The organism is Gordonia alkanivorans NBRC 16433 (assembly GCF_000225505.1).
Classification (GTDB): Bacteria; Actinomycetota; Actinomycetes; order Mycobacteriales; family Mycobacteriaceae; genus Gordonia; species Gordonia alkanivorans.
The window spans coordinates 1-41592 of sequence record NZ_BACI01000021.1; the positions used below are offsets into that span (position 1 = coordinate 1).

A 41592-nucleotide genomic window follows, 5' to 3' on the forward strand; every position below is an offset into this window, starting at 1 on the left:
AGACCGGAAGCGTCAGCTGGCGTAGGCGCGCAGGCGCTCGGCACGATCGCCGGCGCGCAGCTTGCCCATGACCTCGCGCTCGATCTGACGCACGCGCTCGCGCGACAGTCCGAACATGCGGCCGATCTGATCGAGGGTGCGCGGCTGGCCGTCGTCGAGGCCGTAGCGCATCCGGATGACCTGCTGCTCACGCTCGTCGAGGGTTGCGAGGACCGCCCGGATGTCGGAGTGCAGGAGACCGGCGATGACGGCGTTCTCGGCGGAGGTGGCCTCGGCGTCCTCGATGAAGTCGCCCAGCGGCGCCTCCTCGTCGCTACCGACCGGCATGTCGAGGCTCACCGGGTCGCGGCTGTGGTCGAGGAGGTCGGCGATCTTCTCGGCCGGGATGCCCGACTCGTTGGCCAGTTCCTCGTCGGTGGCCTCGCGGCCGAGCTGCTGGTGGAGCTCACGCTTGATGCGGGCGAGCTTGTTCACCTGCTCGACGAGATGGACGGGGAGCCGGATCGTGCGGCTCTGGTCGGCCATGCCGCGGGTGATGGCCTGACGAATCCACCATGTGGCGTACGTCGAGAACTTGAAGCCCTTGGCGTAGTCGAACTTCTCCATGGCGCGGATCAGACCCAGGTTGCCCTCCTGGATGAGATCCAGGAGCGGCATGCCGCGACCGGTGTAACGCTTGGCCAGCGAGACGACGAGACGGAGATTCGCCTCGAGCAGGTGGGCGCGTGCCGCCTCACCCTCGCGGACGATGGTCGCCAGGTCACGCTTCTTGGTGGCCGAGAGGCGCTTCTTGGTTGCCAGGACGTGCTTGGCGTAGAGGCCGGCCTCGATCTGCTTGGCGAGTTCGACCTCCTGCTCTGCGTTGAGGAGAGCGGTGCGTCCGATCCCGTTGAGGTAGACGCGGACGAGGTCCGCGGCCGGCGACTGGGCGTCGAGATCCTGCTCCGTCATCGCCGGGCGGGTGCCCGGGGCGGCGGGATCGGCGAAACCTGTGGTCGGGGTCGAACGTGCAACTGTCGAGCGTGACATGCGGCCTCCTGACTTGAATGCGTTCACTGGGTCCAACGTCCATGTGATGGCGATAGTTCCCGAAAGTCATTCGGCGCAAACCCGAAGGAGGCTTGGTGACCTGCGAAGACTTTCGCCGATTCGCAGGAGCGGCTGAGAAGTTGCTGAGATGTCGAACGCGGGGGAACCGCGAGCGCGTCAGTCGTCGGGATCGACGACGTGCCCCTCGACGGTTCCCCGGTCGAGTTGCTGATCGGTGTGCGAGAGGGCGGGCGGGCCGACGACGTGATGGTCGGCGCCGTACTTATAGTGCGGTACCTCGCCGCGCTTGCGGGGCGGGCGGTCGTTGGCGATCAGCACGGCCATCCACGGCAGCGGGATGGAGATGGCGACGATGGCCAGGGCGAGGAGTCCGGAGCCGGTGATCGAGTAGGCGATGCCGGCGACTATCAGTGCGGGGACGCGGAACGCCATCATGATCAGGTACTTGCGCACCCGGGCCTTCTGCTGCGCTTCGAGCGAGTCCTGGGCGTCGGTGATCAGGAAGGTCTCGGCGGCCACGGCCGGGTGTTCCGACCTGCCGAATCGTCTCGAGTCCTCGTGGTGGTCGTGCGGCTGACGGCCGGTCGCGCCCATGGAATCCCTTTGTTCGAACACCCTCTCCACTGTCCCACTTTCGGTTGCTCATTGCACTGACGGATTCCGGGCACCTGACGGCTGCCGCGGAGCAGCCTGTGCTTCGGGTTCCCCGGTGACGCACAATAGAGCAATGGCAACTGAAACCATCGAACGCCCCGATCTCGACGAGTGGACCGACACCGAGACCGACGAGAGGTCCGACGCCGACGCCACCGACAGCAGTGACGACGACCGGCCCAAGTTCTTCCACTACGTCAAGAAGGACAAGATCGCGGAGAGCGCCGTGATGGGCAGCCATGTGGTCGCGCTCTGCGGCGAGACCTTCCCGGTGACCCGTGCGGCCAAGCCGGGTTCGCCGGTGTGCCCGAAGTGCAAGAAGATCTACGCCAAGCTGCGCAAGTAGCGAGGGGGTCGCCGGGACCGGTCAGTCGCTCTCGCGGTCGCGCGTGGGACGTCGGATCGGTCCCGACGACAACCGGTCGGGAATCGTCTTGAGCTGGCCGGTGAAGTCGGAGGTCTGCGAGTTGACCCAGTGCCGGACCTGGGTCGTCGTGGACGCCTTGGCCGGCCAGAACTGTTGCACCGCCGCGTTGAACTCGGCCCCGATGACGATGCCGAAGCCGAGCGAGAAGGTGAACAGCAGGAAGGCGATCGGTGTCGCCAGCGCCCCGTATGACACGCCCGCCTCGGTGATCTTCGTCAGGTAGATGCGCAGCACGTAGCTGGCGACCCAGAAGAACACGCCCGCGACGATCGCGCCGCCGATGAGCCGGTGCCACGGCAGCGGATTGGGCAGGGCCAGGTGGTAGAGCGTGGTGAGCACGAACAGCAGGAGCACCGCGACGAACGGGAAATAGCCGAAGTCGATGAGTGTGGTCACGAACGACCCCCAGACTCCGGGACGATCGCCCGCAGATAGTTCGGTCCGAGTGCGACCAGCGGCAGCAGGAACACCGCCACGAACAGGAAGCCGACGTAGAGGAACAGCGCGAAGAACCGCTGCCACACCGGATGCCGGACCTCGTGCTGATCGTGCGCCTTGGCGATGGAGGCGATGAAACACGACATCGCCGACGAGCCGGCCCACAGCGACAGGATGAAGCCGACCGACATGAGTCCGATGCGGCCCCGTCCCAGGACGCTGTCCACGGTCGGGGTGATCAGGTCGTCGACGACCGTCTCGGTGAAGGTGCGCTGCGCGAACTCGATGATGCGGTCGTAGACGATGTCGACGGTGCCGGGTCCGAACCAGCCCGCGACGTAACCGACCGAGCCGAGGAGCCCGAGCAGCAGCGGGGGCAGCGAAAGCGCCTGCCAGAACGCGGCCTGCGCCGCCCAGCCGATGATCCCGTCGTCCCAGGACTTCACGATCGTCCGCCACACCACCCGGTGCATGTTGGGTAGGACCGGGGGACCGGGTTCGTTCTCGGCGTCGTCCGAATCCGAAGCCGCCTTCGCGCCGTTCGCCGGGACGGGCTCGTCGACTCCCTCGGGCTTCTCCGGCCGGTCGTGCACGACCGCGACGTCACGGGAGGCGGGTGCGGTGACGCCGGGGATTTCGGTGTCGCCGGCGAGCGGGGCCGGCCGGCGCGGCGTCCGGATCGTCGTGTCGAGCGGAGCGGTCACCGCGCTCGACGGATTCGGGCGCACGGCAGCCACCGGCGACGTCGCGTCGTCGGTCAGTGGCACCGGATTCCTCTTTCGCGTTGTGATGAGTTCAATATCCCCGATCGAAGGCCGTAAAGGGTACCCGGGTCACCAGGCGCGTCGTTCGGAGCGACCACACGGTGATGTCCGCGTCGGTGTCGGCGAGCCGCGGCGAGGGGGTGTCGCGATGCGGGTGCGGGGGCGGCCCGGCGGTACGATTGCCGGGTCCCCTTCGGCGCGGGTCCTCCCAACGCGAGGGGTCATTTCATGCCCGGTAGGGAATCCGTACGCCGTCAGGAGCAACACACACGTGACGTCCGCCGAACCCTCCACCAGCAGTGCCGATGCGTCGGGAACCGCCGCTCCCAATCTCGGGTCGCTCCGTGCCTGGCAGCGCCGTGCGCTGACCAAGTACCTGACGCGCAGGCCGAAGGACTTCCTCGCGGTGGCGACGCCCGGCGCCGGCAAGACGACGTTCGGCCTGCGTGTCGCCCGCGAACTGCTCGACGATCGGACTGTCGAACAGATCACCGTCGTGGCGCCCACCGAGCACCTCAAGCACCAGTGGGCCGAGGCGGCCGCGCGCGTGGGTATCGCCCTGGACTCGCATTTCTCGAACTCGGCCGGACAGACCAGCTCCGACTACAACGGCGTCGTCCTCACCTACGCCCAGGTGGCCGCGCACCCGACCAAGCACCGGGTCCGCACCGAGAACCGCCGCACCCTGGTCATCCTCGACGAGATCCACCACGGCGGTGACGCCAAGTCGTGGGGTGATGCGATCCGCGAGGCCTTCGACGACGCGGAACGCCGCCTGCTGCTCACCGGTACGCCGTTCCGCTCCGACGACTCGCCGATCCCGTTCGTCGTCTACGAGGCCGAGGCCGGCGGACACCAGCGCTCCAAGGCCGACCACACCTACGGCTACGCCGACGCGCTGAAGGACGGCGTCGTCCGTCCGGTGGTGTTCCTGGCGTACTCCGGCGAGGCGAGCTGGCGGACCAGCGCGGGCGAGGAGTTCACCGCGCGTCTCGGTGAGCCGTTGTCGGCCGAGCACACCGCGCGCGCCTGGCGGACCGCCCTCGACCCGCACGGTGATTGGATTCCGGCGGTCCTCACCGCCGCGCACACCCGACTCGGCCAGCTGCGTGCCAGCGGGATGCCCGATGCCGGCGGCCTGGTCATCGCGACCGACCAGTCGACCGCCCGCGACTACGCCGAACTGCTCACCGCCATCACCGGCAAGCAACCGACTCTGGTCCTCTCCGACGACCCCAAGTCCTCCTCCCGGATCGCCGAGTTCTCCGCGTCGAAGGACGAGTGGATGATCGCGGTGCGCATGGTGTCCGAGGGCGTCGACGTGCCGCGGCTCGCGGTCGGCGTGTACGCCACCAGCTCGTCGACCCCGCTGTTCTTCGCGCAGGCGATCGGTCGCTTCGTGCGATCGCGGCGCCCCGGCGAGACCGCGAGCGTGTTCCTGCCGTCGGTCCCCGTGCTGCTCGACCTCGCCAGCCAGATGGAGGCCCAGCGCGACCACGTCCTCGGCAAGCCGCACCGCGAGAGCGACGGCCTCGACGACCAGCTGCTCATCGACGCGAACAAGCAGAAGGACGAACCGGGGGAGGACGAGCCGGCGTTCCAGTCGCTGCACGCCGACGCCGAACTCGACCAGGTGATCTTCGACGGAGCGTCGTTCGGCACCGCCACCTTCGCCGGCAGCGATGAGGAATCGGACTACCTCGGCCTGCCCGGACTCCTCGACGCCGATCAGGTGCGCGCTCTGCTGCAGAAGCGCCAGGCCGAACAGGTCGTCGCCCGGTCGACCCCGGCGGCCGAGCCCAAGTCGGAAACCCCTGATCCCGGTCGTGCGCCCGGTACCACCGGGGAGAACCTGCACGCGCTGCGCAAGGAACTCAACACCCTGGTCGCCATGCACCACCACCGCACCGGGAAGCCCCACGGCATGGTGCACAACGAGCTCCGAACCCGGCTGGGTGGTCCGCCGACCGCGATGGCCACCGCCGAGCAGCTCAAAGAACGTATCGCCGCGCTGCGGACGTGGCGCTGAGCGCCCTCGGGGACCCGAACATGAGAGAACCCGGCCGGATGTTCCGGCCGGGTTCTCTCATCGTCTGGGGCTCGCCCGTCAGGCCATGACGAGTGTCAGACCAGTTCGCCCTCGGCTTCGACCACGGTGGCGCTGAGCTCCACCAGTCGGGCTTCGTGCTCGTTGAAGTGATGACGGCAGAAGAGAAGCTCGCCGCCCTTGGGCAGGACGGCACGTACCTTGGCTGCGGCACCGCAGCGATCACAGCGATCGGCGGCGGTGAGCGGTAGGTAGATCGGGGCTGTGGTGGTGGCGATGTCAGTCATTGTTCCTCCGTCCCGGTCCGGCGCCGGTATCCGGACGCCTTCCCTTCGAGCCGACACATCCGGGCGATGCGTCAAACCTCACTCTGTCAGACGCTCGGCGGCTTCGTATTGTTCCGGCAGGTGCTATCGGTGTGTCGTCACTCACCGTTAACCCCAGGCAACAATCCGACAACGTCTCCCGGAATCAGCCGTCCGGGGTCGGCGACCGGTTTTCCGGAGTGCGGAACTAGTCCAGGTAATCCCGGAGAACCTGCGACCGCGACGGGTGGCGTAGCTTCGACATCGTCTTGGACTCGATCTGGCGGATGCGCTCACGCGTGACGCCGTAGACCTGACCGATCTCGTCGAGGGTGCGGGGCTGGCCGTCGGTGAGACCGAAGCGCAGACGCACCACGCCCGCCTCGCGCTCGGACAGCGTCTCGAGGACCGACTGCAGCTGATCCTGCAGGAGGGTGAAGCTCACCGCGTCGACCGCGACGACCGCCTCGGAGTCCTCGATGAAGTCGCCGAGCTGGCTGTCGCCCTCGTCGCCGATGGTCTGGTCCAGCGAGATGGGCTCCCGGGCGTACTGCTGGATCTCCAGCACCTTCTCCGGGGTGATGTCCATCTCCTTGGCGAGTTCCTCGGGAGTCGGCTCGCGGCCGAGGTCCTGGAGGAGCTCACGCTGGATACGGCCCAGCTTGTTGATGACCTCGACCATGTGCACCGGGATGCGGATGGTGCGGGCCTGGTCGGCCATCGCGCGGGTGATCGCCTGGCGAATCCACCACGTGGCGTAGGTCGAGAACTTGTAACCCTTTGTGTAGTCGAACTTCTCGACCGCGCGGATCAGACCGAGGTTGCCCTCCTGGATCAGATCCAGGAACGCCATGCCGCGGCCGGTGTAGCGCTTGGCGAGCGAGACGACCAGACGGAGGTTGGCCTCGAGCAGGTGGTTCTTCGCACGGTTGCCGTCGCGGGAGATCCAGTTCAGGTCGCGCTTCTGCGCGGTGCTGATCTTCTCGCCGGAATCCATCATCCGACGGAGACGCTCGGTGGCGAACAGACCGGCCTCGATGCGCTTGGCGAGCTCGACCTCCTCTTCGGCGTTGAGGAGGGCGACCTTGCCGATCTGCTTGAGGTAGGCGCGCACGCTGTCGGCGGAAGCGGTGAGCTCGGCGTCCTTGCGGGCCTGGCGGAGTGCCTCCGACTCCTCTTCGTCCCAGACGAAGTCACCGGACTTGGCGGCGGCGTCGGTCTTGGTCGGCTCCTTTGCCGCGGTCTTGGCGCCGGCGGGTGCCGCCTCGGCCTCGTCCGCGTCGTCGGAGTCCTCGGTCTCGTCCTCGTCGTCGACCTCGATGTCGTCGATCTCCACGTCCTCGAGCTCGCCGTCGGCGACGTCGATGTCGTCGATCGAGTTCGGGTCATCGGGCTCGGCGTCGGCGACACCCTCGGCGGAAGTGGCCTTCTTGGCTGCCTTCTTGGGGGCTGCCTTCTTGGTGGCCTTCTTCGCTGCTGCCTTCTTCGCGGGCGCCTTCTTGGCAGCGGTCTTCTTCGCAGCCTTCTTGGCGGTCCGCTTGGCCGGGGTTTCGGTCGAGGCGGTGGTCGACTGGGTCTCGTCGGCCTCGGCGTCCCCCTGGCGGGTCTTGATGGCTGCCACGTACAACCTTTCGAACTTCTCTTCAGCGGAGTCTTTGTCGGGTCCCGTGAGACGTGACACGGCAGCACGAGCCGCCGTGGACAAGGGCTTGGTTTCTCGGTTCAGATGACCGGTGACGACCATTGTAACGACATCGGCTCGCCCGATGTGACAAAGCCCTGGTCAATCGACGCGGCGGCCTAGGTTTTGATGCCCTGTGAGACCGCCATCGCCGCGCCCACGATACCGGCGGTGTTCAGCAGCGTGGCGGGCACGACCGGGGTCTTGTTGGTGAGCAGGGGAATCCACTTGTCGGCCTTGCGGCTGATGCCGCCGCCGGCGATGAACAGCTTGGGCCAGAACAGCGCCTCGTAGGCCTTGAGGACGTCGGACACCTTCTCGGTCCATTTCTCGTAGGACCAGTCCTTCTCCTCCTTGATCCGCGACGACGCCTGGTGCTCGGCCTCCTTCTTGCCGACCTGCATGTGACCCAGCTCGGTGTTGGGCACGAGGTTGCCGTTGATGAGGATCGCTGAGCCGATGCCGGTGCCGAACGTCAGCAGCATCACCACGCCGTCGACGCCCTTGCCCGCGCCGTAGGCGTCCTCGGCCATCCCGGCCGCGTCGGCGTCGTTGAGCACCGAGACCGCGCGCCCGCCGAGGTGGCGGCTGAACAGCTCGTAGACGTCGGTGCCGATCCACGCCTCGTCGATGTTCGCGGCGGTCCGCATGATGCCCTCGGTGACCACGCCCGGCAGGGTGATGCCGACCGGACCGGCCCAGTCGAAGTGGGCGACGACCTCGGCGACCGCGGCGGCGACCGCCTCCGGGGTGGCCGGCTGCGGGGTGAGCACCTTGAATCGCTCGCCGACGAGTTCGCCGGTGTCGAGATCCACGATGCCGCCCTTGATCCCGGAGCCGCCGACGTCGACGCCGAAGCCCGGATTCCTGGGGGTCGGCGAGCTGTCGTTGGCGGGCGTGTCGGTCATGGCGGAGTCCCCTTCGGCGGCCGGCGGTGATCGACATCAGGCTATCGGCGCCCGCCGCCGCACGCGCGGCATCCCTCCAGATGCGTTGCTTCGCCTCACCGGTGAACGGTCCCGGCCGCCGATGTGCTGACATGGAACACGTGGATCAGACAATTCCGGTGGACGAACTGGCCGCCATCGCGGTGGACGTGGCGCAGGAGGCGGCCGCCCACGTGCGACGCCGCCGACCCGAATTGTTCGGTGCGACACCGGCACTTAACCCGGTGTCGACGAAGTCGACGGAAACCGATCCGGTCACCGTCGCCGACACCGAGACCGAACGCCTCATCCGGCAGCTCCTGCACCAGGCGCGGCCCGACGACGAGGTCCTGGGGGAGGAGCACGGCGGGAGTCGTGCCGTCCCGTCCGGTGTGCGCTGGGTGGTCGACCCCATCGACGGCACGGTCAACTTCATGTACGGCGTCCCCGCCTACGCGGTGTCGCTGGCGGCGCAGGTCGACGGCCGCTCGGTCGCCGGTGTCGTCGTCGACGTGGCGCGCGAGGTCGTCTACGGGGCCGCTCTGGGCGGCGGTGCCTGGGTCGCCGACGGTGACGGCGACCGAGTGCCGCTGCGCTGCAATCCTGTCGACCGTGCGGAACTCGCCCTCGTGGCAACGGGTTTCGGTTACGCAGCCGACCGTCGGCGCGCGCAGGGACGGATCGTCGCGGAGCTGCTCCCGAAGGTGCGGGACATCCGGCGGATCGGTGCCGCGGCGCTCGATCTGTGCATGGTGGCCTCCGGCGCGGTCGACGCCCATTACGAACACGGCCTGAGTCCCTGGGACTGGGCTGCGGGCGGTCTCATCGCCGCCGAGGCGGGTGCGGTCGTGGTGACCCCGCCGCCGGACTCCCGGGCGGACGAGGGGCACATCACCGTGGCCGTCGCACCGGGTATCGCCGACGAGTTCCTCGGACTGCTGGACGAGGTCGGGGCGCGGGAACCGCTGGTCTAGGACGAACTCAGCACGGGGCCGAGTGGACCGCCTTCACCAGGGCGGGATCGGCACCGGTCTCGAGGTTGGTGGGATCGGCCGACCGCAGTGCCTCGAGCGCCGCCTGCGCGTCCTGGGAGAGCTCACCACCCGAGTGGTAGGTACCGAGTGCGACGTCGACCGCGGTACCCCGGCGTCCGTCGTCGACGAGCTGCGCGCAGGGGAACGCCAGCCAGGCGGCCGCGGCGGAGGCGCGGCCCGCAGGACCGAACCGGATCTGCGCCACGCAGTTGAGATCGCGGTTGACGTAGACGGGATCGTCGGCGAACGGGGTGTCGACGGCCGGCGTGAAGCCCTGGGCCGCGAGGTCCTCGGACACCGATCGGGCAGCGCCTCGTTCCTCGGAGGCGTTGAGGACGCGGACCTGGAAGGTCGACAGGGCGGCGGGTGCGACCTCCAGCATCTCGTCGCGGGGGACCGGGGTGAGGGCCGGCGGCTCCGCCGGCTCCGGCGCGCCGGCCTCCGTGGCGGTTGCCGGGGACGGCTGATTACAAGCCGTGGGGACCGATTCGCTGTCGTCGCTGCCGAGCACGACCGCCCAGACGATCACGCCGAGGACCATGAGGACCACCACCGTGATGATCGCCGGGGCATACCGGCGGCGCGGGTACGGGCGGCCCTGTTCGTCGGTCGGGTAGCCGGTCGTAATCTTCGAGACCACCGTGGAACGACTCCTCACTGGGGAAACTCACGAGCGGGTGTACTGCACCGGGAACGACGCCCCGCGCGATCTCCGCAACACTCTAGAGGGTCGATCGCGCCGCGGGTGCGAGCCTCGCCGCCGGTGCCGTGTCGTGACCTCACCTACGGGCCCGACCTGCGTCAAACGCCCGATTTCGGACAAATTCGCGGTGCCGCATTGACGATTGACTGGACGTGGTCTATTCTTCGGGCGCTCGCGCTTCCAGACTCGGGGTGCAGCCGACATCGAACCGTGACCGAAGTCACACAATACGCCGGATTCTCGGGAACGAATTGCGCTCGAGCCGGTGTTGTAGTGACCCCACCGGCTAGACAATCCCGGCGGAGTCGTGCGCACACCCCTGGTGACGGCCGAGCCGGAACCGAGAGCGCCCCCTCACACTCGCAACAAGTAAGGCACACAATGGCTACTGATTACGACGCGCCACGACGCACCGAGGCCGAGGACCTCAACGAAGACTCGCTCGAGGAGCTGAAGGCCCGTCGGAGCGAGGCGCAGTCCGCGGCGGTCGACGTCGACGAGAGCGACACCGCGGAGTCCTTCGAACTGCCCGGGGCCGATCTCTCCGGTGAAGAACTGTCGGTCCGGGTCATCCCGAAGCAGGCCGACGAATTCACTTGTACCAGCTGCTTTCTCGTCTACCACCGTAGCCGGTTGGCCGAGGAGAACGGCAACTCGCTGATCTGCGTCGACTGCGCGTGAGTTCCGCGGATCACCCGCGGATGAGCACGACGAGTCCCTGACAGACAGGGCCTGACGAAGAAGGGGCCGCGCCATCAGGCGCGGCCCCTTCGTCGTGTCCTGTGTGACGTCCCGGTGTCGTCAGGCGGTCGTCGACGGGCGATCCGCGGCGGCGTCCGGGATGTCGAGCGCTGCCAGCAGCTCGGCCGGGCGACGGGTGGACACCAGCCAGTACGGGGTCGGGTCGTCGGGATCGTCGAGGACGATGAGGACCATGGTTTTCACCCAGAAGCGGTGCACCAGGTAGGCGGCGGGGTCGAGCTGCCGGCCGAGGGCGGCGCTCTTGGCGGTCGCCGGGATCGAGGCGCCGCGCGCGACGACGGCCCGCGGCAGACGCGCACGATGCGCCTGCAGTTCGCGGTCGGCGGTCACCCGGACGCGGGTGCGGCCCATCGACCACAGCACCAGGACACCGAGGATGGCGGTGACGATATAGCCGATCACGCTCCACTTGCTGCCGTGGGCGGACAACTGGATCTCGTAGCCCACCACGCCGGTCACGACGGCGGCGGCCAGCCACCACCACCACGGCACGTGCAGGCGCTCGTCGAACAGGTCCGCGGACCCGGAGTCGCGGCGCGTCGCCGGATTCTCCGACGTGCCGCCGGTGTTGTCAGGCGATTGAGGTGCGGTCACGTTGACCAGCGTAGTCTGCGTGCGTGACCCCAGATCTCCCCCCTCTGCCGCCCATCGCGGTCCGTCGACTCGACCCCGATCTGCCGTTGCCCACCCGGGCTCATCCCGGGGATGCGGGCGTGGACCTGTGCTCGACGATCGACCTGGAGCTGCCCGCGGGACGCCGGCAGCTGGTCGGCACCGGGATCGCGATCGCGCTGCCGTTCGGCACCGTCGGGCTGATCCATCCGCGCTCCGGGCTGGCCGCCCGCGCCGGCCTGTCCATCGTGAACACGCCCGGCACGATCGACGCGGGGTATCGCGGGGAGATCAAGGTCTGCCTGATCAATCTCGACCCCGAGCAGTCCATCACCATCTCGCGCGGTGACCGGATCGCGCAGCTGATCGTGCAGCGCGTCGAGCTGCCCGACTTCGTGGAGGTCGACGAACTCGACGACACCAGCCGCGGCGACGGCGGATACGGGTCCAGCGGCGGCCACGCCGTCCTGGGCTGAGCGCGACACGCCGGGCGTCGTCTGCCCCCGCGTCGATTAATCTTCAACACGAATGCGGATCAACGAGGAGTAGGCGATGACGAATAACGGTTCGGACGAACTGCGGGTCGGACAGGCACTGGGCCCCTACGACATCGACGCCCTCGCGACGGAGACGAGCGAGCTGGAGAACTCCCATCTCGACCTGGGCTCCGTGCTCGTGCCGGTGGTCGAGGGCGGGCAGGTGACCGTCGAGATGTCGGAGACCCACCAGCCCCAGAACGTCTACCTGGTCACCCCGATCGGCCGGATCTCGGTGAGTGCCTTCGCGGCGCCCAAGTCGCCGGGGATGTGGCGTGAGGTGGTCCGCGAACTGGCCGAGTCGCTGCGCGACGGCGGTGCGGCCACCAGCATCGAGGACGGCCACTGGGGCCGTGAGGTCGTGGCCGAGGTCGAGGGCGGCACGCACCGCTTCATCGGCGTCGACGGCCCGCGGTGGCTCGTGCGCTGTGTCGGCAGCGGTCCGTCGGAGAGCGCCGAGGATCTCGCGCGCCTGAGCCGGGCCGTGCTGGCCGAGACCGTCGTGCGTCGCGGTTCCGAGCCGCACCCGCCGCGCGAACCCCTCCCGATCGTGCTGCCGCCGGTGCTCGCCGACCAGGTGGCCGCCGCGCAACAGCAGATCTTCGCCGAGGCGGAGGCGGAGGCAGGGGCCGGGTCGCAGGCCCAGGCGCCCGCCCCCGAGGTCCCGGCCGCCGACGAATCGGACGGGGTTGCCGGGGGAGCACTGGACCAGGTCGCACACGCCACCGTCTACGGCGAGAACTCCTACACCGAGACCCCGGCCGGGGGCGGGTCGGGTGGACATGACGACCCGTCGGTCACCGCCGACCCGGACCCCGAGGACGACGCTCCGTTGCCGCCGTCGTCGGGCTCGGCGATGCAGCGCTTCTTCCGTCGGCGCTGATCCCGCTGCGGCCGGCCGACGGCTCGACGCGTAGGTATGCATCGAGGCAACTCGCACCGAGCAGCGCGGGATCACGGCCCCACCCCTCGAGGGTGACCTCGACCAGCGCCGAACGCGGTGCTGCGTCCTCCCAGGGGCAACGGTGATCGGATGGATCGCGTCGTCGGGCGCCGCGACGAGTGCCAGCGGAACGGTGAGCCCGGCTATCCGTGCGGGTGTCGGGGCGCAGTAGCGCGCCGCGTCACGCAGCTGACCGATGACCTCGGGGTGCAGTCTGCGCCAGGAACGGGACAGCTCCTCGGCCAGCCAGTCCGGACTGCTCGCCGCCATCTCGGCGACCGTCGCCTCCAGTCCGTTTCGTTCCATCGCGTCGGCGGTCGCCCGTGCGCTCGCGGCGGCGAGCGCGGAGTCGGCGTCCCCGCTCCAGGCCGGTAGGGCCGCGAACACGCCCGCACAACGTCCGACGTGGTCGGCGAGGGCCCATTCGAGGGCGATCGCGGCGCCGATCGACACTCCTCCGACCAGAACGCAGTCGTGCTCGGCCGCCGCGCGGTCGAGGCCTCGACGGTGTCCGTCGACGAGAGCCGACGTCGGCTCGAGTGCCACCAGCTCCACCCCGAGCGTCGCGGCGGCGTGACCGAAGGCACGTGTGACGTTGTCGGCATCGGAACCGGTCCCGGGAATCACCACCAGCGCGGTGGGTTTTCGTGTTTGCGGACTGTCCACGACGGCATCAACTGTCATCCGGATGCGAGGCACCCAGAGATCATCCCTTAGGGTGTCCCGGGACTGCGGGTGCGCCCCAGTCGTCCACGTTGTCACCGGAGGGTGCCGGGTCTACGCTGGCGGACAGCCACCGATCATTCGTTCGGTGGCCACGGACGCTACGGCGGAAGCCCTGGCGCCGGTTGAAATCCATTGGGAGGTTGGGATGCCCACAGCTGGTTATCTCAAGCGACTGACCCGCCGACTCACCGAAGACCTCGGGGACGTCGACGCGGAGCGAATCGCCGAGGAGTCGAAGGCGACGGGCGCACAACGCGCGTCGGACTGCACCCGCGGCGAGGAGGTCACCATGCACGGCGAGCTGCGCGCGGTGGAGACCTGTTCACGCACGGCCAAGGCCGGCGTGAAGGCGGAGTTCTTCGACGGCTCCGACACCGTCATGCTGAAGTGGCTGGGCCGCAATCGCATCGCCGGCATCGAACCCGGCCGCAAGGTGACCGTACGGGGCCGACTCGCCCTGCAGGACGGCCACAAGGTGATCTACAACCCCTACTACGAGCTGCAGGGCAGCGACGACGAGTGACACCCACGAGTGACACCGGCAGGTCGGACGACGAGTCCGCCGACCACGACGTCGAGCAGGAACCGGGCCTCGAGCCGGCCCCCACGGTGCTGGAACAGATCGGCGGCGTCTCCGGCCTGATCTACTCGACCGTCCCGGTCGTCGTGTTCGTCCCCGTCAACTCGTTCTTCGGCCTCACGGCCGCCATCGTCGCCGCGCTCACCGCCGCGGCCCTCGTCTTCGGAGTGCGGCTCGTCCGCCGCGAAGGGCTCTCCCCGGCGATCTCCGGCCTTCTCGGCGTGGCGATCTGCGTCTTCATCGCCAACCGGGTGGGGGACGCCAAGGGATACTTCCTCTTCGGGATCTGGACCACCCTCACCTATGCGATCGTGTTCGTGATCTCCATCGTCGTGCGCTGGCCGCTGATCGGTGTCGCCTGGCACCTCGTCAACGGGCAGGGGACCGCCTGGCGCAAGCATCGTCGGACGTTGCGCGCCTACGACATCGCCACCGCCCTGTGGGCCCTGGTCTTCGCGGCGCGGTATCTCGCCCAGTCCGAGCTCTACGACCTCGGTGCCACCGGATGGCTGGCCTTCACCCGGATCGCGATGGGATGGCCGCTCACGGCTCTCGCGGTGCTCGCGACGGTCCTGCTCGTCCGCCGCGCGGTCCGCGAGGAAGAGACCGTCAGCGCGTGATCGTCAGCGTGTGATCTGCATGGCGTCGTAGAGGGCAGGTTCGGCCTCCGACGGGGCGATGAAGATCAGCTCGTCGCCGCCCTCGATCGGGTCGTCGCTCTGCGGCACGATGACGCGCCCGCCCCGCAGGATCGTGACCAGAGCCACGTCGCGCGGGAGTTCGAGCTTGCGTACCGGCTTGCCCGCCATCGGGGTGTTCGACGGCAGGGTGAGTTCGACGAGGTTCGCCTGTCCCTGGCGAAAGGTCATGAGGCGGACCAGGTCACCCACCGATACCGCCTCCTCGACCAGGGAGGCCAGCAGGCGCGGGGTCGACACGGCGACGTCGACGCCCCAGTCCTCACCGAAGAGCCACTCGTTGCGCGGGTCGTTGACCCGCGCGACGACGCGGTTGATCGCGAACTCGGTCTTGGCCAGCAGGCTCACGACCAGATTGGCCTTGTCGTCGCCGGTCGCGGCGATCATCACGTCGAAGGTCTGCAACTGCGCGTCTTCGAGTTTCGCGAGTTCGCAGGCGTCGGCGAGGATCCACTTGGCGCCCCCCACCGAGTCCGGGTCGATGTGGTCGGCCTTGCGCTCGAACAGCGTGACGTCGTGCGAGTTGACCAGGAGTTCGCGGGCGATCGAGCGCCCGACCGCGCCGGCTCCGGCGATGGCGACCTTCACAGGATGACTCCTCGGTGTTCGGGGCTCTGGTGTTCCGGGGTGTTCAGGACTCGGCCTGGGTGAACGGTCCCGCGGCGATGCTGCGCGCGTCGGCCAGGTGGTCGAGCAGGACGGCGCCGTAGACCACGTCGTCCTGCTGGAGAACGGTTTTGGACTCGGGCAGGATCGGCCGGCCGACCCGGTTGAGGAAGGCCACGCGAGCGCCTGTCTGCTCCTGGAACTTGGCGACCGACACCCCGATCCACGACTCGTCGACGTCGATCTCGGCGACGGCCAGGGAACCGGACGGGTCACGCCACTCGGCCGTCGCGGTCTCGCCGAGCGCGGAGACGAAACGTTCGGTCGTCCACGGCACGGTCGCGACGGTCGGAATGCCCAGACGCTCGTACACCTCGGCACGCTTGGCATCGTAGATGCGGGCGACGACGCGCTCGACGTCGAAGGTCTCCCGGGCCACGCGGGCGGCGATGATGTTGGAGTTGTCGCCGGAGGACACCGCGGCGAAGGCGTCGGCGTGCTCGATCCCGGACTTGACGAGGATGTCCCGGTCGAAGCCCACGCCGGTGATCGTGCGGCCCGCGAAATCGGTGGACAGCCGGGCGAACGAGGACGGGTCCCGGTCGATGATCGCGACGTCGTGTCCGCGTTTCTGCATCGCCATCGCGAGCGACGATCCGACGCGCCCGCAACCCATGATGACTACCTGCACGACATTCCTCTCCTGACGCGACCTGCGTGCCGCGAGTCGAACCTACCCGCCACGACGCGGACGCTCTAGGGTTGCCTGGTGTCCACCGTCTCCAAGGTGTCCGTCGCGACGAAGCGCCTCCTGCTCGGCAGGCCCTTCCGCAGCGACAAGCTGGGTCACACTCTGCTCCCCAAACGGATCGCCCTCCCGGTTTTCGCCTCCGACGCGATGAGCTCGGTGGCCTACGCGCCCCAGGAGATCTTCCTCGTCCTGTCGGTGGCCGGTATCACCGCGCTCGCGTTCACCCCCTGGGTCGCCGTCGCCGTCGCGGTGGTCCTCGCGGTCGTGGTCGCCAGCTATCGGCAGAACGTGCACGCATATCCGTCGGGTGGTGGCGATTACGAGGTCGCCACCGTCAACCTGGGCCCCAACGCCGGCCTGACGGTCGGCAGCGCTCTCCTCGTCGACTACGTGCTGACGGTTGCGGTGTCGGTGACGTCGGCGGCGGAGAACATCGGTTCGGCCGTGCCGTTCGTCAACGAGCACAAGGTCTGGTTCTGCGTCGGCGCGATCCTGATCCTGGCGGCGGTGAACCTCCGCGGCATCAAGGAATCCGGTGCGTTCCTGGCCATCCCGACCTACGCCTTCATCGTCGGCGTGCTGGGCATGCTCGTCTGGGGGTTCACCGAGATCTTCGTCCTCGGCGAGGAGATCCGTTCGGAGACGGCCGACTTCGGTATCGTCGCCGAACAGGACAACCTCACCGGACTGGCGCTGGTCTTCCTCGTCGCGCGCTCGTTCTCCTCCGGATGTGCCGCGCTGACAGGGGTCGAGGCCATCAGCAACGGTGTCCCCGCGTTCCGGAAACCCAAGTCCCGCAACGCCGCGACCACCCTCCTCATGCTCGGCGCATTCTCGATCACCCTGCTGCTGGGCATCGTCATGCTCGCCCAGGAGATCGGCGCGAAGTACGTGATGGACCCGTCGAAGGACCTCGTCGGTGCCCCCGAGGGCTACCAGCAGAAGGCGATGATCGCGCAGCTGGCTCACGCGGTCTTCGACTCGTTCCCGGCCGGTTTCTTCTTCGTCGCGGTGGCCACCGCGCTGATCCTGTTGCTGGCCGCGAACACGGCGTTCAACGGTTTCCCGGTGCTCGGTTCGGTCCTGGCGCAGGATCGATACCTGCCGCGACAGTTGCACACCCGTGGCGACCGCCTCGCGTTCAGCAACGGCATCCTGTTCCTGGCGGCCGCGGCGATAGTCTTCGTGGTCGCGTTCGGGGCGCAGGTGACCGCGCTGATCCAGCTCTACATCGTCGGCGTGTTCGTCTCGTTCACGTTGAGTCAGACCGGCATGGTGCGGCACTGGACACGACTGCTGCGCACCGAGACCGACCCCAGTGCCCGGCGGCGGATGATGCAGTCGCGGGTGGTGAACTCGGTCGGCCTGGTGATGACGGCCACGGTCCTGGTGGTGGTGCTGATCACGAAGTTCACCGCCGGTGCCTGGATCGCGGTGCTCGCCATGGTCTCGATCTTCGTGCTGATGAAGCTGATCCACCACCATTACGCGTCGGTTCAGCGCGAGCTCGACCGGGCCGAGACCGACGACGAGGGCGTGCTGCCCAGCCGGACGCATTCGATCGTTCTCGTGTCGAGTCTGCACATGGCCTCCAAGAGGGCCATGCGCTACGCCCGGGCGACGAGACCGGACGTCCTGGAGGCGATCACAGTGAACGTCGACGACCGGGACACCCGTAAACTCGTCTCCGAGTGGGAGGCCAGCGACATCACGGTCCCGCTGAAGGTCATCGCCTCCCCGTACCGCGAGATCACCCGGCCGGTCATCGATTACGTGCGACGCATCCGCCGTGAGTCCCCGCGCGACGTGGTGACCGTGTTCATACCCGAATACGTCGTCGGACACTGGTGGGAGCAGATCCTGCACAATCAATCCGCGCTGCGGCTCAAGGGACGCCTGCTGTTCGAACCCGGGGTGATGGTGACCTCGGTGCCCTGGCAGCTCACGTCGTCGGACCGCCGCAAGGAGACCAAGAGGTACTGGGCGCCGGGTGAGACCCGCCGCGCCCTGGGCGAATCGGAGCGCACACTGTGACACCCCCGGCACCGACGCGGCGCGTCGAGGTCACCGTCGATCGTCCCGCGAACGGTGGGGAGGCGGTCGGACGTGCCGACGGTCGGGTCCTGTTCGTGCGCGGCGCGATTCCGGGCGAACGCGTGGTCGCCGAGATCACCGACGACCGCCACGACTCGTACTGGCGTGCCGAGGCCGTCGAGATCCTCGACGAGTCCCCTCATCGGGTTCCGGTGGTGTGCCCGGCGGCGGCCGGGGGAGCGGGATGCTGCGATCTCGGGCACATCGAGCCGGGGCACGCGCGCGACCTGAAACAGGCCGTGCTGCTCGACGTCCTGAGCCGGATCGGCCACCTCGACGAGGCGACGATCGCCGGCACCGACCTCGCGACGCGGGGGGTCGACCGGTTGCCGGGAACCGACACCGGCTGGCGCATCAGGACACGGCTGGCCGTCGACGGACGGGGTCGCGCCGGACAGCACGCGTTCCGCGGTTCCGCGGTGATCCACGACGTCTGCGTGCAGCCGGCGCCGGGAATGGTCGACGACCTCGCCGGCCGCCGGTTCACCCCGCACGCCGAACTGGCCGTGGTCCTCGACGCCGACGGCACCCGCCACATCACCGAACTCGCACCCGTCGCCGAGGTCCGGCACGGTGACGCCCGACGCCGCGCACAGCAAAACCGTCGCCGCCGCTCCCGACCCCGCGCACAGGTGGTCGTCGAGGGCGCCGAGTCCGCGGTGCATCGCGTCGGTGACCGGTCGTGGGACATCCCGGTGACCGGGTTCTGGCAGGCGCACCGCGCCGCGCCGCAGACCTACGCCGACACCGTCGTCGGCTTTGTTCGAGACCATCTCGGCACCGGCCCGCGGGTCGCATGGGACCTCTACGGCGGCGCCGGGGTCTTCGCCGGCGCGTTGCTCGACCACCACCGAACGGGCCTCGAGGAGGTCCACATCGTCGACTCCGACGCGGGCGCACTGGCGGCCGCGGCCCGGACCTTCGACGCCGACGGCGATCGCGTGGTCACCCATCAGGGTGAGGTGGCGGCCCGGGTCCACGACCTCGGGGCGGCGCCCGACGTCGTCGTCCTCGACCCGCCGCGCACCGGCGCCGGCGAGCGGGTCGTCGAGGCGATCGCGGCCGCCGAACCGGCCGTGGTGGCGCACGTCGGCTGTGATGCCGCCCGCTTCGCACGTGATCTCGGTCTCTTCGCCCGTGCCGGATATCGCGTCGCGCAGGTGCGCGGCTTCGACGCGTTCCCGCTCACGCACCATGTCGAGGCCATCGCGTGCCTGGTTCCGGTCTGAGCTCCACCCGCCGAGTGAGGTCGTCGACCATCCGAGGGGCGGGGTCGTGCCGAATGCTTCCGTAGACTGACGGGTTATGAGCCGGGGGGTTTCTCCCGGAATCGCGAACCGGGGTTCCCGGGGGCATCACGTGATGGAGGAAACGATGGGTGTGCTCGACCGGATCAGCTCGCCGGCCGATCTGCGGTCACTGTCGGAAGCGGAGATGGAGACTCTCGCCTCCGAGATCCGGACGTTCTTGATCGAGAAGGTGGCGGCGACCGGCGGTCATCTCGGCCCCAATCTCGGCGTGGTCGAACTGACCCTCGGAATCCACCGGGTCTTCGACTCGCCGCACGATCCGATCCTCTTCGACACCGGCCACCAGTGCTACGTCCACAAGATCGTGACCGGCCGCAAAGACGGCTTCGATCATCTGCGCCAGCGCGGCGGTCTGACCGGCTACCAGGAGCGCGCCGAATCCGAGCACGACTGGGTCGAGTCCTCCCACGCCTCGGCCGCGCTGTCCTACGCCGACGGCCTGGCCAAGTCCTTCGAGCTGACCGGACAGAACGACCGCACCGTGGTCGCGGTGGTCGGCGACGGCGCGCTCACCGGCGGCATGTGCTGGGAGGCGATCAACAACATCGCCGCCTGCAACCGTCCCGTGGTGATCGTCGTCAACGACAACGGCCGGTCCTACGCCCCGACCATCGGCGGTCTCGCGAGCCACCTGTCGGGTTTGCGCCTGCAACCCGGCTACGAGAAGTTCCTCGACGAGAGCCGCCGCGTCGTCAAGCAGATGCCCGTGGTCGGCGAACCCGCCTACGCGGTCCTCCACGGCATGAAGAGCGGTCTCAAGGACCTGCTCGCACCCCAGGCGATGTTCACCGACCTCGGTCTCAAGTACGTCGGCCCCGTCGACGGACACGACATCAACGCCGTCGAGTCGGCACTGCGGCACGCCCACGACTTCGGCGGACCGGTCATCGTGCACACCGTCACCCGCAAGGGTATGGGCTACGCCCACGCCGAGAACCACGTCGCCGACCAGATGCACGCCACCGGCATCATCGACCCCGTCACCGGGCGACCCACCAGCGTGGCACCGCAGGACTGGACCAAGGTCTTCTCGGCCGCGCTGCTCGACGCCGGCGCCAACCGCCCCGACGTCGTAGCGATCACCGCGGCCATGCCCGGCCCCACCGGCCTGACGCCGTTCGGCGAGCGCTACCCGGACCGCATGTTCGACGTCGGTATCGCCGAACAGCATGCGATGACCTCGGCGGCCGGCCTGGCTCTCGGCGGCCTGCATCCGGTCGTCGCCATCTACTCGACCTTCCTCAACCGCGCCTTCGACCAGCTCCTGATGGACGTCGCGCTGCTGAAGCAGCCGGTCACCCTCGTCCTCGACCGGTCGGGCATCACGGGGCCCGACGGCCCGAGCCACCACGGCATGTGGGATCTCTCGCTCATGGCGATGGTCCCCGGTCTGCGGGTCGCCGCGCCTCGGGACGCGGTCCGGCTGCGCGAGGAGTTCGACGAGGCGCTCGGCACCGACGACGGCCCGACCGCCCTCCGCTTCTCCAAAGGTGCTGTCCCCGAAGACATCCGCGCGGTCGAACGTCTCGACGACGGGGTCGACGTGCTTCACCGCAGCGATCGCGATCTCGGCCCGGCCTCCGGTGACGTGCTCATCGTGGCGGTCGGTGCCTTCTGCAGCCTCGCCGTCGACACCGCCGAACGTCTCGGGCAGCAGGGCATCGAGGCCACGGTCATCGACCCGCGCTGGGTGCTGCCCGTGCCGACCTCGGTGGTCGAAGTCGCCCGTCGTCACCGCCTGGTCGTCACCCTCGAGGACGGCTGCGTCAGCGGCGGAGTGGGATCGGCTGTCGCGGGAGCACTCTCGGCGGCCGAGGTGACTGTTCCGGTGCAGATCAAGGGAATCCCGCAGGCGTTCATCGAACATGCCTCGCGCGGGGAGATCCTCGGCGACCTCGGTCTGACCGCCCAGGATCTCGCGCGCTCGATCACCGCGACGGTGTCGGGCATGCAGGCCGGTCCGGCGCTGGAGCGCCAGATCGAGAGCCCCGCGGATCCCGCACAGAGTCGCGCCGAGGACTGATGCCTCAGGTCGGCGCCGGAGGTCGGCGCCGACCTGTGACCATCGATCTCAGCGCAGGGTGGCCAGATTCGAGATCGACTTGTGCACATCGGATTCCAGCACCCTGGCGACGAGACGCCCGACGGGTCCGTTGAGCAGACCGCCGGACACGTCGGCGGACAGGTCGAAGTGCGAGCCGTCGACGATCTCGTCGACCTTCATCGCGAGGTCGATGTCGATCCCGCCGCGGCCCGTGCCGGACAGTGCGATCAACCGTGGTTCGTCGTACTGGATGACAGTCCAGTGGATGACGTTGCGGAACCCCTTCACCTTGATCAGCGACGAGACCTTCGTCCCCTCGGTGATCGAGTCGGGGACCGGGGACTTCCACCCGCCGAAGATGGTCATCCACTCGTCGAAGCGCGAGAGGTTGCCGGCGAGTGCCCAGGCTGCGCCCGGGTCGAGGTCAGAGTCGATGCCGACGGAGACTGTGGCCACTGAGTGCTCCCATTCCGTGAGGTCGTGCCTGTTGCGAGGTCGTGCCTGTCGGAGGGTCTCTTACCCAACTCGGAGCGGGGCTACTCCGACGATGTGGTCTCGGTCGTCCCGGCCTCGCGCAACGCCTCGGTCAACGCGTCCACGCTGAGCTGCCGCTGCCACGGACGAGCTCCGGCGGCGGTGAGGTGTGCGTCCATCGCCTCGGTGGTGACGGGCTCGGCCAGTCCGTCCCAGCACAGCTGGCGGACGACGTCCGGGGCGAGGATGTTCTCCACCGGGAGGGTGTGGTGCTCGGCGACCTCTTTGAGCGCCGGGCGGACCTTCTGCATCCGCGCCGCGGCCTCCGGGTTGCGCTGTTCCCAGCGGCTCACCGGGGGAAGCCCGGGGCCGGTGGTCTTGCGGGCCGGCAACTCGCTGTCGGGGAGTTCGCGGGCCCGTTGCAGGGCGCTGAGCCAGATCCCGGCCTGGCGACGCTGGCGAGGGCCACCGAAGACCGGCAGGCGGGTCAGTTCGCTGTTCGATTTCGGGTCGACGGTCGCGGCGTTGACGATCGCGGTGTCGGGCAGGACGCGACCCGGAGCGACGTCCCGGCGCTCCGCCAATTCTTCGCGCGCCGTCCACAATTCGCGGACCGCCGCGAGTGCACGAGCCGACTTCACGGTGTGGATGTTGGAGGTCTTGCGCCAGCGGTCGGTGCGCGGGGGGGCCGGCGGGCGGGACAGCACGTAGGCGAACTCCTCGCGGGCCCAGCCGTCCTTGCCGGACTCGGCCAGTGCCGCGTCCATCGCGTCCCGGAGTTCGACGAGCACCTCGACGTCGAGGGCGGCGTAGTTCAGCCAGTCGTCGGGGAGCGGTCGTCGTGACCAGTCCGCCGCGCCGTGACCCTTGAGCAGGCCGAGCCCGAGGAACTGGGCGACCATCGCGGCGAGGTTCACCTTGGCGAGGCCGAGCAGGCGCCCGGCGAGCTCGGTGTCGTACAGCTCGACGCATTCGAAGCCGAGCTCGCGTAGGCAGGGGAGATCCTGATCGGCGGCGTGCAGCACCCACTCGGGCCCGCGTAGCGCGTCGATCACCGGGGCGAGTGCCTCGGGATCGGCGATCGGGTCGAGCAGGAAGCTGCCCGAGCCGCGTCGTTTGATCTGGATCAGGTAGGCGCGCTGGGAGTAGCGGTAACCGGAGGCGCGTTCGGTGTCGACGGCGATGGGTCCCTCGCCCGCGGCGAGTGCTCGCGCGGCGTCGGCGAACTCCGCCGCGGTCGAGAGCACCGGCGGGACACCGCCGGCGGGGGCGAGCAACGGCTCGACCTCGGGGGCTTCGTCCCCTGGGGGGTTGTTCTCGGCTGCTCGGTTCTCGGGTGGTGTGTCCACAGTGCTCACGTCGCGCCGAGTTGGGTCACGCCCGTCGGCGGGAGGCCGGCAGCCGACGACAGAACCTCGCAGAACGCCTCGAGGTGCCCGTTGAGACCCTCGGCGGTCAGCGCGGTCCACGACGCCCGGACCTCGAGCTGGTGGGCGCGCGGCGGTCCGGCGATGTCGCCGTAGCGCACCGACGTCGTCGACGTCACGGTGCCGCCGAGGGCGGTCACCTCGATGCGGTGTGCGGTGCCGTTGGGGGAGGCGGGGGTGCTGCTCTCGCCGACCGGCACGCCGAGGGCGTCGGACAGCCAGCTCCAGGCGACCTCGGGCAGCAGCGGGTCCATCGCCAGGGCGGCCTCGACCTCTGCCTGCAGGTACGCGACGAGGCGGATCGTCCCGTTCCAGGCGTCCTGGCCGGCCGGGTCGTACAACAGGATCAGCCGTCCGAAGGCGGTGCCCTGAGAATCGGTGGGGACGACGTCGGGGTCGTCCGGCGGGCGCACCTCGGCGCCGACCGCATAGCTGTACGGCGCCAGCCGTTGCGGCGGGCGGATGGGGCCGACCTCGATCTCACGGCGGACGCGGGCAGCATGCAGCGACTCCACCGCCGCGCGGAAATCAGCAGGCTCGTCCGGAGCTCCCGAGGAAGTCACCGTTCGACCGTAGGTGTGTCGTGCCTGGCAGCGGCGGAGGCGCGCCGAGTCACCGGCCCCAGAAATGGGGACGCGGACCGGGAAGGGTGGCGCGAGGCGACCCGGGGCGGGTCAGATCGCCGAACATGGCAGAGTAAGCGGTGATGTCGAACGTAACTGGTACCCGGGTCCATCGGTCGCACCTGCCGCTCGTCGCCGCGGCCACGGGTGGGACCCCGTCACGCCGTCCGGTGTGGTTCATGCGGCAGGCGGGCCGATCGCTGCCCGAGTACCGCGCCATCCGCGCGAACCACGGCATGCTCGAATCCTGCTTCGACGCCGAGCTGGTCTGCGAGATCACCATGCAGCCGGTGCGTCGTCATGACGTCGACGCCGCGATCCTGTTCTCCGACATCGTCGTCCCGCTCAAGGCCGCGGGCATCGACCTCGACATCGTCGCGGGCACCGGTCCGGTGATCGCCGAACCTGTGCGGTCGGCGGACGCCGTCTCCCGCATCCCGCGCCTGGAACCCGCCTCGGTCGGCGCGATCTCCCGCGCCATCGAACTGTTGCTCGCCGAACTCGGCGACACCGCGCTGATCGGTTTCGCGGGTGCACCGTTCACCCTCGCGTCGTACCTCATCGAGGGCGGACCGAGCCGCAACTACGAGCGCACCAAGGCGATGATGCACGGCGACCCGGAGACCTGGGCCGAGCTGATGGCCCGCCTCGCCGACATCACCATCGTCTTCCTGCAGGTCCAGCTCGAGGCCGGCGTCGACGCCATCCAGCTCTTCGACTCCTGGGCGGGCATGCTGTCGGCAGCCGACTACCAGCGTTTCGTGGCACCGCACAGCGCCCGCGTCCTCGCCGAGGTCGCCGGATACGGCGTTCCGCGCATCCACTTCGGTGTCGGGACGGGTGAACTGCTCACGCCCATGGCCCATGTCGGGGCCGACGTCATCGGCGTCGACTGGCGGGTGCCGCTCGACGAGGCCGTCCGTCGCGTGGGCCCCGGCAAGGCCGTCCAGGGCAACCTCGACCCGACGATGCTCTTCGCGGGACCGGAGGTTGTCGACAGCGAGGTGCGTCGTGTGGTCGCCGACGGTGACCGGGCGCTCGCGGCCGGCGCGATCGGCCACATCTTCAACCTCGGCCACGGCGTGCTGCCGGGCACCGACCCGGACGTCCTCACCCGCGTCGTCGAACTGATCCACAGCCTCTGATGGCTGCCCGGCGCCGGATCGCGGTCGTCGGCGGAGGTGTCTCCGGCCTGACGGCGGCGTACCGGCTGCGTCGCGAACTCGGCGCCGACGCGCAGATCGACGTCCTCGAGGCGAGCGAGCGGCTCGGCGGCATCCTGCACACCACGACGGTCGGTGGCCAGTCGGTCGACGTCGGGGCCGAGGCGTTCATCGTCCGACGACCCGAAGCGCTCGGCCTGGTCCACGAACTCGGTCTGGGGGACCGGGTCGTGTCACCGACCGGCCGGCGTCCGTCGGTGTGGTCCGGCGGCCGCCTGCACCCACTGCCGGCCCCGGCGCTCATGGGAATCCCCGCGACCCCCGAGGCGGTCGCCGATCTCGCCGACCCCGCCGACCTGGAACTCCTCCGCACCGAGCCGCATCGTCTCTGGCGTTGGGACGCGTCCGCGGACCCGACGGTCGGGGACCTCGTCGCCGACCGTTTCGGTCCGTCCGTGGTCGCCCGCAGCGTCGATCCCATGCTGGGCGGCGTCTACTCGAGCCTCGCCGCCGACATCGGTCTGCGTGAGGCGCTCCCGGCCCTCGTGGCGCGTCTCGACGGCGGTGCGCCCAACCTGACCGCGGCCGTTTCCGGCCTCGTCGCCGACGCCACCGGTTCGGGTCCCGTGTTCGGCACTCTTGTGGGTGGCTACCGGGTCCTGCTCGACGCGCTCCGGTCCGCCGCGGCCGTCGAACCCGAACTCTGCTCGTACGTCCGCGGCCTGGAGCCGACCGCCACCGGTTGGACGCTCGATGTCGCCGGCGGTGCCCGCGAGGACATCCGGGACTACGACGGTGTCATCCTCGCGATCCCCGCGTGGCAGGCCGGGCATCTCCTGCGCGGTTCGTTACCCGACTTCGCCGCCCCGCTACGTGCGGTCCGGGGTGCGTCGTCGGTCGTGGTGTCGATCGCGCTGGCCCCCGGGACGCCGGTACCCGATCACTCCGGCGTTCTCGTCGGGACCGGGGAGAGTCTGCGCGCCAAGGCGTTCACGCTCAGCTCACAGAAGTGGGGACACCTGTCGCACGACGACGCGCCGGTGTCGGTGCGGGCGTCGTTCGGCCGGTTCGGCGCCCCGGTACCGAGCGTCGACGAAGAACCCGGTGTCGACGACCGGCTGCGGACCGAGGCCCTCGAGGATCTCGACGAGGTGTGCCGGGCCGCCGGCGTGGCACCCGCATCGCCGAACGTCGTCGACACCTACGTGCAGCGTTGGACCAACGGCCTGCCCGTCTACGGTCCCGGACACCTGGCCACGATGGCGCAGGTCGCCGCGTCCCGTCCGCGTCGGCTCGCGCTCGCCGGGTCGTCGTATGCGGGGGTCGGTGTCCCGGCCTGCATCGGCCAGGCCGGACGCGCCGTGTCGGCTCTGCTGACCGACCTGACCTGACTGTTCGTCCCGCCGGACACGGTGGCACCATGTCAGTCATGGCCCGCTTGGATTATGCAGAACTCAATTCCACGATCCGCTACCTGATGTTCTCGGTGTTCGCCGTTCGCCCCGGCGAGCTCGGCACCGACCGGGACCAGGCCAAGTCGGATGCCGCCGACTTCTTCAAGTCCCTCGAGGACACCGGCGTCGTGGTCCGCGGCGTGTACGACGTGTCGGGTCTCCGCGCCGACGCCGACTTCATGATCTGGTGGCATGCCGCCGGCGTCGAGTCCATCCAGGCCGCCTACGCGAAGTTCCGGCGCGAGACCGTCCTCGGCCGTGCCTGCAACCCGGTGTGGAGCAACGTGGCGCTGCACCGTCCCGCGGAGTTCAACAAGAGCCACATCCCGGCCTTCCTCGCCGGTGAGGAAGCGGGCAACTACATCTGCGTGTACCCGTTCGTGCGATCCTACGAGTGGTACCTGCTGCCCGACGAGGAGCGTCGCAAGATGCTCGCCGACCACGGCAAGGCCGCCCGCGAGTACAAGGACGTCCGCGCCAACACGGTGTCGTCGTTCGCCCTCGGCGACTACGAGTGGCTGCTGGCCTTCGAGGCACCGGAACTGCATCGCATCGTCGATCTGATGCGTGACCTGCGCGCCACCGAGGCCCGTATGCATGTTCGGGAGGAGACGCCGTTCTTCACCGGGCCGCGCGTCGAGGTCTCGGCGCTCATCGACGCCCTGCCCTGACCGAGAGACCTCCAGCAGGGGCACCCGCGATCACCGCGGGTGCCCCTGCTTTTTGTGGGGAGTGACCTGTGTCGCCCGGTTAGATGAAAAGCGGACAAAACTCCTGCGGATCAGATCACGGTGAGCGAAAGGTGAATGGAGCCTCAAGAAGAGGTAACGAATTGCTCTCGATCTGGAGGAAGCACATGGTCCGAATCGCTCCCGCGGCCCGGGTTGTCGCCGGCCTGATGTTCTCGGCGGCGCTCGCCGGTGGCGTCGCAACCGCGAATGCCGAACCGTGCAAGATGAATCTCGCCAACGGTCAGCACGCTCCCTGCGCGCCTGAAGTCATCTCGCATGTACCCGGCGACCCGGGCGGCGGCAACGACCCGGCATCCGATCCGGCGTCGTTCGAGCATGTGCTGGTGGAGCCGGCTTGGCCCATTGTCGAGGAGTCGACCGAACCCGAGCGGTCGCCCGCGGTGTGATGGCCCAGTTGCCTACCGTTGAAGGGGGCACCCGCGGACACCGCGGGTGCCCCCTTTTTCTGGGTGGAGTTTCCCGATTCTTCTTGAATATGGCTGTGGCACAAGTGACTTGGTCGACCGACCCAGGTCGCCGCAAAGGGTGAAAAACGGACAAAACGCCATAAGTTCTGTTATGACGGGAGTGTGAGCTTCGTCTCACGAGGGACACAGCACCGTTCTACCCGACGTGAAGGAACCCCCATGACCCATCTCGTCCCCGCGGTCCGCATCATCGCAGCACTGATGTTCTCGGCTGCACTGGCCGGCGGCGTCGCGACCGCGAACGCCACGATCCTGGCTCGTTCGAACACACGCCGCTGGACCGGATCTCGCCTGTCGCGGCTCCGCCCGTAGAGGAGCCGGTCGACGACCACCAGATCGACATCCCGCAGCCCGAGGAGAAGGACCCGGACAAGGAGAAGGAAGAGAAGGCGCAGAAGGAGAAGGAAGAGCGGGAGGCCAAGGAAAAGGAAGAGCGGGAGGCGAAGGAAAAGGAGCAGAAGGAGAAGGAGCAGAACGGCTAGTCCTGCTTCGTCCGACCTGCTGTGCTACAGCGCTACTCGGCCGGCTCGAGTTTCAGGCTGATCGAGTTGATGCAGTAGCGCAGGTCGGTGGGGGTGTCGTAGCCCTCGCCGGCGAACACATGCCCCAGGTGACTCTTGCAGTTCGCGCAGAGCACCTCGACCCGCTTCATGCCGAGCGAGTTGTCCTCGACCTCGATGATCTTGTCGCCGGCGAGGGGTGAGAAGAACGACGGCCAGCCGCAGTGGGATTCGAATTTCTGCTCGCTGCGGAACAACTCCGTGTCGCACGCCCGGCAGCGGTAGACGCCGACCGTCTTGGTGTCGGTGTACTCACCGGTGAAGGGTGCTTCGGTGCCGGCCTGGCGCAGGACACGGTACTCGGCCGGGGTCAGGCGCTGCTTCCACTCCTCGTCGGTGAGTGTCGCGAGGTTCTCGGTCTCGGGCATGCTGTCGGTCATGGGTTCCACGTTAGCGCGGCATGCACCTCGGTAGCGCGGCGCGCGGCGGCGCTACTTCGAGAGCGACAGCGAGTCGTCGGACTTCGCCGTCGGTGCCGGGGGAGCGTCGGTCTCCGACCGCATCACCACGTCCTCACCGGCGACGCCGTCGGATCGCATGTCGAGCCAGCGGAACAGCAGCGAGCAGAACACCGCGATCATGAGCAGCGACCATCCCCAGGTCACCTTGTTGTACTCGACCATCCAGCCGAAGGCCGTCCACCGCTGCGAGTAGAAGCTGTCGAACGTCATGCAGCCGTACACGCCGAGCCAGGCAGGCCAGTTCCGCATCGCCGACCCCGGAAGCAACACCGTCATCAGCAGCGGGAACAGCAGCATCGAGTAGTAGCCCTGGCCGAGCGAACCCACCAGGAACGCGGTGCCCAGCAGCACGCCCGACGATGTCGCGAGCCACAGCAGCTCGTTGGTCTTGCGGTAGTAACGGTAGAGGAACCACAGGGAGAACGCGGCCATCACCACGAAGGCGGCGCGCAACAGCAGCACCAGCCACGGCGAGACCCCGAAGTAGGCGCCGTTGCCGGCGATCGAGCTGTTGTAGTAGTCGCGGGCCTCGCCGAGGTAGGGAACAGTCCGGCTGATGAATGCGTCGGCGTCGACCGAGAGCGGCCAGGCGACCGCGGTCAGCACGAGGGGGACCACGACGGCGAAGACGAACACCCGCCACTGCCGGTTGAGCAGGGGGAGAAGCATCAGTGGAGCCAGAATCGGTTTCACCGCGATCGTCAGGCCCATCGGGACACCGGCCCACCAGTCGTGCCGTGAGCGCATCAGCATGAGGAATGCGATCATGCCGAGAAGGACGAACGAGTTGAAGTTCGTGAAGATCAGGGTGTGCGAGACGGTTTCGGTGAAGAAGAACACGAACAGGACCGTCGGCATCACCCAGGAGTTCAGGGCGTACCCGAACATCCGGGTCAACAGGTAGGCGGAGATCAGCAGTGCCACCACGCTGACCGCGATGAACGCCCAGCGGGCACGTTCGTAGTCGATGATCGCCACCGGCGCCATCAGCAGGGTGCCCGACGGCGGGTACAGGTAGTGCGGGTCGACCGTGGCGTAGTTCTCGCCGTAGACGGGCAGGTTGTTCAGAAAGTTGTAGGCCGCCGCGTACACCGGCTTGAAATCGTCGGTGCGGTCGCCGTTGACGCCGAGGAACACCGACCGGTGCACCACCATGAGCAGGCTGATCGGCCACAGGATCATCGGGATGATCCGTTGCGCGCTCATCTGGGGATACAGATACCTGTCGAGATTGGCCACCCGCGCACCGTACTACGAGCGGGTCGGGACCTTCCGCAGAACCCTCCGGGCCGGTGCCGGTCACGGGTGGTCAGGCGGGGCAACCCCGCTGGGTCGGTCCTTCGAGCGGTGCCTTCTTCACGTACTCGGCGGCGACCTGTGCCGCGCAGGCGCTTCGGCCCAGCACCGAGAAGCCCAGTCCGTCCCAGCTGACGGTCACCGGTTCGGCTCCGGCGTTCATGAACAGCGGCACGAGCGTGCCCGCGCCGCTACCGCCGTTGATGGGGTCCCGGGTGCCGTTGAGGACCAGCGGGTCGGCGGGCAGTGACGACGGGGGACGGACGGCGGTGCCCGACGCCCAGCCGTTGCAGCGGACCAGCGACAGCGCGCTGTCGGAGCCGGTCAGCGGACTCTGCTTGGTCCAGGCCTCGACGAGGCCGGGGATCTCGTTCTGACCCACCGGGCCGGTGACGTCGTTGCAGCGCGAGACCAGGGCGCCGTCGGTCGTCCGTAGGGCTGCGGCCCGGTCGGCCAGCCGGACCAGCTCACCGGTGTCGCCGCGGTCGGCGGCGGTGATGGCTCGGGACAGGTCGAGCAGTGCCTCGGGGCGATCCGAGGCGACGGCGAGCGTGGTGGTGATGGCGTTGAGAGCGGTGGTGTCCGACAGTCCGTCCAGGCGTCCGGCGCGCGCCTTGGTGAGCAGACCGGTCATCACCCGCACTCCGTTGGTGCCGAGCGTGCAACCGTCCAGCGTCGAGCATCGCTGCGCGAATCCCTGCAGCGCGGTCTGCACACCCTGGGCGCGCAGGAGCGCGCGATCGCGGGCGTTCGCGCCGAAGGGCGTCGGGGTGTCGAGGATGATGCGTCCCGCGCGGCCGCCGTAGAGGGAGGAGTACGCGAGGACGACGTCGGAGCCCTCACCGACGCCGATGAGACCCAGGTGCTCGACGCCCCACCGCTGCCGGAGTGTCTCGAGGTCGGCTGCGGCGAACTGTGCGCCGAAGTTGAGTTGGTAGGGCGTCAGTGTCTCGGTACAGCCGTCCGAGGCCGACGACGCGGCCGCGGCGAGCCGCGAGATGCGTGCCTGGGTGGTGGTCCCGCGCGTGGTGAGCCCGTTGTCGGCGATCGTGCTCCGCTCGAGCCGGGTCATGCAGTCGAGGTCCTCGCTCTGGGGGATGCCGCGATGGTCGACGGCCACCACGGGGTGGGCGTCGACGAAGGCCCGGCCCGGACCGGACGACATCACCATCAGCGTCCGCGACGACGGGAGATCCGATCCCGAGGTGAGGACGAGCGGCGGCGCGTCGGCGGGCGTCGCCGCGGTGCGGGCCCGGGTCGCCGCGATCCGCACGACCTCACCGTCGGGCTTGTTCCGGTCGACAGGGGAGTCGAACTCCGCGCATTCGATGGTCACCCCGGCCGGACGGGCGACCCCGTAGCGTCCGGCCGTCCCTGCCGCACAGTCCGACCACTCGAGGTCGGACTTCGGTACGGCGAGCGCCGGCGCCGGGGGCGGTGCGGACGACGAGGGTGCGGGACCCTGACCGCCGCCGCCACCGGGGATGAGTTCGGGGCCCCGGTCGGGGCCCACGGCGCACGACGACACGAGGATCGCGACGATCACACCCAGGACTGCCGTGACGGCGTGCGCTCTTCGCATGTCCGCGAGCGTAGTCAACGACGCCGGGCGACGGTCGTGCAGTGATCCGTTCGGTCAGTGGATGGACGACCGGCCGTGACGCAGCCAGCGCGTGAAGACGTAACCGTCGTCGTCGGTGATGATCGCGGCCGGTGACATCCCCTTGAGGGTGGCGGTGTCCTCCCCGTCCCCGGTGCGGGTGACGATGCGTCCCGCGCGCCCGCCGGCCAGATGGGGGCTGGTCGTCAGGCACAGTTCGTCGAGCAGGTCGTCGGCGATGATCGAACCGAGCAGGCTCGGGCCGCCCTCGCAGAGCACCCGCGGCCGGCCCCGCTTCCCGCACGTCTCGATCAGTGTCGACGTCTCGACGTCGTCCTCGCCGCAGTCGATCAGGGTGGCACCGGCGTCGACGAGCGCGGCGCGACGATCCGCGGGGGCCGACGCGCAGGTGAGTACGACGGTGTCGGGGTGACTCAGCGGCGGGTAATCCGGCGGGATCGAGAGCGACCGCGACACCAGGGCGAGCGCGGGCGCGGGTGTCTGTCCGTTCTCCTCCCGGAGGTCCGCGAACGCCTCGTCGGGTTGCGGTTGGCGGTATCCCTCGGTGGTCGCCGTCCCGGCGCCGACGAGGATGACGTCGGCGAGTCCGCGCAAGACCCGGAAGACGGTCTTGTCTCCGTCGCCGCCGAGGCCGCCCGACTTCCCGTCGTGGGTGGCGGCGCCGTCGATCGAGGCCACCATGTTGGCCCGCACGAAGGGGGCCGCGGCGCCGGGCCCCTCCGACGGCCGTGGTGGATAGCGGTAGTGCTCGGCCAGCCGGAGCAGAATGTCGTTCCCCGTCTGATCGGACTCCGCGGATGTGACCTGGGTCGCTTTCTGCAGGTGGAACATGCATCCATCATTCCGCGGATGGCTACTCTCCACACATGGCGGCCCGACTTTGCGATCGCAACCCTGCGACCTCGCCGGACGCACTCATCGACGAGATGGTGCCTCCGTCGACCTTCGACGAGGTGAGTTTCGACTCCTACATTCCCGATCCGAAGGAGCCCTCGCAGGCCCAGGCGGTCGCGAAAGCGCGCGACTTCGTCGCGCGGGCGTCGAAGGCGCGCTCGGGGAAGAAGGGGCTCTTCTCGCGCAAGGCCCCCGCGCAGGGCATCGGGCTGTACCTCGACGGCGGGTTCGGCGTCGGCAAGACCCACCTCCTCGCCTCGATCTACCACTCCATGCCCGAGCCGAAGTCGTTCGCGACCTTCGTCGAGGTCACCCACGTGGTGGGTGCGCTCGGCTTCGTGAACGCGGTGGAACGGCTGTCGAAGCACACGGTGCTCTGCATCGACGAGTTCGAACTCGACGATCCCGGTGACACGATGCTGGTGTCCCGACTGCTCACCGAGCTCACCGCCAAGGGTGTGTCGGTGGTCGCCACCTCGAACACCCTGCCCGGCCAGCTCGGCGAGGGCCGCTTCGCAGCGCAGGACTTCCTGCGCGAGATCCGCAAGCTCTCGGCGGTGTTCGAGACCATCCGCGTCGACGGCCCCGACTATCGTCACCGCGACCTGCCGCCGGCCCCGGACCCACGCACGGAGTCCGAGCTGGCCGACATCGCCGACTCCACCGAGGGCGCGACCCTCGACGAATTCGATGCACTGTGCGATCACCTGAGCACGCTGCATCCGTCCAAGTACAAGGACCTCGTCGACGGCGTCTCGCTGGTCTGCATCAACGGTGTCCACCCTGCGAAGGACCAGTCGGTGGCCCTGCGGCTCGTGGTGCTCGCCGACCGCCTCTACGACGCGCACATCCCGGTGACGGTGTCCGGCGCCAAGCTCGACGAGATCTTCACCGACGAGATGCTCGCCGGTGGTTACCGCAAGAAGTATCTGCGCGCGACGTCGCGCCTGCTGGCCCTGTCGCGGTTCGCCGAATCTGCTGCCTGAGAGGTCTTACAGCTTCTGTGTGAACACGTAGTCGTGTTCGACGCTGCCCCCGAGGTCGAAGGTCCGCACCCCGGCGCGGGTGAAACCCGTTTTGGCGTAGAACTTCTGGGCCCGTTCGTTGAGCTGGTTCACCCCGAGCCAGACGACGACGCTCCCGCGGTCTCGGGCACGATCGAGCGCCGCTTCCATGAGCGCACGCGACGGGCTGAGACCGGGACGCGCATGATGGTCGGGGAGTACGTACATCTTCGACACCTCGCTCGCCGGCCGCTCCGGGACTATCTCGGCGACAACGGGATTCGACGGATCGCCGTGCAGCACCAGTCCATAGCCGATGACCGGGCCGTCATCGCCGTCCCGGACGACGAGCACGTCGGCGTCCGGGTCGGCGATGTAGCCGCGAAAGTTCTTCTCACCGAGATTGGTCGCGATGAACTGGGCGATGTCCTCGGCCGCGGCGTGCGGCGGGCACGCCAGGGGGAAGGTCGCGCCGGCGACCTCGGCCACCGACGCCGCCCGGTCGGGATCGGTGAGGAGTTCGACGGTCGCCGCGGGATGAGTCGGCGTCATGACCGCGAATCGGCCGACGACAGCGGACGATCCGGGTCCGCGGTCCAGGCGTTCATCGACCCGTCGTACACCGCGACATCGTCGCGACCGAGTGCCTTCAGCGCAAATGCCGCTGCGGTGGCGGCGATCCCGCCGCCGCAGTAGGTGACCGGGCGCACCGTCGGGTCGAGGGCGCCCGCGTCGGCGAACAGTCCGCGCAGTTCGTCGAGCGGCTTCAGCGTGCCCGCCTCGTCGACGAGTTCGCCGAACGGGACGTTGACGCTGCTCGGGATGTGGCCGCCGGCGAACGACTCCCGGTCGAGGGCATTGACCAGCAGCACCGACGATTCGGCGGTCGCCGTGACGACCTCGTCGGTCGACGCGATCCGCTCCGGGCGGCGGTGTGCGGTGAAAGTGGCCGCCGGATGGGTGGATTCACCGGTCTCGGTGGGGAGCCCCGCTGCCACCCAGGCGTTGTACCCGCCGTCGAGGACGACGACGTCGTCGAAGCCCTCGAGGCCGAACTGCCACCACAGTCGTGTCGCCCAGATGCCGTTGACCGTGTCGTAGACGACGACGGTCGAGTCGTTGCCGATCCCGGCCGCGCCGACCGCCGCGGCGAAGTTCTCCGACGACGCCGCTGCGAACGGGGCCTCGCCATTCGGATCGGACAACTCGGTGATCTGGTCGAGGAACACCGCACCGGGCAGGTGCCCCTGCAGGTAGGTGTCGCGGCCGGAGCGGACGTGCGCGCCGTCGGCGTCGAAGCTCAGGTGGACCGTCGCGTCGACGATGCGCAGACGTCCCTCGCCGAGGCGCTTCTGCAGTTCGTTCGGGGTGATGAGCGGTGCGGGGGTCATGCCTGACACGGTAGTCCCGCCGTGCCTGCGCCGGTTCTCAGGGATCGAGCGGTTCGGCCGTCATCGGTTCGGTGTGGAAGTCGGCGAGATCGACGTGGCGGGTCTTGGCCCAGTAGTCGACGATCCGCCACGGCAGCACCGCCACGACCCGACCGTCGGGGTTGCGGTACCAGTTGGTCATCGCGGGATGCGTCCACACCATCTGTGCGTGCGCGCGGTCGACGGCGTCGTTGTACTCGTCGGTGACGTCGCGTCGCACCTCGAGGGCACCGAGCCGGCGCTCGATCATGGCGCGGATGGCGTCGCAGACGTAGCGCACCTGGTACTCGAGGATGCTGATGAAGCTGCCCCCGTGTCCCAGTGCGGTGTTGGGGCCGGTGAGGATGAACAGGTTGGGGAAGTCCGGCGCAGTGATGCCGAGGTAGGCGTACGCGTCGTGATCGCCCCAGGCCTCGACCGTCGTCTTGCCGCTGCGACCGACGACGTCCATCGGGTACAGGTAGCGGTCGCTGTGGAAGCCGGTCGCGAACACGATGATGTCGAAGTCGTGTGCCCGGCCGGTGCTGTCGACGAGACCGGTCTCGGTGACGGAGTCCACGCCGTGCCCCACCAGCTCGACGTCGGGCTGCCGCAACATGCGAAACCAGCCGTTGTCCAACAGCATTCGTTTGCCGAAGGGCGGGTAGTCCGGCGTCGACAGCTCGACGAGATCGTCGCGGTCGCCGAGCTCGCTGCGCATGTACCGCAGGTAGAACTCGCGGTGACCGTGATTCACGGCGTTGATCGACGCGGTGGGTTCGGGCCATTCGGGGTCGACGTGCAGGGTGGAGTGGACGTTGTCGTTGAAGATCCAGGACAGCCGCGCGCGGTACCACTCCCGGTAGCCGGGCAGGTTGTTCATCAGCCAGTGCACGCTGTCGCCGACCGGCGCGAAGTAGTCGTCGTTGGGGGCGATCCACTGCGGCGACCGCTGGAAGATCGTCAGCGATCCGACCTTGTCGACGATGGCGGGGCCGATCTGCATCGCCGACGCACCGGAGCCGACGATGGCGACGCGTTTGCCGGCCAGGGCGCCGGGCTCGTCGAGTTCGGTGGGCCAGTGGGCGGAGTGGAACATCTTGCCGGTGAAGGTGTCCATGCCGGCGAGCGCGGGGAGCTTGGGCCGGTTGAGGATGCCGACCGCGCTGATCAGGATGCGTGAGGTGAGGGTGCTCTCGTTTCCGTCCCGGTCGCGGACCCGGACGACCCACTGCTGGGCGGCGGAGTCGTAGGCCGCGGAGAGGACCTCGGTGCCGAATCGGACGCGGTCGCGCACCGCGTGGCGGTCGGCGAAGGCCTGCAGATAGCCCTGGACCTCGTCGCGCTTGCCGAAGTGGGTGGACCAGTCGTGGTCGAACGACGAGATCGAGTACAGGTAGCTCGGGGTGTCGACGCCGGCGCCCGGGTACTGGTTCTCGTACCAGGAGCCGCCGACCTCGTCGTTCTTCTCCAGGACGGTGTGCTCGATGCCGGCGTCGGCGAGCTGGGTGGAGATCAGCATCCCGGCCACGCCGGCGCCGATGACCAGGGCGTTCATCGTCGAGCCGAGCTCGTCGGGCAGCGCTGGCAGGTGGGTGCCGCGCAGGTCGCCCCGCACGATCTCGCTCATCATCGGCGCGAACTCCGGTGCCACCGGTTCGCCGGCTGTGAAGGACATCAGTGCGGCGACGAGTTCCTCGTCGGCCGGCACGCGTGCCGGTGAGCCCTGCTCGTACCAGTCCTCGAGGGCGTCGACGACGGCGTCGCGGATCTCGGCCTGCACGTCCGCGGGCAGGCCGCCGGTCGAGTTGTCGTCCATGCCGCGGCTACGGGTCGGACGGTAGCGGTCGGCCAGCCAGCGGCGATCCCCGGTCATCTCCACCAGCACGGCGAGCAGCGTCGGGATGTTGCCCGCGTCGACCGCGGTCCGGATCTCCGAGGGGGCCGGACGCGTCGCCGGGCGGGTGGAAACTGAAGTCATAGCTGCAACTAACCACTGTTAGTCCCGTTTCGTCAACAGGAGGAAAGTCTCGATTTCCGATGCTTGACTGCCGCTATCTCGTGTGGAACTGTGTCCCCAGTCATACTAACAACGGTTAGTGATCACGGAGGTTGACATGGAACTCAGCGAGGCAATGCGCACCACGGGCACATGCCGCTACTTCAGCGACAAGCCTGTCGAGGACGAGGTGTTCTACCGGGCGTTCGACGACGCGCGCTTCGGTCCGCAAGGCGGGAACCGCCAGCCGGTCCGCTGGGTCGTCGTCCGTGATGACGTCACCAAGAAGGCACTCGCCGACCTCTACCTGCCCTTCTGGGAGCCGTACTACAACTCGATCCTCGAGGGCTCCAAGAAGGTCGGCGCCGTCCCGAAGACCATCGAGAGCGCCAACTACTTCGCCCATCACCTCGCCGAGGTGCCCGCCCTCGTCGTGGTGTGCGCCGAGGCGGAAGGGCTGCATCCCACCGACCACGAACTCGGCCGGCTCAGCGTCGTCGGCGGCGCGTCGATCTACCCGAGCGTGCAGAACCTGACCCTTGCGCTGCGGCAGCAGGGCGTCGCCACCGCACTCACCACTCTGCTGTGTGCGGCCGAGAACGAGGTCAAGGAACTGCTCGGCATCCCGGACGAGTACATCACCGCGGCACACATCGCGGTCGGCTACCCGCGCAACGGTTTCCCGCGCAAGCTCACCCGCAGCCCGGTCGAGGAGATCGCCTTCCTCGACCGGTTCGACAATCGGATGTTCGCGTGAGTGCCCCAGCCGTGACGGACGACCGCAAGCTCACCCGAACCCAGACGTCGCCGCTCGGACGCGCGACGATCGGTGATCAGCTCCGCAGGCTCTCGCGGTCGCAGGGCGACAAGCCCGCGATCATCGCCTACGACGCGGCCGGCGGCCGCACGTCGACCAGCTACGGCGACCTCGATCGCATGGCCAACCGCGTTGCCCACGTCCTCGTCGACCTCGGCGTCCGGCGCGGCGACCGAGTCGCGGTGATGAGCCGCAACCGCGTCGAGACCGTCGCGTCGTACTACGGCGCGCTGAAGGTCGGCGCGGCATACTCCGGTGTCAGCCCGATGTTCCGCGAGAAGGAGATCGCCCAGCAGCTGGGTCATCTCGAGCCCGCGGTCCTCGTCGTCGAACGTGACCTGGCACCTCTGGCCGGTCCGATCGCCGACAGCCTCGGCGTCTCGGTTCTCGTCGTCGGGGAGTCGGGATCGGATTCGTGGAACTCCTTCGACGAGCTGGTCGGGCAGGCTGACGACGCCGAACCCGACTGTGACGTCGACGAACACGATCTGGCGATGATCGTCTACACCAGCGGTACCGAGTCGACCCCCAAGGGTGTCGAGATCGCGCACCGCAACTACCTGATCTCCACCGCACCCGCGTACACCTGGGGTCTGCGTTGTCAGAACGACGACGTCTGGCTGTACGTCATGCCGTTCCACACGATCGCGGGTATCGGATCGCTGACCTCGCTGACCCTGCTCGGCGCCACGCTCGTGCTACCGGCCGCGGTCGACCCGGCGACGTCGCTGCGGATGATCCGCGACGAGAAGATCTCGGTGCTCGCCCAGACCCCGACCTTCTTCATCGCCCTCGCCAACCACGCCGACTTCGGGCCCGACACCGTCGGGACGGTCCGCCGGTGTCTGACCTACGGCGGTCAGGTGTCGCCGCATGCCGTCGACGCATGGGCCACCGCCACGCCGGAGTCGGTGTGGGGCACCTACTGGGGCCAGTCCGAACTCACCCAGCTGGGCTCGGTCGGGTGGTTCAAGCGGCTCGAGGACGTGCCCGGACAGGACCCGACGTGGATCGGCAAGCCGGTGGGCCATCTCGAGGTGCGCGTGGTCGACGCCGACGGCAACGAGGCCGAAGAGGGTGAACTCCTCTGTCGTACACCGTCGGTCATGCTCGGCTATCACAGGGACCCGGAGAAGACCGCGCAGGTCCTCGAAGGTGGTTGGGTGCACACCGGCGACATCGTGCGCATCGACGACGAGGGCAACATGTTCTTCCGCGACCGGCGCAAGGACATGATCAAGACCGGCGGATACAACGTCGCCTCCCAGGAGGTCGAGCGTGTGCTGCAGGCGCATCCCGACGTCGAACGGGCCGCGGTCGTCGGCCTGCCCGATCCGTACTGGTCCGAGGCCGTCACCGGTTTCGTCGTGCTGCGTGCGGGTACCTCGGTGTCCGCGGAGGACATCCGCGAGTACTGCCGCACCGACCTGGCGTCGTACAAGGTCCCCAAGGCGGTGCACATCGTCGACGAACTGCCGACCGACGCCCAGGGCAAGTTGCTCAAGCGTGAGTTGAGGAGAGCCCATGGAACCCCTCAGGGCTGACGCCGCCGAGGCCGCCGTCTCGAAAGCGGCGGTGGCGGAAGAGCGTCCGCGGACCCGCCGGGACGAGATCGTGGAGGCCGCCGCACGGTATTTCGCCGAGCACGGTTACGCGAACGCGGGGATGCGCGACATCGCCGAGGCCGTCGGCATGCGAGGTGCGAGCCTCTACAACCACTTCCACTCGAAAGAGGAGATCCTCTACGCCATCGCGTTGCGGATGACCGAGGACCCGCAGCAGGATCTGCTGGTGCTCGACGGCGAGGGCGGCCCGGTCCAGCGCCTCACCGGCCTGGTGGAGGCGCATGTCCGGAGGCTCGCGCGGTACCGGGTGGAACACCTTGTGGCGCTGCGGGAACTGTCCGCCTTGACGCCTGAACACCGCCGGGCGGTCACCGACTACCGCAAGTACTACCAGCGGCGCATCCGCGACGTGATCGAGGCGGGCGCCCGCATGGGCGTGTTCGAGGTGCGCGATGCCCATCAGTCCGCGATCGCGGTGCTCGACCTGATGAACGGCATCAGCTGGTGGCTGCGCGACGAGCACGATGTCGACCAGTTGGTCAGCGACTACGTCGATTTCACGATCCGCGGCGTCCTGCACCACCAGGCGGGTTCGTGAGCGGTCCGCTCGCCGGCGTGCGCGTGGTCGAGATGCCGGGCCTGGGTCCGACACCGCACGCCGCGATGATGCTCGCCGACCTCGGCGCCGACGTCATCCGGATCCGACGCCCCGGCCCCGAGACCCCGGGTCCCGACGGCATCGTCGACGCGGACGCCGGTCTCTACCGGTCCCGGCGCAGCGTCGAGGCCGATCTCAAGGACCCCGCCGACCTGAACCGCATCCGCGAGATGATCCGGCGCGCGGACATCCTCATCGAGGGTTTCCGGCCGGGCGTGATGGAACGCCTCGGCCTCGGACCCGAGATCTGTGACGATGCAACGCAACTCGTGTACGCCCGCATGACCGGGTGGGGTCAGGACGGCGACCGCGCGATGCTCGCCGGACACGACATCAACTACCTGGCCGTGACCGGCGTGCTCGAGGCGATGGGCCCGGCCGGATCACCACCCGTACCGCCGCTGTCCCTGGCCGGTGATTTCGGCGGGGGATCGATGCTGCTCGTGGTCGGCGTACTGGCCGCGCTGCACGACCGGTCGCGGACCGGACGCGGGCAGGTCGTCGACGCCGCGATGGTCGACGGTGCCGGTCTGCTCGCCCAACTGCAGTGGTCGTGGAAGGCCGCCGGTCGCTGGGTGTCCCGATCGGAGGGCAACCTGCTCGACGGTTCCGCCCCCTTCTATGCGACCTACGAGTGTGCGGACGGCCGCTTCGTCGCCGTCGGCGCGCTCGAGGAGAAGTTCTGGCGCAACCTGATCGGCACGCTCGGTCTGGCCGACCTGCCCGACCGCTGGGACCGCGCGCACTGGCCGGTCATCTCCGCCGCGCTCGCCGCCCGGTTCGCCGCGCGCACCCGTGATGAGTGGGCCGCTGAGTTCGCCGGCGTCGACGCGTGCCTCACCCCGGTGCTCGACTTCGACGAGGCGGCCGCCGATCCCGTTGCGCAGCAACGCGTCAGCTACGTCACGGTCGATGACGCCGTGCAGCCCGCACCCGCTCCGCGGTTCTCGCGAACCGTACTGCCCACGCCGTCAGGGAGTTCGACCGCAGACCTGACGCAGATCCTCGATCAATGGTCGACCGATTCACCTGTGGAGGTGTCGTGAGTTTCACCAGCCCGTTCCCCGACGTCGAGATCCCCGAGGTCAGCGTCCACGAATTCCTGTTCGGTTCGATCGCCGACGACGAGCTCGGGCGTACCGCTCTGGTGGACCCGAAGTCCGGTGCGGTGACGTCGTATCGAGAGCTGATCACTCAGATCGACGCGGTCGCCGGCTGGCTGGCGTCGCGGGGGATCGGGGTGGGCGACGTGGTGGG

Annotated in this window: 40 protein-coding genes and 3 pseudogenes; 22 read left to right on the forward strand and 21 right to left on the reverse strand. The window is 68.8% G+C overall.

Features of this window, described 5'->3' with window-relative positions:
- Positions 1 to 12: 12 nt before the first annotated feature.
- Together GOALK_RS02760 and GOALK_RS02765 are read right to left on the reverse strand one after the other, a co-directional pair.
- Positions 13 to 951, reverse strand: coding sequence for a sigma-70 family RNA polymerase sigma factor (locus tag GOALK_RS02760; RefSeq protein ID WP_174310882.1), 939 nt, complete (start codon positions 949 to 951; stop codon positions 13 to 15).
- Positions 952 to 1206: 255 nt separating this feature from the next.
- The gene (locus GOALK_RS02765) at positions 1207 to 1644 is read right to left on the reverse strand and encodes a DUF3099 domain-containing protein (protein WP_035754136.1); all 438 of its coding nucleotides are present in this window, start codon (positions 1642 to 1644) and stop codon (positions 1207 to 1209) included.
- 133 nt (positions 1645 to 1777) lie between these two features.
- Between GOALK_RS02765 and GOALK_RS02770 the strand changes: the two genes are divergently transcribed.
- Positions 1778 to 2050 (forward strand): DUF3039 domain-containing protein, encoded by a 273-nt coding sequence (locus GOALK_RS02770; protein ID WP_005197294.1) that lies wholly within the window; start codon positions 1778 to 1780, stop codon positions 2048 to 2050.
- Between the two features lie 21 nt (positions 2051 to 2071).
- Here the strand turns inward: GOALK_RS02770 and GOALK_RS02775 are convergent.
- Positions 2072 to 3336, reverse strand: a pseudogene (locus GOALK_RS02775) (YihY/virulence factor BrkB family protein).
- 268 nt (positions 3337 to 3604) lie between these two features.
- On the opposite strand from GOALK_RS02775, the gene GOALK_RS02780 reads away from it, so the two are divergent.
- Positions 3605 to 5362 (forward strand): DEAD/DEAH box helicase, encoded by a 1758-nt coding sequence (locus tag GOALK_RS02780; protein WP_006357269.1) that lies wholly within the window; start codon positions 3605 to 3607, stop codon positions 5360 to 5362.
- A gap of 95 nt (positions 5363 to 5457) precedes the next feature.
- Here the strand turns inward: GOALK_RS02780 and GOALK_RS02785 are convergent, their stop codons facing one another.
- The 3 genes from GOALK_RS02785 to ppgK form a co-directional block, all read right to left on the reverse strand.
- Complete coding sequence (locus GOALK_RS02785; RefSeq protein WP_005197291.1) at positions 5458 to 5667, reverse strand: DUF7455 domain-containing protein; 210 nt, start codon at positions 5665 to 5667, stop codon at positions 5458 to 5460.
- A 226-nt stretch (positions 5668 to 5893) separates the two neighbouring features.
- Complete coding sequence (locus GOALK_RS02790; protein ID WP_006357270.1) at positions 5894 to 7306, reverse strand: RNA polymerase sigma factor; 1413 nt, start codon at positions 7304 to 7306, stop codon at positions 5894 to 5896.
- A 179-nt stretch (positions 7307 to 7485) separates the two neighbouring features.
- Positions 7486 to 8274, reverse strand: coding sequence for a polyphosphate--glucose phosphotransferase (ppgK, locus tag GOALK_RS02795; RefSeq protein WP_006357271.1), 789 nt, complete (start codon positions 8272 to 8274; stop codon positions 7486 to 7488).
- 131 nt (positions 8275 to 8405) lie between these two features.
- Between ppgK and GOALK_RS02800 the strand changes: the two genes are divergently transcribed.
- Entirely contained in the window at positions 8406 to 9266 is an 861-nt protein-coding gene (locus GOALK_RS02800) for an inositol monophosphatase family protein (RefSeq protein WP_006357272.1), read from the forward strand.
- Positions 9267 to 9273: 7 nt separating this feature from the next.
- Here GOALK_RS02800 and cei read toward each other — a convergent pair whose 3' ends face one another.
- Positions 9274 to 9966, reverse strand: a complete 693-nt coding sequence (gene cei / locus GOALK_RS02805; protein WP_006357273.1) for an envelope integrity protein Cei — start codon at positions 9964 to 9966, stop codon at positions 9274 to 9276.
- Between the two features lie 444 nt (positions 9967 to 10410).
- Here cei and GOALK_RS02810 point away from each other — a divergent pair, with 444 nt between their 5' ends.
- Entirely contained in the window at positions 10411 to 10710 is a 300-nt protein-coding gene (locus GOALK_RS02810; protein ID WP_005197286.1) for a DUF4193 domain-containing protein, read from the forward strand.
- Positions 10711 to 10830: 120 nt separating this feature from the next.
- Here the strand turns inward: GOALK_RS02810 and GOALK_RS02815 are convergent, their stop codons facing one another.
- Positions 10831 to 11385: a DUF3093 domain-containing protein gene (locus GOALK_RS02815; RefSeq protein ID WP_006357274.1), complete on the reverse strand. Its 555-nt coding sequence runs from the start codon at positions 11383 to 11385 to the stop codon at positions 10831 to 10833.
- A 23-nt stretch (positions 11386 to 11408) separates the two neighbouring features.
- On the opposite strand from GOALK_RS02815, the gene dut reads away from it, so the two are divergent.
- Both dut and GOALK_RS02825 read left to right on the forward strand, forming a co-directional pair.
- Positions 11409 to 11879, forward strand: a complete 471-nt coding sequence (gene dut, locus GOALK_RS02820) for a dUTP diphosphatase (RefSeq protein ID WP_006357275.1) — start codon at positions 11409 to 11411, stop codon at positions 11877 to 11879.
- Between the two features lie 76 nt (positions 11880 to 11955).
- Entirely contained in the window at positions 11956 to 12822 is an 867-nt protein-coding gene (locus GOALK_RS02825; RefSeq protein ID WP_006357276.1) for a DUF3710 domain-containing protein, read from the forward strand.
- 31 nt (positions 12823 to 12853) lie between these two features.
- Here GOALK_RS02825 and GOALK_RS24140 read toward each other — a convergent pair.
- Positions 12854 to 13566 (reverse strand): annotated as a pseudogene (locus GOALK_RS24140) (alpha/beta hydrolase); the annotation flags it as partial.
- A 187-nt stretch (positions 13567 to 13753) separates the two neighbouring features.
- On the opposite strand from GOALK_RS24140, the gene GOALK_RS02835 reads away from it, so the two are divergent.
- Together GOALK_RS02835 and GOALK_RS02840 are read left to right on the forward strand one after the other, a co-directional pair.
- Positions 13754 to 14131 (forward strand): OB-fold nucleic acid binding domain-containing protein, encoded by a 378-nt coding sequence (locus GOALK_RS02835; RefSeq protein ID WP_006357278.1) that lies wholly within the window; start codon positions 13754 to 13756, stop codon positions 14129 to 14131.
- Complete coding sequence (locus GOALK_RS02840) at positions 14128 to 14808, forward strand: DUF3159 domain-containing protein (RefSeq protein ID WP_006357279.1); 681 nt, start codon at positions 14128 to 14130, stop codon at positions 14806 to 14808. The genes GOALK_RS02835 and GOALK_RS02840 overlap by 4 nt, the downstream gene beginning before the upstream one ends.
- A 3-nt stretch (positions 14809 to 14811) precedes the next feature.
- On the opposite strand, the gene GOALK_RS02845 is transcribed toward GOALK_RS02840, so the two are convergent.
- Positions 14812 to 15474 carry a potassium channel family protein gene (locus GOALK_RS02845; RefSeq protein ID WP_006357280.1) on the reverse strand — a complete coding sequence of 221 codons (663 nt, stop codon included), beginning with the start codon at positions 15472 to 15474 and terminating at the stop codon, positions 14812 to 14814.
- A 43-nt stretch (positions 15475 to 15517) separates the two neighbouring features.
- A complete protein-coding gene (locus tag GOALK_RS02850; protein WP_006357281.1) occupies positions 15518 to 16183 on the reverse strand; it encodes a potassium channel family protein in 666 nt (221 codons plus the stop codon).
- A 78-nt stretch (positions 16184 to 16261) separates the two neighbouring features.
- Between GOALK_RS02850 and GOALK_RS02855 the strand changes: the two genes are divergently transcribed.
- The 3 genes from GOALK_RS02855 to dxs all read left to right on the forward strand — a co-directional run bounded on the left by GOALK_RS02855 (position 16262) and on the right by dxs (position 21670).
- Positions 16262 to 18277 carry an APC family permease gene (locus tag GOALK_RS02855; protein WP_006357282.1) on the forward strand — a complete coding sequence of 672 codons (2016 nt, stop codon included), beginning with the start codon at positions 16262 to 16264 and terminating at the stop codon, positions 18275 to 18277.
- Positions 18274 to 19566: a class I SAM-dependent RNA methyltransferase gene (locus GOALK_RS02860; protein WP_006357283.1), complete on the forward strand. Its 1293-nt coding sequence runs from the start codon at positions 18274 to 18276 to the stop codon at positions 19564 to 19566. Before GOALK_RS02855 ends, GOALK_RS02860 begins: the two co-directional genes overlap by 4 nt.
- 145 nt (positions 19567 to 19711) lie before the next feature.
- Entirely contained in the window at positions 19712 to 21670 is a 1959-nt protein-coding gene (dxs, locus tag GOALK_RS02865) for a 1-deoxy-D-xylulose-5-phosphate synthase (protein ID WP_006357284.1), read from the forward strand.
- Positions 21671 to 21718: 48 nt separating this feature from the next.
- On the opposite strand, the gene GOALK_RS02870 is transcribed toward dxs, so the two are convergent.
- The 3 genes from GOALK_RS02870 to GOALK_RS02880 all read right to left on the reverse strand — a co-directional run bounded on the left by GOALK_RS02870 (position 21719) and on the right by GOALK_RS02880 (position 24155).
- Positions 21719 to 22147: a type II toxin-antitoxin system Rv0910 family toxin gene (locus GOALK_RS02870; protein ID WP_006357285.1), complete on the reverse strand. Its 429-nt coding sequence runs from the start codon at positions 22145 to 22147 to the stop codon at positions 21719 to 21721.
- Between the two features lie 80 nt (positions 22148 to 22227).
- Entirely contained in the window at positions 22228 to 23514 is a 1287-nt protein-coding gene (locus GOALK_RS02875; RefSeq protein ID WP_006357286.1) for an HRDC domain-containing protein, read from the reverse strand.
- A 5-nt stretch (positions 23515 to 23519) separates the two neighbouring features.
- Entirely contained in the window at positions 23520 to 24155 is a 636-nt protein-coding gene (locus tag GOALK_RS02880; protein ID WP_035751407.1) for a DUF3000 domain-containing protein, read from the reverse strand.
- Between the two features lie 143 nt (positions 24156 to 24298).
- On the opposite strand from GOALK_RS02880, the gene hemE reads away from it, so the two are divergent.
- From hemE to GOALK_RS24145, 5 genes are all read left to right on the forward strand, one after another.
- Entirely contained in the window at positions 24299 to 25360 is a 1062-nt protein-coding gene (gene hemE / locus GOALK_RS02885) for a uroporphyrinogen decarboxylase (protein ID WP_075863293.1), read from the forward strand.
- Entirely contained in the window at positions 25360 to 26769 is a 1410-nt protein-coding gene (locus GOALK_RS02890; RefSeq protein ID WP_006357289.1) for an FAD-dependent oxidoreductase, read from the forward strand. Before hemE ends, GOALK_RS02890 begins: the two co-directional genes overlap by 1 nt.
- Positions 26770 to 26807: 38 nt before the next feature.
- Entirely contained in the window at positions 26808 to 27503 is a 696-nt protein-coding gene (gene hemQ, locus GOALK_RS02895; RefSeq protein ID WP_006357290.1) for a hydrogen peroxide-dependent heme synthase, read from the forward strand.
- Positions 27504 to 27688: 185 nt separating this feature from the next.
- Positions 27689 to 27970 (forward strand): hypothetical protein, encoded by a 282-nt coding sequence (locus tag GOALK_RS02900; RefSeq protein ID WP_006357291.1) that lies wholly within the window; start codon positions 27689 to 27691, stop codon positions 27968 to 27970.
- Positions 27971 to 28210: 240 nt separating this feature from the next.
- Entirely contained in the window at positions 28211 to 28363 is a 153-nt protein-coding gene (locus tag GOALK_RS24145) for a hypothetical protein (protein ID WP_231380832.1), read from the forward strand.
- A gap of 202 nt (positions 28364 to 28565) precedes the next feature.
- On the opposite strand, the gene msrB is transcribed toward GOALK_RS24145, so the two are convergent.
- The 4 genes from msrB to GOALK_RS02925 form a co-directional block, all read right to left on the reverse strand.
- On the reverse strand, positions 28566 to 28991 hold the full coding sequence (msrB, locus tag GOALK_RS02910) for a peptide-methionine (R)-S-oxide reductase MsrB (protein ID WP_006357292.1): 426 nt from the start codon (positions 28989 to 28991) through the stop codon (positions 28566 to 28568).
- A 51-nt stretch (positions 28992 to 29042) separates the two neighbouring features.
- Entirely contained in the window at positions 29043 to 30311 is a 1269-nt protein-coding gene (locus GOALK_RS02915) for a glycosyltransferase family 87 protein (protein WP_006357293.1), read from the reverse strand.
- A 70-nt stretch (positions 30312 to 30381) separates the two neighbouring features.
- Positions 30382 to 31950 (reverse strand): alpha/beta hydrolase, encoded by a 1569-nt coding sequence (locus tag GOALK_RS02920; protein WP_232283137.1) that lies wholly within the window; start codon positions 31948 to 31950, stop codon positions 30382 to 30384.
- Between the two features lie 54 nt (positions 31951 to 32004).
- Positions 32005 to 32820, reverse strand: a complete 816-nt coding sequence (locus tag GOALK_RS02925) for a dihydrofolate reductase family protein (RefSeq protein WP_006357295.1) — start codon at positions 32818 to 32820, stop codon at positions 32005 to 32007.
- 35 nt (positions 32821 to 32855) lie between these two features.
- Between GOALK_RS02925 and zapE the strand changes: the two genes are divergently transcribed.
- The gene (zapE, locus tag GOALK_RS02930; RefSeq protein ID WP_006357296.1) at positions 32856 to 33869 is read left to right on the forward strand and encodes a cell division protein ZapE; all 1014 of its coding nucleotides are present in this window, start codon (positions 32856 to 32858) and stop codon (positions 33867 to 33869) included.
- 6 nt (positions 33870 to 33875) lie between these two features.
- Here the strand turns inward: zapE and GOALK_RS02935 are convergent, their stop codons facing one another.
- Genes GOALK_RS02935 through GOALK_RS02945 form a run of 3 tightly spaced genes read right to left on the reverse strand, consistent with a single transcriptional unit; the run spans position 33876 to position 37277 of the window.
- Positions 33876 to 34439, reverse strand: coding sequence for a GNAT family N-acetyltransferase (locus tag GOALK_RS02935; RefSeq protein WP_006357297.1), 564 nt, complete (start codon positions 34437 to 34439; stop codon positions 33876 to 33878).
- Entirely contained in the window at positions 34436 to 35278 is an 843-nt protein-coding gene (locus GOALK_RS02940) for a sulfurtransferase (RefSeq protein ID WP_006357298.1), read from the reverse strand. Before GOALK_RS02940 ends, GOALK_RS02935 begins: the two co-directional genes overlap by 4 nt.
- A 37-nt stretch (positions 35279 to 35315) precedes the next feature.
- Complete coding sequence (locus GOALK_RS02945) at positions 35316 to 37277, reverse strand: flavin-containing monooxygenase (protein WP_006357299.1); 1962 nt, start codon at positions 37275 to 37277, stop codon at positions 35316 to 35318.
- Between the two features lie 136 nt (positions 37278 to 37413).
- Here GOALK_RS02945 and GOALK_RS02950 point away from each other — a divergent pair, with 136 nt between their 5' ends.
- From GOALK_RS02950 to GOALK_RS02970, 5 genes and pseudogenes are all read left to right on the forward strand, one after another.
- Complete coding sequence (locus tag GOALK_RS02950; protein ID WP_006357300.1) at positions 37414 to 38052, forward strand: nitroreductase family protein; 639 nt, start codon at positions 37414 to 37416, stop codon at positions 38050 to 38052.
- Positions 38049 to 39656: a class I adenylate-forming enzyme family protein gene (locus GOALK_RS02955; protein WP_040003954.1), complete on the forward strand. Its 1608-nt coding sequence runs from the start codon at positions 38049 to 38051 to the stop codon at positions 39654 to 39656. The genes GOALK_RS02950 and GOALK_RS02955 overlap by 4 nt, the downstream gene beginning before the upstream one ends.
- A complete protein-coding gene (locus GOALK_RS02960) occupies positions 39637 to 40275 on the forward strand; it encodes a TetR/AcrR family transcriptional regulator (protein ID WP_006357302.1) in 639 nt (212 codons plus the stop codon). Before GOALK_RS02955 ends, GOALK_RS02960 begins: the two co-directional genes overlap by 20 nt.
- Positions 40272 to 41381 (forward strand): CaiB/BaiF CoA transferase family protein, encoded by a 1110-nt coding sequence (locus tag GOALK_RS02965; RefSeq protein WP_006357303.1) that lies wholly within the window; start codon positions 40272 to 40274, stop codon positions 41379 to 41381. The genes GOALK_RS02960 and GOALK_RS02965 overlap by 4 nt, the downstream gene beginning before the upstream one ends.
- Positions 41378 to 41592, forward strand: a pseudogene (locus GOALK_RS02970) (4-coumarate--CoA ligase family protein); the annotation flags it as partial. The gene GOALK_RS02965 and the pseudogene GOALK_RS02970, both read left to right, overlap by 4 nt.

Coding starts and splice junctions, on each gene's coding strand:
- GOALK_RS02940 (WP_006357298.1), bottom strand. CDS start 35,278: ATGACCCCCGCACCGCTCATCACCCCGAACGAACTGCAGAAGCGCCTC.
- hemQ (WP_006357290.1), top strand. CDS start 26,808: ATGGCCCGCTTGGATTATGCAGAACTCAATTCCACGATCCGCTACCTG.
- GOALK_RS02945 (WP_006357299.1), bottom strand. CDS start 37,277: ATGACTTCAGTTTCCACCCGCCCGGCGACGCGTCCGGCCCCCTCGGAG.
- GOALK_RS02900 (WP_006357291.1), top strand. CDS start 27,689: ATGGTCCGAATCGCTCCCGCGGCCCGGGTTGTCGCCGGCCTGATGTTC.
- GOALK_RS02810 (WP_005197286.1), top strand. CDS start 10,411: ATGGCTACTGATTACGACGCGCCACGACGCACCGAGGCCGAGGACCTC.
- GOALK_RS02760 (WP_174310882.1), bottom strand. CDS start 951: ATGACGGAGCAGGATCTCGACGCCCAGTCGCCGGCCGCGGACCTCGTC.
- GOALK_RS02785 (WP_005197291.1), bottom strand. CDS start 5,667: ATGACTGACATCGCCACCACCACAGCCCCGATCTACCTACCGCTCACC.
- GOALK_RS24145 (WP_231380832.1), top strand. CDS start 28,211: ATGACCCATCTCGTCCCCGCGGTCCGCATCATCGCAGCACTGATGTTC.
- GOALK_RS02825 (WP_006357276.1), top strand. CDS start 11,956: ATGACGAATAACGGTTCGGACGAACTGCGGGTCGGACAGGCACTGGGC.
- msrB (WP_006357292.1), bottom strand. CDS start 28,991: ATGACCGACAGCATGCCCGAGACCGAGAACCTCGCGACACTCACCGAC.
- hemE (WP_075863293.1), top strand. CDS start 24,299: ATGTCGAACGTAACTGGTACCCGGGTCCATCGGTCGCACCTGCCGCTC.
- GOALK_RS02960 (WP_006357302.1), top strand. CDS start 39,637: ATGGAACCCCTCAGGGCTGACGCCGCCGAGGCCGCCGTCTCGAAAGCG.
- GOALK_RS02920 (WP_232283137.1), bottom strand. CDS start 31,950: ATGCGAAGAGCGCACGCCGTCACGGCAGTCCTGGGTGTGATCGTCGCG.
- GOALK_RS02925 (WP_006357295.1), bottom strand. CDS start 32,820: ATGTTCCACCTGCAGAAAGCGACCCAGGTCACATCCGCGGAGTCCGAT.
- GOALK_RS02935 (WP_006357297.1), bottom strand. CDS start 34,439: ATGACGCCGACTCATCCCGCGGCGACCGTCGAACTCCTCACCGATCCC.
- ppgK (WP_006357271.1), bottom strand. CDS start 8,274: ATGACCGACACGCCCGCCAACGACAGCTCGCCGACCCCCAGGAATCCG.
- GOALK_RS02950 (WP_006357300.1), top strand. CDS start 37,414: ATGGAACTCAGCGAGGCAATGCGCACCACGGGCACATGCCGCTACTTC.
- GOALK_RS02770 (WP_005197294.1), top strand. CDS start 1,778: ATGGCAACTGAAACCATCGAACGCCCCGATCTCGACGAGTGGACCGAC.
- GOALK_RS02835 (WP_006357278.1), top strand. CDS start 13,754: ATGCCCACAGCTGGTTATCTCAAGCGACTGACCCGCCGACTCACCGAA.
- dxs (WP_006357284.1), top strand. CDS start 19,712: ATGGGTGTGCTCGACCGGATCAGCTCGCCGGCCGATCTGCGGTCACTG.
- GOALK_RS02765 (WP_035754136.1), bottom strand. CDS start 1,644: ATGGGCGCGACCGGCCGTCAGCCGCACGACCACCACGAGGACTCGAGA.
- zapE (WP_006357296.1), top strand. CDS start 32,856: ATGGCGGCCCGACTTTGCGATCGCAACCCTGCGACCTCGCCGGACGCA.
- GOALK_RS02890 (WP_006357289.1), top strand. CDS start 25,360: ATGGCTGCCCGGCGCCGGATCGCGGTCGTCGGCGGAGGTGTCTCCGGC.
- GOALK_RS02800 (WP_006357272.1), top strand. CDS start 8,406: ATGGAACACGTGGATCAGACAATTCCGGTGGACGAACTGGCCGCCATC.